Raw genomic sequence first — 57,671 nt, 5'->3', positions numbered from 1 at the left:
TGTCTTGTAATCATCTAATGATACATAAGTTAGTCTTATAGTAATATTTTTCAAATCATTTTTTACACCATAAAAATACCCATAGCAAAAAGCTTGAGCCCAGTGTAGTTTATTTGAATCATCCAATTTGTCTAGATTTCTTGTGGTAGATTTTATTTCATCAATAATTATTTTGCCATTCTTTTTCAAAAGACCATCAGCCCTACCCTCAACGTGAAATTCCATATCGTCAATTTTAGTAATGTTTTTAAGATAGAATTCAGCTTGGTAATTTTTATCATAAGATTTTTGAATTTTTTGATGGGCTTTGATTCCTTCGACCATCCTATTATTGTCCCTAAAAGAATTATCAATATCCCCACTTCTCATAACAAATTCTATAAGTTTTCTAACAGAAGTTTTTATATACATTAAATCACCTTAGTTTATTATATCATTTTTCATTAAATATTTTGAATTTTGAAACTATCAGTAAAATAAAATTTATTAAGATTCACAAAAAAATATCCCTCTCAGGATATTTTCTTGAGAGAGACATTTTGCTTTTTATTTATAATAAATTATTTTCTTTTTGATTTGAAAAGTGCTACTGCTGATGCTGCAAGTGTTGCTACAACGCCTGTAAGTCCTGCTACACCTGTTTGAACGTTGTTGTTAGCTTTGTTATTTACAACTTTTGATGGTTGTGTTTTTTTCTTATCTTCTGTTTTGCTGGATTTTTTGCACCTGGTTTTGCTGGATCTTTTACGCCTGGTTCTGCTGGATCTTTTTCGCCTGGTTTTGCTGGATCTTTTGCACCTGGTTTTGCTGGATCTTTTTCGCCTGGTTTTGCTGGATCTTTTTCGCCTGGTTTTGCTGGATCTTTTTCGCCTGGTTTTTGTTCTTCTTCTTTGTAGAATAATCTGAAGTAATATCTTCCATCTGCTCCTTGATTTACTTCATATGCATTATTTATTGGATCATTTTCTAGAGCTTCTTTTGCTGCTGCTTCTGCTTCTTCTCTTGTTTCATATCCAATTTCTAGTCCTTTTTCAACTGGAGATAATTGGTAATAATATTTTCCATCTGCTCCTTGTGTTATTGTGTAAGATTTATTTACTGGATCATTTTCTAATGCTTTTTCAGCTGCTATTCTAGCTTCTCTTTCTGTATCAAATCCATTTTTTGTTTCTTCTGGTGTTTCAGGATCTTTTTCACCTGGATTTCCTGCGTGAGCTTTCAAAATTTCATTTTTCAATGCTTCTACACCTTCGATTGTTTTAGCTTTGTTGATTTGATCAAAATAGATTTGTCCTGTAATTCCAGCTGCTTTTAATTCTTCGATTGCATCTTTCTTAGCATTGATTAGTAGCCATTCGTCTATTGTTACTTTTGGACCATCTTCTTCTTGACTTGCTTTGTGAGCTTTCAAAATTTCATTTTTCAATGCTTCTACGCCTTCGATTGTTTTTGCTTTGTTGATTAAATTGAAATAGAAGTCACTTGTTATTCCAGCTGCTTTTAATTCTTCGATTGCATCTTTCTTAGCATTGATTAGTAGCCATTCGTCTATTGTTACTTTTGGACCATCTTCTTCTTGACTTGCTTTGTGAGCTTTTAAGATTTCATTTTTCAATGATTCTACACCTTCGATTGTTTTAGCTTTGTTGATTTGATCAAAATAGATTTGTCCCGTAATTCCAGCTGCTTTTAATTCTTCGATTGCATCTTTCTTAGCATTGATTAGTAGCCATTCGTCTATTGTTACTTTTGGACCATCTTCTTCTTGACTTGCTTTGTGAGCTTTTAAGATTTCATTTTTCAATGATTCTACACCTTCAACTGTTTTAGCTTTGTTGATTTGATCAAAATAGATTTGTCCTGTAATTCCAGCTGCTTTTAATTCCTTAATTGCTTTTTCTTTTGCATCTTTCAAGTCTTTTGCAGCTTTTACTTCTTTATTTATTTTATTAACTATATCTTCAACGTCTGCTTTTGTAAGAGCATTATCAAGCAATTCTAATGCTTTTTTCATTATTGCTTCATCATCAGTTGGTGCTAATTTATTAAATTTTGCATCAATTATTGCATCTAATAATTCTTTAGCATCTTCTATTACCTTATTTACTGCTTTTTCGTCTTTAGCTTTGTCTATTAATGATTTGAAATGATTTTTTTGTACTTGACTTAAATCTAATTTATCAATTTCTTCTTTTGCTTGTTCTTTAATTTCTTTTAATTCTTTTTCTGGATCTGATTTTTATCTTCTACTTCTTTATTTATTTTATTAACTATATCTTCAACGTCTGCTTTTGTAAGAGCATTATCAAGCAATTCTAATGCTTTTTTCATTATTGCTTCATCATCAGTTGGTGCTAATTTATTAAGTTTTGCATCAGTTATTGCATCTAATAATTCTTTTGCATCTTCTTTTGCTTTATTTACTGCCTTTTTATCTTTTGCTTCATCTACTAATGATTTAAATTTATCTTTTTGTACTTGACTTAAATCTAATTTATCAATTTCTTCTTTTGCTTGTTCTTTAATTTCTTTTAATTCTTTTCTGGATCTGATTTTTATCTTCTACTTCTTTGTTTATTTTCTTTACTACTTCTTCTACATCTGCTTTTGTAAGAGCATTATCAAGCAATTCTAATGCTTTTTTCATTATTGCTTCATCATCAGTTGGTGCTAATTTATTAAGTTTTGCATCAGTTATTGCATCTAATAATTCTTTTGCATCTTCTTTTGCTTTATTTACTGCCTTTTTATCTTTTGCTTCATCTACTAATGATTTAAATTTATCTTTTTGTACTTGACTTAAATCTAAATTACTGATTTCTTCTTTTGTTTGTGTTTTTAAATTTTCTAATTCTTGATCTTCTTTGAATCCTTCAGGATCTACTACTGATTTTTTAACTTTATCAACTTGTGCTTTATCAAGAGCTTTGTTGAATGAGTTTATAATTTCGTTTATATCTTGACCTTCTTTTAGTTCTGGTAAGCTATATTTTACTTCTAGTATATAAGTAGCTAAGTCTTGTGCTTCTATTTGATATTGTTTTGCTTCTTCTTTTGTAGCTGCATTGTCTACTTTTTGTGTAAAATGAGCTTTTTGAAAATCACTTAAATCTGCAGCGTTAATATTTGCCTTTGCTGATTCTTTAGCTTTTTGTAATTCTTCAGCGTCATTTTTATTATTAGTTAGAGTTACAGGTGCTAATTTTTTAACTTTTGCAATATTTGCAGGTTTAATTTCTTCTTTTTTATCCTCTTTTTTTTCTAATATTTTTCCAATATCTTCTTTATCAGCTTTGTTTTCTGTAGCTTCTTTAATATCATCTTTTTTTAACTCAGCTTCTACATCTTTTTTAATTTGATTGTCAGCTTCATTTTTTATTTCTAACTTACTTGTTTCCAAAGCAGCTTCTTCTGCTTTTGTTAAATTAGGTGCTATAACACCTACTGATAGTGCTAGAGCGATGACTGAACCCATCACTAATTTTTTATTATTTTTCATATTACACTCCTTAATATTATTTGTATGCCACCATTATATATATATATATATAGTCAAGTAAAAATATTTAAATTATAAGAATTTTATTAAGAAATAAAATAATTAGATATTTTAAATTTAAAAATTTTAAAATCATTAAAAATTTGCAAAAAAATAAGCAAATAGTTTTCTATTTGCTTACTTATTTTATATTCCTCTGCTAGCTCCGCCGCCTCCAGATGAGCCTCCTCCACCGGAGAAACCTCCTCCAGAAAATCCACCAGAGCCTCCGGAAAATCCTCCAAAAGATCCTCCTCCAAAGCCCCCGAATCCGCCGAAGCCTCCATATCCTCCGTTTCTAAAGCCTCCTCGCCTTGCGAAAAATCTTGAGAATATCATAAAAATTATAAATATTATTATTAATGTTCTTAAATCTATTTCGTCGTCTTTATCTTCTCTTAGCCTATTAGCATATTCGTCATAATCGCCAGTCAATTCTACTTGGTATTCTTCTGCAATTTGTGAAACAATTGCATTGAATCCTTCTGTAATTCCTTTGGAAAAATCTCCATCTCTCATATAATCTAGCATATATTCATCGATTATTCTTCCAACCTTACCATCGTTTAATCTTCCCTCTATTCCATAGCCTGTTATAATTGAAATATCTTTTTTATCTTGGCCTTTTCTTTGGGAAATTAAAATCAAAACTCCATTATTTTTTTCTTTATCTCCAATTTTCCATTTATTTAAAAGATCTGTTCCAACTTGCATTGGCTGATCCTCTACATCTTTTAGGGAAACATAAATTACTTGAGCTCCTGTTTTTTGTTCAAGTTCTTTGTTTACTTTTGTAAGATGGTCTTTGGTTTCTTGGTTTATTAAATTGAGTTCGTCATAGTAATAAGTATTTGGCGATTGTGGCAAATCATCTGCAAAAGATTTTTGAGGTAGAAAAAGAAGAATAAAGGCAAATAAAATAGTTACTATTATATTCTTTCTTTTTCTCATAATCTACCTAGCTACCAAAATTTACTTGTGGAACATCTTGAGCTGATGCGTCGGCTTCAAAATATTCTGCCTTATCAAATCCCATCATTTTTGCAAAAATACTTGTTGGAAATGATTTAACTTTTGTATTGTATGCTTTTACTTCTGAGTTATAATTTTTTCTTTCTACTGAAATTCTATTTTCTGTTCCAGCAAGCTCATCCATTAGTTGAGTAAATTGCTTGTCAGCCTTTAAATCTGGATAGGCTTCAGCAACTACATTGATACTTCTTATAGCTTGAGACATTTGTTCATTTGCCTCAGCCAATTCTTTTGGGCCTTTTGCGTTTTGTATTCCTGATCTTGCGTTGGTAACTTCTGTTAATGTATCTTTTTCGTGTTTTGAATATCCTTTAACTGTGCTTACAAGATTTGGAATCAAGTCTGCTCTTCTTTGAACAACATTTTGAACTTGTGCATAGGATTCGTCAAGTTGTTCTTTTTGTTTTACAAGTCCGTTATATGAAGGTATTAAAACAATTATAGCAAGAGCAATTATTGCAATTATTGCTATAACTATTCCACCTACTCCTTTTCTTTTTTTATTAAGTTCCATTTAATCCTCCTAAATTTTATTTCTATTCTAATTATACCCATCTAGAAGGATTACTTTTTCATTTTTTAAAGATTTTTGTAGGTCAATTGTTCTTTGATTTGATGAGCCTTTAAATTTTAATCTCAAATCTTTTAATTCTTCAACAAAAAGTCCATCGACCAATACATCGCACATAGATAAAAGTTTTTTTGCATTTTCAATATTTACTAAAATTTCATACAAAAATCCCGAAAAAATCCAAATCGACTTGTCTGATTCTTCCCTAATTTTTTTTACAATTTGAATCAAATCTTCTGTCGATTCGAAAGGCTCTCCTCCCAAAATAGTAAGACCTTCTATCTCATCTTTTTTTAAATAGGAAATTATTTCTTGAGTTTGTTCATCTGTCCACAAATTTCCAAAATTTGGATTCATATATTCTTTATTAAAACAATTTTTGCAATTTGCATGACAGCCTGTGACAAAAAAGGAGGTCCTAATCCCAGGACCATTTGCCACATCATATTTTCTAATTTGCCCGTATCTCATAAATCCTCCATAAAAAAAGTCTACTACCGTAGACTTTTTTTATTATATATGCAAAACTCTTGCTTTTATTTCTTTTGTTCTTCCTTCGTTCCAGAAATTTTCTCCCAAATATCCGCAAGTTCTTCTTACGACTGTTAGTTTTGCCCTGTCTTTATTGCCACATTGTGGACAATACCATTCGTTATCATCATTTAAAAGCATTTCTCCATCATAACCGCATTCTGCACAATAATCTGATTTTGTATTAAATTCTGCGTATTGGATATGGTTATAAATATATTCAACAATTGTGCCTAGAGCCTTTAAATTGTTTGCCATATTTGGAATTTCTACATAGGAAATACATCCTCCTGATGATAGGTCTTGAAATTCTGATTCAAAATCAAATTTTTCAAAAGCTGATATATTTTCTCTTACATCAACATGGAAAGAATTTGTGTAATAACCCTTGTCGGTTACATCTTTAATATCTCCAAATCTTTTTCTATCGATTGAGGCGAACCTATTTGTAAGATTTTCTGCTGGTGTTCCATAAACTGCAAATTGAAGTCCTGTTTCTTTTATCCATTCTTGTTTTTTCTTATTTAATAAGTCCATTATTTTAAGGGCGAATTCTTTTCCCTCTTTACTTGTATGACTTACACCTTTTACAAGTTTACATGCTTCATATATTCCAATATATCCAATGGTAACTGTTGCGTAAGCATTTTTTAAAAGTGGTTCTATTCTTTGATGAGGTTTAAGTCTTGCTATTGCTCCGTGTTGGAAATGAATTGGAGATGAATCGCTTGTTACATTTTTTAAATGTTCATATCTTAAAATTCCAACTCTTTTTACAAGATCCATTCTCTTATTTAAAATTTCAAAAAACTTTTCTTCATCATTTTTTGCAAGGATTCCAATTTGTGGAAGATTGATTGTGCAAACTCCAATATTAAATCTACCATCAAATTTATAATTTCCATTTTCATCCTTGTATGGTGGCAAAAATGCCCTGCATCCCATTGGAGAAAATACATTTCCTTCGTAATTTTCTCTCATTTTTTTGGCTGAAATGTAATCAGGATACATTCTTTTTGCTGTACATTTTATAGATAATTCTGTTAAGTAATAATATTTGCTTTCTTTTTTTATATTATTTTCATCCAAAACATAGATTAATTTTGGGAAAGCTGGTGTTACATAAACTCCCGCTTCGTTTTTTATTCCTTGTAATCTTTGTTTTAAAATTTCTTCAATTATTCTTACAGTTTGGTCCAAGTATGGATCGTTTTCGTCTGTGTGCATAAACAAAGTCACAAAAGGTGCTTGGCCGTTTGATGTCATAAGAGTATTGATTTGGTATTGGATTGTTTGAATACCAGATTCCAAATCTCTTTGAGTTAATTTTTTAGCCATTGCCTTTATCTCATCTTCATTTGATAAAATTTCTTTTGCTAACTTATAATTTTTATTGTAAGAAACTTCCAAATATTTTGAAAGACATGAAATATTTATTGATTGACCACCGTATTGGTTTGAGGCGATTTGGGCAATAATTTGAGTCATAACATTACAAGCTACTTGAAAAGATTTAGGCGTTTCAATTGTCTTTCCATTTATAACTGTTCCGTTATCTAACATATCTTTCATATTTACCAAACAGCAATTAAAAATTGGTTGAATCAAATAATCAAGATCGTGAATATGTATTGCTCCATCTTCGTGAGCCTCTACAAGGTCTGCGTCAATTAATTTTCTTTTTGCCAAATCTTTTGACACTTCTCCTGCTATCAAATCTCTTTGGGTTGATGCAATCAATGGATTTTTATTGGAATTTTCATCCATTACATCAATATTTGTTCTTTCAAGTAGACCTATTATATCATCATCTGTTGTATTTGCTTCTCTTTTATAAGCATGGACTGACCTATAAGCTTCGTATGATTTTGCTGTTGCAGGATTTTTTTAGTCGATTAGTTTATAATAAACTTGATCTTCGATTTGATAAATTGAAATTTCTCTTTTATTTTCAGCTCTTTTTTCGATTTCATCTGCTATTTTTTCTGCTTGATTTTCTATATAAACACCATTTGGAGAATTCATAGCTTTTTCTATAGCTATTTTTATTTTTTCTTTGTCAAAATCCACCTTTTGACCATTTCTTTTAACAACTTTAACCATTTTGCACTCCTTTTTTAATACTCTTATAGTATACCATATATAGATATATTAAAACAAGAGCCACAATATCTTGTGTGTTTTAGGTTTTTTTGCCTGCATATTTTTTTCAATTATTTGGGCTTTAAAATACTTCGTTGAATAAATATAATTGAAAATTTTATTTAAAAAAAATATTTTTTCTGGTAATTTAAACAAAATAAAAAGAGAAAATCTCAAAAAGAAATTTTCTCTTTTTATATTTATTCTTAATTTTTAACTTGATATTCTAATTCATTATTTTTATCTAAATCTATTATGACATGATCGCCTTCCATTACATTTCCTTCAATAATTTTTCTTCCTAGATTTGTTTCAATATTTGCTTGCAAGAATCTTTTAATTGGTCTTGCACCATATTCTACGTCGTAGGATTTATCTAAAATATATTCGTGAGCCTTCTTGCTAAGTTCAATTGTAATTTCACGACTTTCAAGTCTTTTTGAAATATCTGCAATTTGTAGATCAATAATTTTATATATTTGATCTGATGTTAATGGTTTAAACATAACAATATCATCAATTCTGTTTAAAAATTCTGGTTTAAAAGAATTTCTTAAAGATGAATCGACAAGTTTTCTATTTTCTTCATCAATACTTCCATCTTCTTTTAGTCCATCTATCAAATAAGTTGAACCAATATTTGAAGTCATAATTATAATTGTATTTTTAAAATTAACAGTTCTTCCTTGACTATCTGTAAGTCTTCCGTCATCCAAAACTTGTAGTAAAATATTAAAAACATCTGGATGAGCTTTTTCAATTTCATCAAACAAAATTACTGAATAAGGATTTCTTCTTACAGCTTCTGTCAATTGACCGCCTTCTTCGTAGCCAACATAACCTGGAGCTGCACCGATTAATCTTGACACAGAATATTTTTCCATATATTCTGACATATCAATCCTAATCATATTTTTTTCGCTATCAAACATAGCTTCTGCAAGTGATTTTGCAAGCTCTGTTTTACCAACTCCTGTTGGTCCAAGGAAAATAAATGAACCGATTGGTTTATTTATATCTTTTAGTCCAGATCTTGCCCTGATAATTGCATCTGATACACTATCAACGGCTTCATCTTGTCCAATAACTCTTTCGTGCAACTTGTCTGAAAGTCCCAAAATTTTACTTCTTTCACTTTCTACAAGTTTATTTACTGGAATATTTGTCCAATTTGAAACTACATCTGCTATGTCTTCATCTGTCACTTCTTCTTTTATAGAAGAATTATCTTTTTGGTCTTTTTCCTTTTCTTTTAATTTATTTTCAAGTTCTGTAAGTTTTCCATATTTAAGCTCAGATAATTTTTCAAAATCGTAATTTCTCTCAGCTTTTTCGATTTCAACTTTTACCTTGTCAATTTCTTCTTTTATATCTTTTACAGAATTTATTGAATCTTTTTGGCTTTTCCACTTATTAAAATCAGCTTTGTATCTTTCATTAGCATCTGCCAATTCTTTTTCTAATGTTTCTAATCTTTTCTTACTCTTTTCGTCATCTTCTTTTTTTAACAGCTGCAATTTCAATTTGGACTTGTAAAATTCTTCTTTTTTCTTCATCCAAATATTCTGGCATTGTATCAATTTCAGTTCTTACAGTTGCGCAAGCTTCGTCCATCAAATCTATTGCCTTATCTGGCAAAAATCTATCAGTTATATATCTATTTGATAGCTCAGCTGCTGCAATTACTGCTTGATCTTGAATTCTTATTCCATGATAAATTTCATATTTATCTTTGATTCCCCTTAAAATTGAAATTGTATCTTCTACACTTGGCTCATCTACCAAAACTTTTTGGAATCTTCTTTCAAGTGCTCCATCTTTTTCAATATTTTCTCTGTATTCATTTAAAGTTGTTGCACCAATTACTTTTATCTCTCCACGCGCAAGCATTGGTTTCATTATATTTGAAGCATCCATTGATCCTTCTGTTTTACCAGCTCCAACAATTGTGTGAAGCTCGTCAATAAACATAATTATTTGTCCATCAGATTTTTTTACTTCATCAATTACTGATTTCAATCTTTCTTCAAATTGTCCCCTGTATTTTGCACCTGCAACTAAGCTTGCCATATCAAGAGCAAAAATTGTTCTTCCTTGAAGTGGTTCTGGTACATCTTTATTTACAATTCTTTGAGCAAGACCTTCGACGATTGCAGTTTTACCAACACCAGGTTTACCAATCAAAACAGGATTATTTTTCTTTCTTCTTGAAAGAATTCTTTGGCAATTTCTAATTTCACTATCACGTCCAATAACTGGATCGATTTTTCCTTCTCTTGCTTCTTTGGTCAAATTTCTACCATATTTTTCCAAAGGATTGTTTGTTTCTTCTGGATTATCGTTAGTAATTTTTTGACCTTTTCTGACCTTTTTAAGCTCATTTGAGAAATTTTTAGCGCTTAAACCAATCTCCTTAAAATAATCGCTTAATTCGGTATTTTCATTCAAAATAGTTAAGAAAATGTGTTCTGTTGAGATAAAAGAATCTCCCATTTTCTTTGCACAATCTTCACTTTTTAATAAAACTCTTTGAAAAATTGTATTTGGATAAATATTTGCTGAACCTGATTGGCTTGGCAAATTTTCCATTTTTTCTTCCATCTTGTTAAGTACTTTTTTGTACAAGTCCATATTAGACAAAACTTGGCTTACGAAAGAATCTGAATCTTCTATCAAAGCGTAAGCTAGGTGGATAATGCCAACTTCTGGGTTGGCATTTTTGATTGCTAATTGACTTGCTTCATTAATAGCTTCTGTTGATTTTTGAGTAAATTTGTTAAAATCCATAATCATATCCCCCTAATTTATTTCCTTTAATTTTTTATATAGGTCAATTTGATCTTCACTTAAATTTTTTGGATTGTCGATAAGAATTTCTATATAAAGATCTCCAATTTTTCCTTTTAAATCCTTATAGCCCTTACCCTTAATCCTAATTTTGTTTCCAGCTTCAATTTTTTCTGGAATATTTATTTTAAATTTTCCATTTGGACTATCGACAGTAATTTTTTCGCCAAAATAGGCATCCCAAGGAGAAATTCTTTCCTTTTTAATAATATCAAGCCCATCAAGCCTGTAAGTTGAATCTTCCTCAATTTCTACTGTCACATAAATATCAGCATTCAAATTATATTTTGAACCATCAATTTTTAATTTTTTTCCACTTGTCATTCCACTTGGAACATTTATATTTATTTCTTTAATAGAATTTGTTTCTTTATCTTTAATTTTTAGCGTTCTAGATACGCCACTCATTGCTTCATCTAGTGATATATTAACCTTGGCTTTAATTTTTGATTTTTTATTTTTGGTAAAACCATTTTTAAAGCTTGAACCGAATCCTCCAAAATTTGTTGAAGAAGATCTTGAAGATGCTCTTCCTCCACCAAACAAAGTTTCAAAAAAATCTGAAAATCCAGAGGAGCCTCCTGTACTACTTGTGTAGGTATAAGATCCGTTTCCTGCTCCAAAATTTGAAAAAATATCTGAAAAACCATATTGAGAAGGGTCAAAATTTTGACCTTGACTAAAGTTTCCACTTTGTCCAAACATATCATATTGTTTTCTCTTATTTTCATCAGACAAAACTTCGTAAGCTTCATTTATTTTTGCAAATTTTTTGCTGGCTTCTTTATCATCAGGATGAAGGTCAGGGTGGTATTTTTTTGCAAGCTTTCTATAAGCCTTTTTAATTTCATCAGCATTCGCTTTTTTATCTACACCTAATATTTCATAATAATCTTGATATTTCATAAAACCTCCATCAATTTCTGACCATCTTTGACCTTAATCTTACTATACTAAGTTTTGATTTGATTTCAAGAATTATAAAAAATATTTTTGTCAATAAAATAAATAAAAAATAAAGGAGATAGAATTTTCATTCTACCTCCAAAAATTTTTGTTATTTTTAATCAATTATTTATTTATTTTTTGTTTTTTTCCTATTACAAAAAGTCCTAAACTTGAAATAAGTATTAATATTACACTCACAAATGCAATTGAATTAACTCCTGTTTTTGGAGAATTTTTTGCTTTTGTTTTTGAATTATTGTTTGCACTAACTTTTATTTCATTCTTTTTCCATTGAGCTACAAAAGTATGATCTTTTTCTACTTTATATTTATCTCCTGGTTTATAGTTTGAACCTTTCCAATACAAAAATGTATAACCTTTTTTGCTAGGTGCTTGTGGAAGTGTGATATAATCGCCTTTTTTAATTTTCATAACTTTTGCTTTTGTATCACCATTCCAATTTCCTCCGTTAGGATCTATTGTAATTGTAAATTCTTCAGTTACAACAGGAGGTATTTTTGCAATCCATTTAGCATAAACTGTAATATCTTTTGTAAGTTTTACTTGAGTGATTTTTTCTTTTAATTCTTTATCCTTATACCAGCCATCAAAAATAAAACCTTCTTTTTTTGGTAAATATTGATTTAAATCAATTATTGTATTTTCTTCTTTTGTTATTGGTTTTATTTCTTCTGCTTTATCGGTATCAAATGTTAAGGTAAAATAATTTACTGGTTTTGGTGGTTGTTCTTTTTTTGTCCATTTAGCATAAACTATCATATCTTTTGTAAGCTTTACTTGGGTAATTTTTTCTTTTAATTCTTTATCCTTATACCAGCCATCAAAAATAAAACCTTCTTTTTTTGGTAAATATTGATTTAAATCAATTATTGTATTTTCTTCTTTTGTTATTGGTTTTATTTCTTCTGCTTTATCGGTATCAAATGTTAAGGTAAAATAATTTACCGGTTTTGGTGGTTGTTGTTTTGCTACCCATTTAGCATAAACTGTCATATCTTCACTAAGTTTTACTTGAGTAACTTTTTCTTTTAATTCTTTATCCTTATACCAGCCGTCAAATGTAAAACCGTCTTTTGTAGGTTTATATTGGTCAAGTTCAATTGTGCTATCTTTTGATGCAATTATTGAAGCAATTTTACTTCCACCATTGGTTTCAAATGTTAACATTTTAGAATCTTCAAGCACTGGCATATCAAAAAATGCTTCTTTTTTATTTGCATTATATTTAATTGATGAACCAATAGCTCCCAATTTTATTTTTTCTTTTGTCAATCCTTCAAAATCATATCCATCTTTTGGCGAAAAATTGATTTTTAACCTATACTGAATATCTGCTTGCAACTTTCCCTTAACTGGTACAAATTTATCTTCGTTCTTATCGTATACCAAAAGCTCATAATTTGTCGGTCTTACACCATCAGTTTGACAATTAACTTGAATAGAATTTGCATCATTACCTATTGCATAATTGTAAATTGTAAATGAAATTTCAGTTACATGCTTAATTTGTCCATCATTTTTGTCATTTTCAGGCGCCGCTTTTACACTTGTAGATAATATTGTTGGCAATAACAATGCAAAAGCTAATAAAATACTAAAAAAACGTCCTTTCCAATTAGTTTTTTTCATAAAAAACCTCCTTAAAAAAATTTTTCAATAATGCTTATCTAAAAACTCAGATTATTTTACTTGAATAATTAGATATATTATTAAAAATAATTTTATCATCTTTTTCAAAAAAGAAAATAGAAAAATATCACTTTAATTATAATCTTATTTAAAATTTCTAAAAATAACATAAAAATATTTCTAGGTTATAAAATTAAAGTTTTCTTACAAAAAAAGTACCATTCCTAATTCTTTATAAGAATTTAGAATGGTATTTCTTAAAATTTTATTTTGCTATTTTTTGTAAAACTATAGATTCATAAGGTCTAAGTTTTAAATTTGCTTTTAAATCCATTTTTATAATTTACACTTTATTCTTATTTGTATTATCCAAAAATATAAAATGGCTTTAAGATTAAAAAATCCTAAAGCCATTAAAACAGTTATCAACTTTATTAAATTTATAATTTATTCATATTTTACCGATATTTTATTTGCTTTTTTCATTAAATATTTCTTGAAGTTCCAATATGAATTTCCTCGTAAACTTATAGTCAAAATATTCCTCTACTTCTTCAAGATTTTTCTACCAATATTATGCTCATCTTTAAACATATATATCCAATCATTACGAAGTGAAGGTATTGATGATTCTATAATTTTTTTAATGTAAGGTCTAGCATCTTCTGCTAAATCAAGGGCAATCAAATGAGTTTCAACCAAACTATCTATTAAAGTTCCTTCATTATAATATTCTTCAATATAAAAATCTAATAAATCTCCAAAATCATAAATATCATATTTATTCTTTTATATTCTTGATTTATTATATCTATTTTTATAAAGTTTTGACCAGTAATTAATAAACTATATAGAGGGTAAATAATACTCTCAATTGCATAACCAGGTATTCCTCTTTTTAATAATTTATCAATTGCTCTAGTAACCTTAAATAAATTTTTACATACCATTTTCCCATCACTATTTGTACTTTTGTTAATACAGTTAGTAATTCTAAATAGGCTCCTATCTTCTTAGAAACAGTTTTATCATAAAGTTTCTTTTTATAATTATTTTCAACTATGTTAGTATCGTTTATACTTTCAATATAAGACATGTTTTCTTCATCTTTTATTGCTAACTTCAAATCTTCATCCATATTTGAATTAGCAATCCAAAGTACAAAATTAAACAAAGACTCTACATTGTGTGTATCACAGAAATATTTTCCTTTATAAGATTCTAGTACCAAATTCTTTTTATTTTTAATTCCAAAAATAAAATATATATATTCGCGATCAAAATATATGCGACTATAAAATAGATAAACAAATAAATACTTTTGCTCCATACTTAAAGTAACATTTTCTCTTAAAAGTGAATTTATCTCATCATTAACTATTCTAAAATCCGAATCATGATGATCAGCTTCTGGATTATCTGGATTATATTTCCAATAATCAGAAAAATTTAATTCCATGCCATTAAAAATAGAAATATCAATTTCGTCTTTTTTTATATATTTTGATAATCCACTATCAAAATTATCTATAGTTTCTTCATCTTTGAATTCTTTATTGTCCAATTCTTCTTTATTCCAATCTTCTGAAATTAATTCTTCCTCTAGATTTATATTTTTATCAAAAACTCCTTCTGGATATTTTTAATGATTTCTTCTATTTTTTTACAGAAATCTTATACTTGCCTCTAAAATTTCTTCCATTAAAATTATATCCTTGTTTTACAGCAGATACTTTCCATGCATAATTTTTATTTTGATATAATTCTTCAGCTATCTGTGAACCTGATTTTCCTTCAACTAAATATTTATATAAAATATCAATTTTTTCTTCTTTAGGAATTTTTAAAAAATCTTTTTCTAAACCAAATGCCATTTTATTACACCTATTATTTTTTAGTCCTTTAACTCCTGAATATACCAAAAAAACACCAAATATCAGACCTAATAAAGAATATCTTTTATATGAACGAACAGTTATAAATATTCCTATTAGAATTGGTAAAATTTTTGCAAAAAAAATTAATAAACCTTCATTTTTAGTAAAAAAGTCATTTTCATTAGAATAATCATTAGAATTTGAGCTATTACTATAGTTCTTGCTATTTGAAGAATAATTTTTATAATTTGAATTAGCACCATAATTACTATTATTTGAAGAATAACCTTTATAATTTGAATGACTATCAGAAATTATATTGTTCGTAGAATTTCCACCAAGAAATTCTTTAAAACCTAACCCTTTAGTTCTAAGCAATTTAGCATATTGTTGCATTTCGCTATAACTTATTTCGCCATTATATTTTCCAGCATTTCTGCCTTTAAGTCCAGCAGCTTGTTGAATATATGAAACAGTATAGCTAACAGTTCTATTAGATGGAAAATATTTTTCTTCCAATTCATTTTGTGTATAACCTTGAACTAAATATTCATATAATATGTCAGCTACTATATCATCGCTTAATCTTTTATCCTTATAAATATATTTATACGCTTCTTCTCGTGATGCCATTTTATTCTCCTTTTTTACTATAAAGTTCCTTTCTTACCAAAAAATCAGTTGTTAAATTACTAAATTCTAATCTTGTATAATCAATTTTTTCACTATTTTGAATATTATTCTTATTTTTGTAGTGGTATTTAATATTGTTAAACCCTCAGAACGATTTCCTATACCACAAAAATCTGAGTCATCAGCTAATTGTTTAAAATCATCAAGTTTTAAAATATAAATATCGCAACATTGGCACTCGCCATCTATTAATACAAATGCAACAACAGGAATCATATCAAATTCTCTTGCAAAAGTTCTTAATTTATTTTGGTTATATAAATCAAATACAATTGAAGCATCATCCTTTTTAAATCTTCTACTTTTTACTGATATTGCATATCTTAACTTACTATCTAATCTATCAGTCGCTATTATATCTGCACCTTCATGATCTACTATCGCTACCCTATGACCTTTAATATTTCCAAGTAAAAATGCAACTAGAGATTCTCCAAAATCCCCCAACTGCTTTGGTAGTCTCCCATCTTTAGCGTTCATAAATTTTCTCCTTTCGCTTATTTATGAATATATATTATCAAAAAAAAAAAAAATATTCAACACATTTTAATATAGAGAAATTATATTTTTAAAAACAATTGATACTTAGCATTATTAAATAGATAATTTTAATATTTTTCTTTTTATTTTTTATATTTATACACTATATAAAAATTCAAAAAATAAAAAACTCACACTAAATACCACATAACTTATTTAAAACCAAATTTGTTGCATGTAATTTAGAATGAGTTTTTATATTGTCAAAATTATTGAAAGCTATTTAATATTTTTAAATCTAAACTAATTTCATCTAAAGATTTAATTATTATGTTTTTTATTATCCATTCTTCATCTTTATTTTTTCTTTGTGCATAATAACCGCAAGCCATATCTTCTAAAATGCTTATTGAATTATCTAATTCATACATTTCTTTTAAAGATATTATTTTAGAATCTTCTATTTCGTGTTCTTTTCCACATAAAAATTGCCACATTCCATCATTGGCGTCATGACTTACATATAAAATAGGATTTTCTTTATCTATTATATGAGAACAAGTAATTACAGCCGTATTTGGATTATCGTAAAATGGAAATTTTTCATCTAATAATTTGTGGTTTTTATTAAATTTTAATTTATTAAAGAATCCCATTTTTAAGATCTCCTTTTTATCTATATTAAAATTTCTACAAAATAAATTTATAAATTTAATAATCAAAAATTATAACAACTCCATGTTCAAGTGAAAATTCTGCTGCTTGCCACAAAATAGAAAAGGCAAATTTTGCTAAAGATTCAGTATTATAAATTTGCTTTTCACAAACTTTTTCTAATCCTTTTTCTTTGCTATAAATTTTATCAACAGGATAGCCTTCTGTTTTGCTCCATGAAATTATAGTATCTCTATCAGCCTTCCATTCAAAAGAATTATATACATTCAATTCATCAAGAAGCAAACGGCTTGTTGACAAAACACTTTTTTCTGAATTTGGCAAATAATAATCAAACATTATGTCCCTATCAATAGGTAGCCACCAACCATTTCCATCAAATAAGGATAGGCGAAAATCTTTTGTTTGAAGAAATTCTGATACAATGGGATGTTTATAAATATCAATATTTTTTTCCATTGTTTTTGGCAAGTCTTTGTGAGTATATTTTGAAGCAATATAAAGTAATAATGCGTTTAAAGCATCCCAATCTGGTTTGTCTGTATAATAAGGAGTAGTATCGTAATCCTCATTCCATATCGATTTAGAATTTATTTCTAAACCTTTTTCAATAGCTTCTTTCCATCCAAGAACAATTTCTTTAGTTTCTTCTAAAGAAAGCTCTTCGTCATCTTCTCCATTTTCATCTTGAACTCTTATAGTTTCATATTTCAATCCATTATCTTCAGCAAATTGTTGAATAACAGTTTTCCAATTATTCATATAATAGCGAATTAAAGTCCCAGCATATACATCAAGTCCCATTGTAAATACTTCCTTTCGAATATATTTTTTATTTACAGCTTTTCTATCAGTTTCCTATCTAAAATATAGATTATTCTTCTATTTACCATCCACAGATTCATACAATTTATCTATTTTTTCTTTAATCAAAGATTTATCAATAGAACTATCAGAAAAATAAAATAACTCTGTTTCTCCAATTTGATTTTTTTCTATATAACATTGAATAACACCTAAGGCTGACAATGTATAATAATTGACAACTCCTGTAGAAAATTCTTGATTGTCTGGATATATAAGTTTTGGAGTCTTTGCTATATTTAAAACTTCAATAATCATTTGACTTATCTTATCTGTTGTTATTTTGTTATTAGCATCATAAATAATTTCTATAGCCATAACGCTTTCATCATATATAAATTTTTGACCGTATTTATCTTCTATAATTTGTTTTGCTTTATCAAAAAAATCATCTTTTTTCAAAATCGTAGCAAGGTATTCATCATTGCAGGCAAAGTGATATATATTATCATATATCAAATCCCTAACCTTAAACTTTATACCCTTATCATCTTCAAACATTCCCTCATTTTTTTGTCTATCAAATGATTTGACAACTTTAAAATTATGTTCTGGATAAGCTTTATTCAAACACATAAGAATTCTTTGGTCAGTATCTTTTCCTGACAAAGGATTATCTTCATCTCTTTTTAGACCACAGCCAATAAATAGAGATATTAATATAACAGTTACCAATCCTAGTATAATTTTTTTCATATTTTATCCTTATTTTTATCGTTAATCCAAAATTTCAAAATATTATTTTTTGTAAAATCATTATTGGTTTAAAATCAATTTTCCTTTAGTTATTTCTTTTTAAAATAGATACAGAGTTTATAGCTATAGACAAGATTACTAGAACCCATAATGCTTTACTCATTGTAGGCATAATGTCCATAAGAGATGCCCAGTCTTCTTTGACTACACGACTAGCTCCATCAAAATATAATGCGCATACTGTTAAAGCTGTTAAAGACAAACTCAAAAATCTATATCCTTGTGCATTTTTATTTTTTATTGTTGCCATCACATTTAATACTGCAAATATTATGGCACTTATTCCAAAAATTAACCACATAACTTTCTCCTTAACTTTCTATTTTTTTCTTCTCATTGGAATATTTACTTCCACACCCTATTCAAAAAAGCATAGAGCCAATTATCCGTACATACTCATTTTTTCTTGTTTTTTGCAAATTTTTAGATATTTTTAAACCTATTAGTAAGTTTTTTAAGCTACTTTTTTATATATTTATCTGTCCTTCTGTTTAAATTAGTTGTAGCCACGTTCTTATCTCTTTTGATTCATTATATTATTAAATTTGTGCATAGTAAATAGAATGTCATTATATCAGTATGAAAATAAGGCTTTGCTTTTAATTAATTTTTTCTAAAACTTTGTTAAATTCATTAACTGAAGGTAATTTTCTAATATTTTTATTTAATGCCCAAAAGATAGCTACTAAAAATATAGTGAAAGATCCAATAAATATAGCCTTTGAACTTGATAAATATTCTCCTAAAACTCCACCAAATAAAGCGCCCACCGGTGCCATAAAAGTAGAAATTCCAACCATAGCCCCCATTGCAGAACCTATTTTTTTGCTTGGAACTATTATTTGAACCATAGTTTGAGCATAAACATTTACGACTCCTACAACAAACCATCCAAGCCCATACAAAACTACTCCTATTTTTATATTATTTTGAAAATTAGAAAAAAGGATCCAAGCTAAAGCTACAATCATCATTCCATAAATATATAATTTACCAAGAGAAATTTTTTTTAATTTTGGAAATCCAGCAAATAAAGACCCAAGTAAAAGACCTGCTCCCATTCCTGCAAGCATTAAACTATAAAATATTTCATTTTGTGCAAAGGCAGGTAAAACTGCATTTATTGATGTAGCAGAAAAGTTAATAAAAACTATTCCAAGAACTAGGGCAAAAATTCTTGAATCTTTAAACAAATCAAGCCCATCTTTAAGAGATTTGAAGTGATTTTTTATTAGATTTTCTTTTGATTTTTCTTCTCTTTTTTGGGAATAGCTAAGTTTTTTTGATAAAAAACAAAATAAAATCCCAGTCAAAATAAAACTTATGGAATCAGCAAAAAAAGCTGTCATAAAACCACACAATGAAATTATAAAACCTGCAAGAGTATCAAAAATTGCATTTGATCCTTGATAAGCCATAGTCATCAAAGAATTTCCTGTAACAAGTTCTTTTTCAGATAAAATTTTTGGAAGTAGAGATATTTGACCTGGATAAACAAGTTGATTAATCAGAGAAATTAATGGCATTATTATCATTATGTGATAGACACTTAATTTTCCAAATTTATACAGAAATGGAATAATTAAAATCAATACTGCTTGAAAAAATTGAGATAAAATTAAAAACTTTTTCATATTAATTTTATCCAAAATTGGACTTAATAGTAATTGAACTATTGCTGTTGATGAGGTAAGAAAAAGAGTAAGCCCCGAATAAATTGTAGACCCACTCATTTTATAAACCAAAAGAGTTGATGCAATCGCATATAGGCTATCTCCAAAATTTGTTATTAGTCGCCCCAAGAGCAGGACATAAAAATCTTTGTTTTTAATCATTTTTAACATTCTCCTTATATTTAACGTTTTGATTATTTTGACAGTTGTCTATTTTTTTACCAGTAAGGATTAACTTACTGGTTTTAAGATAATTTATAAATTTGTACTTGAAAACTTTCTTGGGTACCTTCATCTTCACTATATTTTTTTATTAAATCATTTAATTCTTTTTCGAATGATTCGTAGGATTTGCTAGAAATTTTAAAAGAAAATACCTTCTCTTCTACGTTTTTATTAAATATTTCACTATTAGGAATAAAAGCCTTGGCTACAGGTAAAAAATATTTTTGAGTTATTCCATTAATAAGTTCCGTATCAACTACTTCTATAATATTATTTTGTTCTAAAATTTTTAAGTGATAGTGAATTTTTGACCTACTAACCCCAAGAGCATCTGATAAATCTTGAGCATTTTTTGGACTAGTTCCTAAAGTCATAATTATTTTAAGCCTTAAAGGATCGCTTACAATATTAATTTCTTCTAATGAATTTAAAATATGAACTTCTTTCAAACTACACCTCCATAACTTTATTGTCTATAATTGTAACTTAAATTTACTCTACAGTCAAATATTTTTGAACGTTAAATTTTATCATTAGTAAAAAATAACCCTTTTTTCTAAAATCCAAGAGTTATTTCAAAATTCCTGTTAAATTTTAAATAATTTATTAGTAGATAAATATTTAGATAGAGTCCATAATATTATGTAAATTATCTTAGTACAGTATTCACTAATCAGCAAATTTAAACTTATATATTAATAGAATAATTTTTATTTAAATTTTTTCCAATATCTATCATTTATTTTCATCAAAAATATACAATCTATGCATAAATTAATAATTTTTTATAATATTAAAATTCTTGTCTTTATATCATAGTTCTCTTAATAAAAAACAGTGAAAATAATTTATATAAGGTAACCCCATAAAGTTGTACCTAATAGCAGAGTTAAAAATATACTAGCTATGGTATTAGTTTTTTTTCCTATCCATAAGGATAGGAATTTATTTATGATGCATTCTTCTTTCTATTTTCTACTGGTAAATTAGCTTTAGTTTTGGTTGTTTTTATATTTCATAGCTTAATATTTCACTGTTGTACATATCTAAGTATGGATTTAAATATAATTTCTTTATTTTTTCTTTTAATTGTTCTTCATTTAATAAATTAACTTCTTCAATAGTTAATTTTGCTGATGATTATAATTTGTTATTTTTGTTTTCTTTTAGATTTTAGTCCTTTAATTCCCTTTTTTAAAGTCATTGATCCATCTTCTTATTAAAATTTTATTAGGTATATAATATTTATATGAGTTTCTAGATTCTTAATATTTTTTTACTACTTTCATTTTAAATTCTGTGCTATATTTTGCCATAAAAACCGACCTCCTCAAGTTAGTTTTTAGGTCTAACTTTTATGTTGGGACAGCTCATAACTACATCCTTTTTTCTTTTATATTTTCCATTATATATATTTATTTTGTATATTAGTAAGAATAGTAAGTGCATATTAACTTAAGAAAAAATTGACATAGCACTTGCTTTTTGAATTGTACCCATAAAACTGGACACAATATTTAATCATTTACAGACCCGACTTTCTTTTACAATTCAAAAATCTCATCTGCAACTTCGTTTAAAAACTCAATGTCATGAGAAACTATAAGAATTATTTTATCCTTATTTCTATATTTTTTTATTAGCTCAGATATTTTTTCCATATTGGAATAATCCATACCACTTGTAGGTTCGTCAAAAAAGACAAATGGAGAATCCTTACACATAACAGATGCTATTGCAAGTCTTTGCTTTTGTCCTCCTGATAAACTCATAGGATGTCTTTCAATAAATTCGTCCAGGCCTAAATCTTTTAAGATGATTTTCGCCTTTTCTTCATCAAAATTCTTTACTCCAAGGCTAAGCTCTTTGAATACTTCATCTGTGAATAATTGATGATTTACGTCTTGCATAACAAGTGAAGAGTTTTTGAGTCTTCCTTTTTTAGATAGCTTCTCTCCCTTAAAATAAATTTCTTCTTTCGATTTTTTCTCAAGACCAATTAAACATCTTAATAGACTTGATTTTCCTCGTCCGTTGGATCCTATTATGCCATAAATTTTACCAAGCTTAAAAGAAATGTTTTTTACACTTAAACAATCATCATCAGTAAATTTATAGCTAAGATTTTTTATCTGATACTCTCCATCATCTTTTAGATAAGTAACTTCTAATTTGCATAATTCTTTATCTCTTAAACTTAAAGCGTTCAATTCATTTTTATCAAACTTTAAAAATTCACTTCTTGCATAAGTTTTTTTAAGCTTGCCTTTATCTATTAAAAATACACGATCAACCATGTCCATCAAATAATAAATTCTATGCTCAGCTACAATTATGCTTATGCCCTTTTCTTTTAATATCTTTAGCATCTTTGTCAAAACACTTATGCTTTTAATATCCAAATTTGAAGAAGGTTCATCCATAACTATGATCTTTGTGCCCGCTATATAAGAAGCGGCAATGCAAAGTATTTGTTTCTCACCGCCGGATAGATTAAATATATTTCTATTCAAAAGATTTTTTATAGGAAATATTTCAAGCATATCACTTAAACGCCTGTCCATCTCTTCCCTTGCAAGACCAATATTTTCCAAATAAAATAATAATTCTAATGTAGTATTAACATTAAAGAAATATGTCTTAGGATTTTGAAAAACAGTTGAGACAAGCATTGAGATTTGATAAAGTTCCAAATCTTTTATATTTTTACCATCAATAATTATTTCGCCCTTTGTCTTTGCGTTATCATACCTTACAGCTAGTCCGTTGATGGAATTTATTATAGATGACTTACCACTTCCACTTTTTCCTGTAAAGAGTACACATTCTCCTACAGCTATTGATAAAGATATATCGTCTAATATATGTTCTTTTCCATAATCAAGACTTAGATTTTTATCTTCTACCATATTAAGCCTCCCACAATAAATCCAGCAACTGGTAAAACATAAACAAAATCAATTAGCTGTATCTTTACACGGATATATCTAGTCTTAGCAATTGGATTTTCTATTGCCTTTGTTTCCGCCGCTTTTGCAATGTCATCTGCTATGTTCGAAGATATAATTAGTAGTGGCACAGAAACATATTCAAGATATTTGACTGGATTTTTAAAATTTATTCCTCTTACTTTCATAGCCATTTTAATGTTTTTCTTCTCCTCCCTAAAAGATGGGAAAAATCTAAACATAACCGCAATAGGTATAGATACATTCTTTGAGATCTTAATCTTATCCATCGATGAAATTATTGTACCTACATCAGAGGTCTTTATCATGAAGCTTGCCGCCATAAATGGTAAAATAAACATTCTAATTACAATAGGTATACTAAAAAACATCTTAACTATAGGGTTTAATTCAGATAACACCATAAAATTAGGCAAGGAGTAAAGTATCCCACATAAAATAATCCATTTGAAAAGTGTTTTTTTGTATCCATTCAAATAAAGCAAAATACCAATAAGACAAACAATCGCTAGCTCAAAACGGATGTTTATGCTATGCATAACAGTTAAGCCTGCGATAAATACGACTAATATCTTAGAGATCGGATTGGGATTAAAGGGAGCATTTGAAGAAAAGGTAGGCATTATACAATGCCTGCTTTTTCAAAGTGTTTCTTCAACAGAGCCTTTCCTATATATGCCCCAATAATTCCTCCTAAGAAAGCACCTAAGGCTACTAAAGCCATGTGAGGATAAGTTATTAGTTTTTCCAAGGCTACTACATAGTCATCCCCCATCATCTTGCAATGTTCTACATATACTTCTTTTGCTAAAAGCATTTGCATTAAAGAGCTACATATCCATGTGCTGAAGATTGCATAAGATATCATATTATATTTAAATGACTTATAGTTTCCAATTTTTCTAATTAACTCTGCTATTATCATAACGATAAGCGATAGAACTACAACTACGTAGGTATGTCCAGCAGCAAACATCACAAGTGGTGATATCATGCCGAATATAAATAGTGCCCATGGTTTTTGAACCTTAGTCATAAATAACATAACAACAGTTCCTGCAACTATGGCTAATACTGTCGGGTATATTAAAAACAATATCGGAATCATTCCCATCATACCAATTCCAAACATCAAGACGAAATAAATTACGCCAAAAACACCGATGCTTACTAAATCTTTTACTTTTAATTTTTTATTGTCCATTTTAATCCCCTCAATAAATAAATTCTTCTGCCATTTTTGTTTTTTCTATTAAATTCTTGTAAACTTTTGATTTTTGTAAAAGCTCTTCATGTTTGCCTTCACATTCTACTTTTCCGTTTTCAAGAACTACTATCTTGTCAGCATTTTCTATGGATTTCATTCTGTGTGAAATGATGACAACAGTTTTATCTTTAATTAAATTATTTAAAGACTCTTGAATTTTTTTCTCATTGTCAACATCAAGGCTTGCTGCTATCTCGTCTAAGATCAATATCGGTGCATCTTTTAAGAAGGCTCTGGCTATTGATAATCTCTGTCTTTCTCCGCCTGATAGCTCAGCACCGTTCTCACCAATAACTGTATCGAAACCCTTGTCCATTTTTTCTATAAAATCTGTGCAGTTTGCAAGTTTTGCTGCTCTTTTTACTTCTTCGTCGCTTGCATCTTGCTTTCCGATTCTAATATTTTCCATAACGCTTTGATTAAAGAGAACTACATCTTGGAAAACAATAGACACCTTATCAAAAAGGGATTCTGTTGATATTTCTTTTATATCTTTGCCATCGATTAAAATTTGTCCTTCATCATAATCATAAAGTCTTGATATAAGTTTCAATATAGTTGTTTTACCGCATCCGCTTGCACCTACCAAAGCGGTGACTTCTCCCTGTTTAGCCTTAAAACTTACGCCTTCTAATACTTTTTCATCTTTATTGTAAGCAAATTCAACATTTTTTAAATCAATATCAAATTTTTTTAGTTCATAGTCATCGCCTTCTTGTAAATCTTGATTTTCAATTTCTTTTAGTCTTTCAATTTTTGGCGATAAATAAAATATCTCCATCAGTCCTTCTTTAGATGCATCTAGAGAGTCTTTTAACTTCATAGCAGCTAGCAAATATCCTACAAGGTAGAGAGCACTTATCTCTTTATTAATAATTAGATTTACGCCAACAAATATTACGACAGCAAGGGAAATAAAACTAAATATTGAAGATATAGACATAGTTAAAATATTTACTAACTCTGTCTTTAAGTGCACTTTTTCACTTTTATCCATTTTTTCATACAGCTTTTCTTTCATTTCCTCTGATAAGCCATAGGCTTTAATCTCCATCTGCATTTCGATATTTTCTTGAAAGCTTTCTGAGTTTTCTCTCAAGGCGTCATAATATCTTTTTTGTCCCTTAACTGAATGTTTTTTAGACAAGGGTATGAATATAAAGCTTAATATTGTTGGGATAATTACAGCTAAACCCATCTTGACATTGCTCACTAGCATCATGATGGATATTAGTGGGAAGAAGAGTGCCATGCCGCCCACCTTTGGTATTGAGTGACTCATTGCATGCTCTATACCTTCAATATCAGCCATAATTGTTTGCGCTAGGTCTGAAATGTCATGTTTAGAAAAGTAAGATAGAGGTAATTTTGATAAATTCTCCGCTGTCCTTATTCTTAAATCTGCACTTTCTTGATAGGTTGTGCTATATAATTTATCGTATTCTATAGAAAGCAAAATATACATTGCTATCATGGTCAAAACTGAGAATACTATATAAAAGCCCTTGCTTTTACCCATATTTTCCAAAACTTCCTGAGCAAAAATCATTAGTAATATTGCAGGAAGCATGTTTATACAATAAACGAAAAATGAGGACAGTGTTGCTTTACTTAAATTTCTTGCTCCTTTATCTGTAAGAGCAAATCTTTTTTTATAAAACTCCTTCATTTGAAACCCTCCATTCATTCGCACTGTTAAACATCTCTTGCAGTCTCTTATAGCTTGTATCTCTTGACATTAATTTTTTGTCAGAGCCTCTTTCTATAATTTTCCCACTATCCATAACAAGTATTTCATCAAGATCTTTAATTGTAGATAGCCTGTGTGCAATCATGATGACTGTTTTATCCTTCATAAGATTTTTGAAAGCTTTTTGCAATTCAAACTCGTTATCCGGATCAATAGATGCTGAGGCTTCGTCCATAATAATAATTTTGGAATCTTTTAAAATCGCTCTAGCAATTGCAATTCTTTGTTTTTCTCCACCAGATAAGTAAACTCCTTTTGAGCCTATTACAGTATTTTCTCTTTCTGGAAATTTATCTAATATTAGATTACATCCAGCTAATTTTAAAGCTATCATAACATCATCTTTTGTAGCTTCTTTATTTGCTAAAGCAACATTGTCATAAATGCTCTTCTTAAATAATTTTGAGTCTTGAAAAACAAAGGAGATAGCTTTAATTAAGGCTTCGTCAGAATATTCAGATATTGGAATCCCACCTATCTTTATCCTTCCTTCATTAACATTGTAAAAACCTGATATAAGTTTTGCTACTGTTGATTTGCCTGATCCAGATGAACCGACTAGTGCATAGGACTTTCCTTCTTCTAATTTAAAGGATAAATTTTCAATAACAGCCTTATCATTGTAAGCAAAGCTAACATTGTCAAAGTCTATATTATAATTTTTAAAATTATTGACATTACCATGCACTAATTTGTCTTTTTGCATATCCTTGTAAAGCGCCTCTAAAGTATCTACTGCATAATTTCCTTGAGAAATATACATGGAGTACCACATCATTCTCATAAATGAAACAAAGAGAACTCCCGATAAAAATAAAATCATGATAAGCTCAAGTAAAATCACCTTGGCGCTAGCTAAGCTTGTCATAAAATAAACTATAGGAATAATTAAAATTGCAATCAAACCAAAAAATAACCATTGATACAAAACATAAGGCTTTTTACAAGATAGGGAATAATCATAAGCATATTTTGAGTAATCTTTTATCGCCTTATAAAAGCTTTTAAATGACTCTACATTTGCTCTAAATATTTTTACAACTTGCATTCCTCTTACGTATTCAACAGTTTCAGCACTTAGTTTAGATAGGGCTTCTTGGTATATCTTCATAAATTTTTGCTCGCCCATCATTGCCCCTAAAATTAATCCGCCAATTATTGTAAGAGCAAGTAAAGTGATTCCAACCCTTATACTTACTATAAAGCCAAGTGCAAGTATAAGCACGGGTGTAACTATTGCCTGAGAGCTATCGGGTATCATGTGGGCTACAACCTGATGTGTTTGTGCGGCATTATCATCTATAATCTTTCTTATTTGACCAGATGGATTTAAATCAAAGAACCTAAAACTTGCTTTCTCTAAGCCATCAATCCCCCTTTTTCTTAAATTTGTTTCAAGCCTAAATCCCAATACGTGAGAAAACATTCCTGAAACAAAATAAAATATCGCTCCACTTGTTAGTGTAATAACAGATTTTAATGCTAAGCTCTCTGCACCTGATAAATTTGAATTAATTATTAACTTATCTAGAAATTTGTAGATTAAATAATATCCATATACTGTAAGTGCAGCAGATATAGCAGAAAAAACTATAGCTAAAACCCCAAGATATTTTTTATCCTGTACATAAGCAAATAGTTTTTTGTAAATCTTCATAATCATATCTCCTTTCTTTGATGTTCCTTTTAGATATAAATTTTCTTAGTTGATAATAACTATCATTGCTTTTCTATTATACATCGGCTATAATTAATAATACAATAGTTTTGAATTAATAAAGCTAATTGGAATATTGTCTAAAAGGGATATGTGAATTATGAGTTACTATGATTTTGTAAAAGATTATATGAAAGTAGATGAATGTAAAAACAATAAGAAGTATTCAAGTGCAGGGCACACTTTTTGTTGGAATAAAGATGATTCAACTTATGCAGATGGTCTATATTGGTTTTATGAAGGAGATGGATTTATTATTGATGTCCATGATTTTTATATCAGAGAGGAAGTGATTCAAAATAGTACCTATAGTATGGCAGACTATGTTTCAATTTATTCAAGTTACATTGTCAGTGCAAACGGAGAAAAGTTTAGTCCATATCAAACTATTACCGCAAACTCTTTATGTACTTTTGATTTTGATAATATAAAAGATGACTTTCTATTTTTATTACACGAGAATTCTTATTATCTTGCTGTTTCTATAGGCTTTAAAAGAGAACTTTTAGAAAAACACCTATTATCGATTAACATTAATCCAGAATCTTTTTATTCGACTTTACTTCAAACTAATCAAATTATACTTACAAAGTCCTTAGAAAAAGTGGCAATGGAAATATTAAATTGTAAGATGGATGCTCCAGCCGCTGATTTTTTCTTTAAAGCCAAAGCAAATGAATGGGTAAGTATAGTAATAGATACCTACTTAAATAGAAAAAATATAAAATTGAATCTGATGATAATAAAGCACTTGAAGATGTAGTAAGATTCTTGGATGATCATTTCGCCATGAATGTAAATCAAGAAACCCTTGAAAAAATATCTAAAATGAGCGGAACAAAATTAAAAATTTGTTCAAAGAAAAATATGGTCAAAGCATTACAGAATACACCCAAAGAAAAAGAATGAATGTAGCTGAAACTCTTATCTTAAATACCGAACTTCCTATAAAAGAAATTGCTGAATCTGTTGGATACACATCCCATAGCAAATTTTCCATTTATTACAAAAGATACAAGGGAAAACTTCCTAGTGAAGTTCGTAATTTAGCTTGCAAGCATCACAATTTAAAATGCGATTATTGTGATTAAACTAATTTTTCTATTTATATGCATTTATTTTATATGATTTTATATATTTGTGTGGTCTGAATAAATTTGATTTAAAAAATGGACAAAAAAATTAAGGAAGTCCGAAGAGGGGCTGTAAATAATTTTGTGTCCAGTTTTATGGGTACACATCAATCTCAGGATTTAGGTTGACACACAAAATTATTTACAGATACAAACTTTTCTTTTAAAAGAAATTTTAACCCTATTTTTAATTTTCCCCTCCTAAACAATATAATTTCAAAATGTTTTTAAATCTATATTATAATTTTATTAATATTTTGTTAATTTTTTATTATAGTAAGAAAGTAAAGTCCATAATATTGTGCTAGTAAATTTTACACAAAATTATGGACTTGACATAAACTTAGTACTCTAAAAAAATAATATATATTTATCTAAATTAATTAATACCTACTAAAGTATTTTTTCTGCAAGTAAAATTGTTCCGCCTGATCTTTCTACTTCTTTGATAATCTTAAAGCCATTCTTTTTCCAAAAAGCTTTTGACTGAGGATTTGCCTTGTCAATGCCTAAGCGAACTTTTGATTTTCCTATTTTTTTAACATAATCTAGAACACTTCCAATAATTTCAGATCCGATACCTTGACCTTGGTATAAAATATTTACCATAAAAATGCCAATAAAACAAGTTTCTTCGTCTGGATAAGCATCTAAAATATCTAAAACAGCAACTAAAAGTTCATTTTTGAAAAATCCTAAATAATATTTATTATCTTCATTTACTCCTTAAGGTCTTAGGTAAAGGTCTCTTAAGATTTGTTCTCTACTTATTTCTGCCTGGCAGTAACGATAATATAACTTATTTCCTTGGCACAATCTGTATATGGTTTCAATATCATTTTCTGTAAGTTTTTCAACATTATAAGTTTTACTCATATTTTTTATAGTTAACATTTTGTCACCTTGAATTCTTCCTCTTTAAATGAAAATTATCTTCTCATCAATTCCACAACTAGCAAATTGAAATACTCTTATCCGAAGGCTTTGCATTGAGAATCTGGATGAGGCTAAAATTATTTTAGCACAAATCAATGATTATAAGCTAATTAATAGTTATAATACTCAGTGCCAACGATGAAATTATATATTCTTTCTCATCTTATTAACCTAGCTAATCTTTCGTCTTAATTTTCTGTATTTTGAAATTTTTTACTTGTTAAATGTGTAAATGATAACTCTTTTACATCTTTTTCAGGATATATTTATATTCAGGTTTTCGTCTATATATTAATTTATTATGTTATAATTAAATCAAATATAAAAGGAGGTTCTCATGGACAAAATTTTGATTGGTAATGGGAATAAGGAAAATTATATTCTTTTAAATAAAATAAATAGACACGGACTGATCAGCGGTGCTACTGGAACTGGAAAAACCGTAACTCTAAAGGTGCTTACGGAAGGTCTCTCTGACGCTGGAGTTCCGACCATTCTAGCGGATGTGAAGGGCGATCTTGCAAATATTTCAAAGCCTGGCAAGATGAATGACAAATTAAATTCAAGGCTTGAAGAACTTGGTATTTCTAATTTTGATTTTAAAAATTATCCTGTAAATATGTGGGATATCTACGGTGAAAAAGGAATTCCACTTAGGGTTACTGTTTCAGAGATGGGGCCTCTTATGCTCGCAAATATTTTAGACCTAAACGATACGCAGGCTGGGGTTTTAAATATTATTTTCAAAGTTGCCGACAGTGAGGGTCTTCTATTAATCGATTTAAAGGATCTTAAACAGATGATAAATTTTGTCGGTGAAAATAGAGACGAGATTAGTAGGACTTACGGCAATGTGGCTAGTCAAAGTCTCTCTGCAATTTCTAGAAAGCTTTTGTTTATTGAAGATGCCGGAGGAGATTTATTCTTTGGAGAGCCTGCGATAAACATCGGCGATTTTATTAGAACAGATCCAAGTGGTAAGGGTGTTGTAAATATTTTAAATGCTACGAAATTGATCTCAAATCCACTTCTCTACTCCATGCTTCTCCTATACTTGCTTTCAGAAATCTATGAAAACTTCCCAGAACTTGGAGATTTGGACAAACCTAAGCTTGTATTTTTCTTTGACGAAGCGCATTTACTATTTAACAACACACCAAAAGTTTTACAAGACAAGATTATCCAAGTCGTTCGTCTCGTGCGCAGTAAAGGAGTGGGCGTCTTCTTCATCACACAAAATCCTCTCGACATACCAGAATCCGTTTCATCACAACTTTCCAACAGAATCGTCCATCAACTAAGGGCTTATTCTCCAAAGGAACTAAAGGCGATAAACGCTATTGCAGACACATTTAGACAAGATGAATCCATGGATATAAAAGAAGAAATCATAAATCTTAGGACCGGAGAAGCATTGGTTTCATTTGCCGATGAAAGTGGTGCACCAACTGTGGCAGACAAGGCACTGATTCTTCCACCGCACTCATCCTTTTCAACACTAACTGATGAGGAGTACAAAGACTTGGTTGATTCTTCTCCACTTTATACAAAGTACAAGGATCCTATCGACAGAGAATCCGCCTACGAAATTCTTTTAGAAAGAATTGAAAGAGAAAAGTTGAAAGCTGAAAAAGAAAAAATAGACGCCGAAAGACAGAAAGAACTTGATGCTCAAAAAAAAGAATTCGAAAAAGCACAAAAATCCAGCCGCAGACAAAAGACTTACGTCGATAAGGGCATCGACTCCATGCTCGGCACCATTACGAGAACCATTGGTCGTGAAATCGCAAGAGGCCTCCTAGGTTCCATTAAAAAAAGACGATAAGATAAAAAGGCAGGAACAAAGTCCTGCCTTAATATATTTTCTTAATTCTTAAATGTGTTTGATATTTTCTAATAATAATTTTTTCATCTCAAATTTGAAATTTCTGCAATATCTATCTCACAGCCACAACTCATCGATATCTATCTAGAAACTCAACCCTAGCGATTTCTCGGTTGACCTATCCGTGGATAAATTTCTGAAAATCATTAAATAACCAAATGAAAAATTTTCAAGATTTCCTAAAAATCTCAGTACTACTTGGTTTTTACAATTATTTTTCTTTAAGTTTTGATACAAACACTACACTCTCCACATGGCTGGAGTGATTAGTATGGATAAAATTTAATTTTTTTCAAAAGCCTCGTATGTGGAAATATGTCCAATTAGTATTCATCTTATGATCTATTATATCATTCTTAAGCGCAGAAAAAACAGCCCATAAAAGAGCTGTTTAGGTTATTATTTTCTTGTTTTAGTTACATTACTTATATTAGATGACCTACAAACATGGCTATAGGCAGTAATAAGATTAACATAATATTCAACACTATAAATAATCTGTCCTTTACCTTTACCCCCAAATATTGAACCTATTAGTCCAATAATTGGGCAGACAAACATTGATGTGAGTCCAGTTGGTCTTATACTGGTATAGCTTTCAAACATATCGACTGGAAGTAGGTAAGAAGGAGCAAAAATTGCGATTCCAACTACAAATAATTTTTTACTTTTTTCTTAATATACTTCTCTTACTTTGAAATTATATTGTTCGAATTAAATCTATGGTCGGTCTGTCTAAAATTCTCTTTAAAGAAAAATGATAGATGATTAGGTTAATACCATAGACGACTAGTGAGAATCCTAGGAAGCTTTTGTAGTCATAATATTTTATTAAAGTACTCATTCTTAAATCAGAAGCGATTATCGATATTATAAACATAACTCCTAAGCTAACCATAATAGAAATTATAAAGGATTTTACCTGTTCTCCAATAAATTCTTTTTGATAAATACTCTTTAACTCATCCACATCCATACCACATGAGTAGAGACTTCCGATTTCTTTTTTTCTGCTCATAAGACTTAAATTAATGGATGAGTATCCATTGGTGATATTTAGTACAAAGATGATTGATGCAATTCCTATTACAATTTTTATTAGACTTTTCAAATCATTATATTCATTTTTTGCGGTCTCCTCACCTGTTGTGATATTAAAGCGATCTTCTGGTGAGATTTTACTTCTATCATGGCCTCTACATATTCTTTTACATCTTTGGTATCAGAATCTTTTATCTTCATATTTAAAGTATAGGCATATTCCGTATACATCTCATCACCTGCTTCTTCCATAAGTTTAAAATAAGTGTCAAAATCTGTATAAACTTTTACATCAAAAGGCATTGTTCTTGACTTATATTTTCCCAAATCTGTTATTGTCTTTGAAATTTTAATAGTCTTCTTATAATCATTTTCAAAGTTAATGTCTAAAGTCTGTGGGTTTTCATAATATGGAATTCTCTTTGCCTTTGCTATTGGAATAGAAGAATCTTCTTGAATTGTATTGTAGAGTACAAATTCACCCTTCTTTCCTCCAAGTTCTTTTAAGTCTTTTTCTTCCAAGGCGATGATAAATCCATCCATACCCTTTGCCTTATATTTTTTAATATTCTTTCTCGCTTCTTCATCTAATCCAGCTGCCTTTGCTTTTTTTGAGAATTCATTTGTATTTTCCACTTGAACATATTTATCTTTTGAAATATAAGACTTCTCGTTAGGAATTTTATCTACAATTTCTTTTAATATTTTTGGGACTTGGTTATTTTCACTAAAATAGTCCACGGAAAAATTATAGCCAGCATCGTAATGCGAAAAATCTCTGTAATATGTTGAGATGCCTATGATGATTATAAAAACCGAAATTATAATTATCCCTATTGCAGAAATATATCGTTGTGATTTTATTGAAGCTAAGTTGTTGAGCTTTAATTCCTTCCAAAAATCTTTGGCTCTTTTCTTCTTTGATTTTGAAAAATCTATATTTCCTCTTATGCCGTCTATAATATTTATTTTAGAAATCTTTTTCGCAGGGGATTTAATGGCTAATGCCACAATCACAAAGGAAACTACAAGTATTGCCAAACTTAATAAGGGATTAAATTGCATCACTTCAAAGGCACTTACTCCTTCACCTATTGTTATGTTTTTATACAAACAATACATAAAGAAAAATCCTACGAGATGTCCTAAGAGTATTGGAATTGCAGTTGTAACAAGTCCTTCCTTTAGAAGTAAGAGATAAATTTGTCCATTGGTAGATCCTATGGACTTATAAATAGAAAGCTCTCTAATCTTCCTAAGCCCCCAAACCCAAAAGATGTTTTTAATAAAAAACACAAAGATCGCTATACATCCAAGAACTGATAGAACAAGAACAGCCTGTCTCATTATATTTTGTAAGGGTTCGTTTTCCACTCCGTAATAATTTATGAGACTTTCGGAAAATTCTAAATTAACATTTTTACCAAGTGTATTATTTATTTCACTTTGTATCTTATTTCTATTCTTATAAGCTTCTTCAAAAGAATTAAACTTTAATAAAGGTTCTGAAGGTGGTAATTTTATCTTGTAGCCCAAGAGCAAAACTTAGTCTACTGTACTTGTTGTAGACATCTCCGTAAACACCAACTAAAGTAAAGCTTTTAGAGCCTTGTCTCTCAAATTTTTCCCTGTCAGTATTTGCACTTGTGGGACCTATCTCTTCGCCATTTAAAAACCTTTTGCCCAAATCAAGTTCTAGCTTGTCGCCTATTTTAAGTTTGTTTTTCTCTACAAGGCTTTTAGATAGTACAATCTCATCTTCCTTTTCAGCAAATCTGCCTTCAATAAGTCTTGAATACTCCCTCATCTTATTGATTGCTTCGTCTTGGTAGTTAATAACTACTAAATCGTCAGCAAGTTTTCCATTATCAGAATTAAGAGACATTTTTCCGACCAAATCTATATCTTCAATGGACTTTAGTTTTTCAACATCTTCATTTGAAAGTTCTTCTCTAATCTCTCCATGATAAAAGCTTGAAGCCATGTAATAACCATAGTTAGCCTTCATATTTGTATATCCGTAATAAAAAACCACAGTAAAAAACAGACTTACAATAAATAATGAGATGAAAATAGGAAAATTCTTCTTATTCATGTTTCTCATCTCCTACAATTTTTCCATCGACTATTGTAATAATTCGATTTGCTTGTAAGGCTATTTCTTCGTCATGGGTGATTAGGATAATCGTCTGTTTTAAAGTCTTGTTAAAATATTTAAAAATTTCAATTATTTCCTTAGAATTTTTTCTATCCAAATTACCTGTTGGTTCATCCGCTAATATTATAGATGGATTGTAGATAAGACTTCTAGCTATGGCAACTCTTTGCTGCTGACCTCCTGAAAGCTCACTTGGAAAAGAGTCAAGTTTACTTTCTATACCCAGTTTTTTTACTATATCTGAAAATTCATCTTGATTTATTTTTCTTTTATCAAGTTTTAATGGAAGTTCTATATTGTGACGAACCGTTAAGTTGGGAATCAAATTATAAAATTGATAGATTAGTCCGACTTTTCTTCTTCTAAAGTAGGCTAATTCCTTTGAAGAATACTTTGAGATGTCGTTACCATCTATATAAACTTTGCCATCATCTGGACTATCTACTCCTCCTATGATATGCAAAAGTGTAGATTTGCCAGACCCACTTGGTCCAACAATAGCGACAAATTCGCCTCTTTCTATTGTAAGGTCAACTCCATCTAGGGCCACTACCTTGGAATTACCCTCGCCGTATTCTTTTCTTAAATTTTCTACTTTTAAAATTTCCATACTTGCCTCCTTTTTCTTATGTCAAGGTAAGCATATAAAAGTAAAGTGATTTTTAGGTGACATTGTAAAATTTTATTTCAAATCTTGCTCCACAATCTATATTTGAAACAGAAATATCCCCGTTGTTTTTCTCGACAATTGTCTTTGCCATAGCAAGGCCAATTCCAAAACCATTTGAGTCGGGCGTTTTATAGAATCGTTTAAAGATTTTTTTTATATTCTCTTTTTCTATTCCACCGCCATTGTCTTCAATAATTAAGCTTGTATAGAGTGGATTTTTTTCAGATGAAATTGTTATTTTATCGCAAGATTTTCTATTATCTGCATTTTTAAGAATGTTTATGATAGCTTCTGCCAGCCAATAAAAATCTCCACAAATACTATTTTCCTTTAGACTATCATCTATTATTATTCTTACAGATTTTTTTAAATTAAGAGTATCTAGAGAATAAAAGATCAACTCATCAAGACGAACATCTTCATTTTTCATAAGTTCTTTATTTGCATCAAGGCTTGATAGTTTGAGTAAAATATCTGATAAAGAGTTTAATCTTAAGAGTTGTCTTTTTAAAATCTCTATATCTCTACTATCTGGATAGTCCAACTCTAAATTTTCTATAGAAAAAATCATAGAAGTAATTGGAGTTTTTATCTGATGGGCAATATCTTCTAGGTATTCTATTTGCTTTTCACTATTTCTAGTGCTTGTCGTTTCTTTGGCTTCTACTATTTCTATAAAAAGCTTATAAATTTTATCTTCCAAAATTGAAAAATCATCTTGCTTCATAGGAATTTTGTAGTCCTGATTTTTCATATTTTCTATCAGATCTATAAGCTCATTTATTCTATTTTTCTTTCTTTATTCTAAAAAATAATAAAGAAGTAAAAGACTTATTATCCAAAATATATATAGCATCTCAATCCATCCTATATCCGATTCCTCTGACAGTAGTAATAACTTCTCTATCAATTTTTTCTCTTATTCTCTTAATAGTTGATGTGAGAGTATTGTCATTTACAAACTTATCCCTATCTTCCCAAAACATTTCTAAAAGTTGGCTTCTTGTGAAAACCCTGTGAGGATTTTTGATAAATAAGACTAGGATTTCATATTCAAGTGAAGTTAGCTCTATTTGCTTACCTTTAAAATAAACTTTTGAATCATTTAAATCTATTTTGATATCCTTGTGAGTAATTTTTTTGTCTTGACTTAGAGGTATTGTTCTTAAAACCGCATCAATTCTTGCTCTTAATATTGCAAGGGAAAATGGTTTAGTTAAATAGTCGTCTGCTCCTTGATCAAGGGCTTTAACTATAAAATCTTCATCATTTTTTACAGTTGTTACAATAACTCTTATGTCCTTATCTTTTAATCTCTCTATCAAATGCTGACCATCTTTATCTGGTAGATTTATGTCCAATAGTGCCACATCCATATCTACATTCATCTTATAGGTCGCTTCGTAAAAAGACGATGCAATCTCTACATCATAACCATTATTAACCAAATACTTTTCCATTTGTAACGCTATCTCTTTATTATCTTCTATGATTAAAATATTTTTCATTCTTATCCTCTTAATAGAATTTTAATAGTCATATTCACAGTATACCATTAATAATATAGTAAATTAAACAAAATTAATTGTAATATAAAATTAATAAAAAAGACCTACCATCTCTTTGAGAAGAACTTCCTGGTCCAGAAATTTTAAAACATGGAAATAATATCAAGTGGACAACTGATGAGAAATTAGAAATAGTAAGCAAAGTGCTAGCAGGAAAACAATAAGGTCTGTAGCAATTGAAATCGGTATTAATCCCGGACAACTTTATTCATGGGTTAACAATTACAAAATTTATGGATATATATGAGATTTATGCTTTAATACCTCAATTCCATGTGTTTCTACTAAATTATTCCATCTTCTTATGTAGTTACGGAAGTAATATTTGTTGATACCTCTAGGTGTATCAGACCATTACCTTGTTTATATAATTCTATACAGTTTTTTTTAAACTCATAGATATATTTCATAAAAATACCCTCCTTACTGATTTGTCCAGTAAAGAGGGTACATATCATGTCAGGATTTAGGTTGATACACAAAATTATTTACAGACCCAACTCCATTTGATTTATTTATGCACGAACTTAGTTTGGTTTAGGTGTCGCAATATTATTTGCAATTCATCATTTATTTAACCTATTACTTGCACTATATATGGCTCTTTTAATTTTCCTACAATGAAAGTTATCCCTTCTGATTTTTCAATATTTCTATTCATAAGCTTTTTTTGTCTAACCAGTGCATGTGTACATGAGTTCCCAAAACAACAATCTTTATAAATTCCGCCCTTTGCAAATGTTTCAAATATTGATGATAATTCACTATCTTCAATATCTTCATTGCTTATATAAAAATCAGAAAACACATAGGCTGCATTTTCATTTTTTGTACCACTAACAGTTTCAGGCATAAGTTCAGTTCGATAATTCAACATTTTTCTCGTTCTTGGTAAAATTCGTTCATAAATATTTTGAATTTTTTTCCTAATAGATTATATATGAGATAATCTTTGCCTGAAATATTTTTTATTTTTTCTTTTTTATTTATTAGGTTAATGTTGTAAGTTGAATCTTTGTATTGGTTTTTTATATATGGGATAATTTTTTCGTCTTTTATTTTTATATTTAAAAGTATTTCTTTTTCGTTTGCTCTTATTGTGATTTCTTCTATTTCTTCTATCTGGCTACTTCCATCACCCGTTATGGCTTTTTAAATATTCTTTTTTATTATTTCTTTTAATTTAATGCTTTTAGATATCTCTGCGTTTAGAGCTGTAGACAATACTTGAAAGTGTGTATTTGCTTGAATTAATTCTTCTCTTTCCTTTGCCATTTACCATATTAGATCGTCTATCCATTTCTTCTTTGACTCGCATAAATATTTCTTTAGATATAATAGAAAAATAGCTTTTAAGATTTCTTTAAAATATCCTAAAAGCCACCTGCTTCAACACTTTTATATCTTGTTATTTTATTTCATTGGCATCAATACCATACTCTCAAGCGTTTTAAAGTATAGAAAACCATTTATTTTACCACGATTGAATGGGCCTTGATATTACACTAAAAATAACATGGGGAATAGTACAATACATCTGACTATATCCCGTCTTTGTTAATTTTATTGTAACTCTTAATGAGTATCGTCTTTTTCTGATTGTTCTTGCACAAATTTGATTCTATTTTGAATATATTCTTTCTCTTTTTCTGTTGCAACTTCTTCTAATTGTTTAAATAAAACAATACATTCATTTCGTTTACCTAACACATTAAATGCAGTTGCAATATTGAGATACCATATCATTTCATCCTGCATTTCTTTAGGTTTCGTATCTATTGCAAGAAGTTTCTCTAAAAAGAGTTCTCCGTTTTTATTTTCTTGATATTCTTTTACAATATCGTTATTCAGTTTTCTGAATTGACGTCCTCTAAGCATTAAAACAAAGAATACAGTAAAGAGATAAACAATACTAATAACGGCAATACCACCAACGATAACGCCTAAAAAGCCAATTGTTGATTTTACATAGGGAGCTATGTTCACATAAATAAATAGCAGTACCGCCCAAAATAGCAAGGCCAATCGGATAAGCCATTTATCTCTTTTTTCATATATTGCTCTTTTATTTTTTAGATTTTCGGGTTCGTAAATCATTTTATTTCACTCCTTTATTGCCACATCAATCAGAATTTGTTTTACTGAGTTCTACAAACTGGAATTTGAATTATTGATTATTTTAAGAAAATTTTTAGAAATTTATCAGTGTTAACTTTCCTCTGATTATAGCTTTCTATTTTGCTCTAACAGCATCAATTCTTCATCTGTTAATACGTTACCATTCATTGTTATTTTCCTCCTTGCTCAACACTGCCACGTATTTCAATATCAAATTCTTGACCTTTGCGAACAGTTCCAAGCGCAAATGCTATTCTTCCTTCCCTTACCTCCGAAAAATCCTTATGTTCAGAAGATGTAAATCTTTCGTTTCTACACACTTCCACCCACGGACCGCCATAAAACTTATTTTCTTTCATCCACGTAAAAAACTCTGTCGTAAATTTCATCAGTTCATCATCCGTTTTACAAATCTCATCCGAGATAAGGATGTAAGCCCCTATCCTTGAAATAGTGTGCTGCATTAAAAAATCTTCATTCAATTTTGTAAGTTCTTCCGTCTTCACATCTCCAACATCAAGACTCGATACATACACACGAAACTGTTCTTCCGGCAAAAACTCCGCAAAATGTTTATTAAGCAACTTTTCAAATTCAATTCGTACTGCAAAATCCAAATAGTCGTCCTCATAATTTCCATCCTTTTTCGACACTTCAACCGTATCAATTTCCGGGTCATATCCGTCGGGAACAATCAATATGCGCGCTTCCTTATCCAGCAGTTCCGGATGATGATAGGCAATATATGTAAAATGCACTCCATACGGCGCATATTTCTCATTTACATATGTCAGCATATAGTCCGCCATACTAAGATAAATCTTTGTTTGCCGGTAAGTTGGCTGTAATCAAGCGGAAGTTCTTCCTTTGTTAATATCTCTTTCTGCTGGTCGGTTAAAACCACATTCTGGTCCTTTGTTTCCGTATTGTTTGTGTAATTCGCACTCATTCTGCACCCCCTAAACATAATATCATTATAAATATTGCTACAATTCCTATGCCACGCTTAAACATTTGCATTTTCCTCCTCCGTTGGGGAACTAAAATATTACTTTTTATGGTACTTTCATCAAACAGATCATCACTATAGTTTTACCACATATTATTTTTATAATATACAAAAAATATATATAATTAAAAATGCTACGATCAATACCCTGAATATGTTATAGGTCATTAAATTCATCCGCGTCGAATTAAAAACTTTGTATACTCTCTTGCAATTATTGTCATAATGATAATTGCAAAATAAACAAATTTCTCCAATAATCCACTCACTTTTTCAAAATGAATAAATTATTGATTTATTTCTTCGTTAAACAATATTACTTGATTTTATCTTCTACATATATCATAAATGCTAGTAATTTTTTTGTTCATTCTGCACTTCTATCATCTAAACAGTACATCTTTTTGATTTGCTTATATTTTGCTTTAATTTCAGCACTTGTCAAATCCAGCTATATTTTAACACTTATGTGTTTATCGACATCAAGTTTAGACAAAAGTGCTACCGTCTCCACGTGGCTTGAGTGGTCAGTATGGATAAAATTGTAATTTTTTCAAAAGCCTTGTATGTGGGAACATATTTATTCTGCACTATTTCTAAATTCTTCTAACATTTTATTGAGAACTAATGCATTTTCATATTCTTCAACAAATGCCCCTCTTTGTACTGTGGAAAATTCGGAATATTTGGCATGTGTACATTTTTTAAATATTTTTTTCTATTATACCAATTATTCCTAACAAATTCTTTAAATTCAATACGCTCTTCTTCCGATTCAAATAATAGTACTACTTCAAAGAATTCCTGTCTAGAGAACTTATCACTGAAGGATTCTTGATAAAAGAAAAACTGATTTAATTTGTAAAAAAAGTTCCTTTCGTAAAATATCTATATGAAAAATCCCAACTAAAGCTTTTGTTTTTGTCTAATGTAATTCCATCTATTTCAGGGCAAGGCGTGAAGTACCTACCTCCATCTAAAGCAACCCCACCTAATTCTTTCAATAATGTCTGATGATATTTAAATTTTATATCATACCAATGTGGTCTTGAATCTGTTTGAGAAAAAAGATAATATTCATACCCATCTCTTTCATCTCTATCACTCTTATATTCGATAGTGAACTCTGGAAAATACTTGTAGTACTTTTGCATTTCACCATATGGACCATCATTCCAATTTTCATAATCCTCAAGATAAATCTCAAATCTGTCTAAAACTGTTTGAGTTAATCCAAATCGTTTTTTCCACAAATATTCAACTTTATCTAAATCTGCTGATCTATCTATAGGTGTGTTAGTATCTTGAATTCTCGTGTAAATATAATTCGCCCTAATTCCCTGAAACTTATCTGTCAAATAATATGGTGTGTTATTGTCATTCAATATCACTATTACATCAATTGTTTTACCTAATATTTGATAGCTTTTTACATATACCGTTGGTCTTAAACCACCCGCAAATTTTTTGTCTTTTAGAAAATCAACTATGTTTTGGGTATTTCTTCTTCCTTCATCTTCACTTACATCCCTAATGTTATAGTTGTCATCTTCATCGACTCCAATTATTATAATTGCATCCTTACTTTCCAAATTATTAGACATACAAATAATATCATGGAGTAAATCTTGTTTGTCTTTGTTTTCAGATTTATACCATTCTTTCTTAAAATCCCAATAACTACCTTCTTGTTTTAAGTTAATTAAATCTATAATTTTTTCCATACCTGTCAAAAAATCACCTCCATTACTATTTTTGCTGATTTTATTATACCATCCTATATTATGTAAAAACAGCTCACTTGGAGCTGCTTTTCAGTAATTATTCTTTTGGTTTATTCTGAAATCATTAAAGAATGCTTTCCCATTTCTCTATAAATCCTAAGTGCTTTAATTCTACTGATCCATATTTATTAATTATTTCTAATAAGTCACTATAAAATTTCTCATAATACTCTTGATTAGCCAGTATCTTCAAATTAATAATACTAGCGAAAATGGTGTTATTAGATATTCCTTGGTTTAAATATTCTTTATACAACTTTGGAGTCTTGGTTAATTTAGCTCCGTACAATCTGCCATAATGAGCACATATATTTCTGACATAAGACAAGTTCTCAATCCAAGATTCTAAATAAATATAATCAACCTCGAATTCTTTGGCAATTTCTTTCTTATTTTCATTCTCCATATTCTTGTACATTTTAGAAAGTGTGCCAAAACTTGCTACCTCTATTGCAGCATAGAATGGAATCTCTCTGCCTTCATAATTTTTTCGAAGTTATGTATAAATGGTGATTTCTTATTTCTTTTTATTTTTCTTTGTAATTCCTTTAGGGTACTCTTCTGAAAATTCTTTTTCTTATAGTTACTTAAATCTTTATATCCAAAATTCCCATATTTTAATGAAAAGTAATTAGTGATTGCAGCTCTTAAATAAACTTCTATATGTTCTATCAACGAAAACAGAATATGTCTAAGTTCCATATCAAATAAATATAGATCAACTATATTTTCAAAAGTAGTTGCTTCTATGTACTTCCCATTTTCTTTTAAAGTTATACTATAAGCCTTTACAATCCTATAATAGGATACTCTGTTAAGCACAATTTTTGCATAATCTTTATCTTCTATTTGTAAATCTAAAGATATTAAATTTTCTATTTGCTCGTTTACATCTATGGGAGCTTGATGAGATTTCTTCACGCTATTACTACTTATAATAAAAAAACCCGACTTGGTCCGCATTGTTAAGAGGCGTGTCGGGTACTGTTAATTATAATAATATATCATTGGCGGTTATTTGTCAATTTTAATGAAATAATATTTATGGGACAAGCTCTTGCCATAATGGTGAGCTTCATTAATATCTTTCATCTGCAATTATATGCTCTATGCCACTATGCTCCGAATTAAGATATTCTTTCATAAATGTCGGATATGCCTTGCACTTATCAAGCTCATCTATAGGCACCCAATGCATTGTCTCTTTAGCACCTGTCTCTGTAGTACTTTGACTCGTAAAATTTCTTTTTCCCATAGGCTTCATCATGTAGTAGATGGTAAGCTCATGGAAGTCTACTCCTTCTATGCAGGAGCTGCCTATGAAGAAATTCTCGTGTATGACGGCAAGGTGGTCTACCTTGTAATTAACACCTGTCTCTTCAAATACTTCTCTCTTCACGGCTTCTTCTGATGTCTCGCCCATTTGGACTGCACCTCCTACTGAGTAGTAATAGTCGTCCTCATCATTTCTTGCAAGTAGCACAGAGCCCTCTTCGACTATGATGGCTGCCGCTCTATATCTAAATGCTTTTTTATCATTAATAATAGCGCAATTATGCTCCATAGTTTTCTCCTTTATATTTTTTATCTAACGACTGTAACTTATGGTTCAAATGCAAACAGGTTTCCAAGCTGAATTGAAAATCCAAGTGATTTATACATTTTTATATCGCATTGTGCACAAGCAACAGTCATTGAACTTATAGCACTTGACCTATATGCAAATTGGACTAGCTGACGTGCTATTCCTTTATGACGAAAGTCAGGACATATGAAAAAATCTTCAAATATTCCACTTGGCATATAGTCAAAAGTTGAAAAACCAACTGTTATTGAACAGCAGCCTACCAATGCATCACCTTCCCATGCTCCGAAAAATAATATTTCCCCTTTGCTGATTGCATCTTTCAGACGTTTCTTGGATATATCATTCGGTATATCCTCTCCTATTTCTGCTTTATATTGCTTTTGAAGTTCCCACAAAATATCAATTTGTGAAGCGTATATTTCCTTGTAATCCATTCATAACCTCCAGATAAACTCCTATTATATTATAAATTCAAATTCTTACTTTTTGGACATCAATACTATCATCTCCACATGCCTCGAGTCAACACTATGAGTAAAAAGTCCATTTTTACGTTTTGGTAAACATATCATTGATTTTTTTATATTTCCTCGTATTGGCAAACATATCATGGGACTTTTTTACGTTGATGTCGTATTCGAAAACATGTCAAAGTAATCATATTTTGCTCCATAATCTAAACCCACATCATCATAAACAAAATTATTAACTTTATTATACACAAAAAAGACCCTACTTATATGTAGAGTCTTTAATTTATTTTACTTCTATTTTTATTCCTTACTTAAATTCAACTATTATGGTAATTCAATTTATCTCTATTCCTTCAATTAATTTTATTACTAATATAGCATTCAACGTTTCAATTTTAATTCCCATACATTTTTTTAAAAGATTTTACTATAAATACTCAATAGGTACTGAAATCAAATCATCTTTTAGCCATATTTTTTATCATATTGACACAGAATTACTCCTGCCTTAACATTCATATTCGATAAATTTTTTAATATAGAAAAATTCTTTGCCATTTTCGCTTCAGGCTTTCCAGTCATTTTAATCTCTATAGGGTACAAGTCTTTTCCATGCTCAATAATTAAGTCTATTTCTTTCTGATCTCTATCTCTATAAAAATATAAGCTTGGTTTAGATATTCCGGCATTATAATAACTTTTAATTATTTCAGATATTACGAAAGTTTCAAATACATTGCCTGCAGCCGCACCGAATTGAAGAGTTTCTTTGGTTAACCACCTAGTTAAATAGCATAATAACCCTGTATCCATAAAATATACCTTTGGAGTTTTTATGGCCCTTTTCAAATGATTATTAGAGTATGGATAAAGTAAATAAATAATACCAGACGTTTCTAGTATTGAAGTCCATCTTTTTACTGTATCCAAACTTACCCCTATGTCTTTAGCTATGGCATTATAGTTTAATAATTCACCCGAACGAGATGCTATTGAAATCATAAAATCCATAAAAGTTTTCTCGTCACCTACTTTAGTAATCTGCCTTACATCTCTTTCGATATAGGTTTGCACATATGATTGATAGTAAATATTCCAATCTATATCCTCATTGATGTTTAATTTAGGCATATATCCTCTGTGAATATATGACCAAATATCTTCACATACACTTAAAGATTTTTCTCTCTCTGAAAAATATTCTTCATTAGGAATAAAACACTTATTAAACTCAGCCTTAAAGATTTCTCTTAAAGATAAACCTTGCAATTGGAAAATTGCTATTCTCCCCGCCAAACTTTCAGACACATGCTCCATCAAAGAAAAGATTGCGAACCTGTTAATAAATAGTATCCCTGCTTTCCATGATCATCCACTTTAAGCTTTATTGCTTGAAACGCGTCAGGAACATATTGAATTTCGTCTAATAATAAAGCACTAGAATTGTTTTTAAAAAATAAGTTTGAATCTTCATCTAACAATTTTCTTTGCATCAAATCATCCATAGTTATATATTTATGAGTATCTTTAGATATCTCCTTTAATAGAGTTGTCTTTCCAACCTGTCTTGGCCCAGTAACTAAGATTACTGGATAGTGTTTAATAGTCTCTTTTAATTTATCTTCAATTGCTCTTTTTAAATACATGCGTTCCTCCGTCTATTTTACTGTTTAATCTTATTATAGACGAGATTAATTAGTAAATCAATAATAATTATAGTCTAATATATTATTTAATCTTATTTTAGACGTAAATTAAATATGCGAAAGTTTGTTAAGCAATATCACTATTAGCATAGATAATATGCCTGTAATATATCTATGCCTATTATCAGATATATTATCATTTGGCTTATCCCTTGATTTAATTGTTCCAATTATTTTTTTAATTATGTCCATATTGCTCCTTAAAAATCAACATTAAAAAGGCATCTACTCAAGTAGATGCTCTAATAATTTATTTTATTATACTATTTTTTAACTCCTCAATATCCTTTTTCATTGAGAGCATTCCATTTTCTGAATCACTATAATTAGTTTCTAACAATAATTCACATCTACCGATAAAATCATCCAAGCCATTTTTCAATTTCTCATCCAGACTTTCAAATCCTCATTACTCATGGATGAATATATCCTAAACAGTAATGAAATAATAGATAAGTAGCCTGAAAAACAGACGTAATCAAAAGTACTGGTGCTTACTATTATATTAATTGAATTTCTATAAGTATATATTTTTTTATTTTAAGTAACATTATTGAAATTAAAGTCTCATCCTTCAATAAATTATAATCATCAATTATTAATTCTTTGAATTCAAGTTCTCTATTTCTATGTATTGTTCTAACAAAATAATTTATGATATTATTTTTAGATTTTTTAAACTTATTATAAATTTTGTTATAAAATCCGATTATAACTTGTTCTGATTTATCATCAAAAATCTCAATATTTCCTAAATCTTTAAACGCATCCAAATAATCAATTTCTTCACAATTAATTCTATATTCTTTTAAGCAAACAGTTAAACAAACCTCTAATTTAGGAACAACCCATTTATATTCATCGGCATTGTTTATTGAAAATATTTTTTCAAAAATCAATATTAACACTTCATCCGAATATTGATCTTTATTAAAAATATTAGATAAGTCAGGTGTAAATAATTTTATCATTCTATCTGATATATCCTTGAATGCCTTCTTTTTTAAACCATTAGGAAATAAAAATAATCATTATATAACTCATTAGATAGTTTTGTTATATCCGATTTTAATAAATTACTATATTTACTTATCTCATCTAATTTTCTAATCCACAATTCTAGAGACCCGCCAACTACATACAATTCGTTTAGATATACAATATTATCCCAAAGTGATAAAATTGTATTTTCATAAATATTACGATTCTTATTATGAGCAGCAGAGTTTCTCAAATGTTTCATATCTTGTAATATGGTTCTATTATTATCTTGAATTTTAAATATGTTCCTTTCACTTCCAGTTTCCATCAATTCGAATATTTTATCTTCCCATTTATTATCATTATTCAAGTGTTCTATTTCTTTTATCCATTTTTTCTCTCTTTCGGTTTCATCAGAAATAAATGGACAATACTTTTCAGGAATTCCATTATATTTTAATACATCATTAGTTATCTTTCTAAGAAAAGCTAAATATGAAAAAGATAGCTTGCTCTGTATGCTTTTGTATTATAACAATTTATCGACTCTATAAATAATTCATCTTCTTGAAGTTTTTTTCCAATAACCACTTTCTAAAATCTCTTAAATCCACATGTCGCCTCCTTAGTTAGAATATACGCTCTATAATATCAAATAAACCAAATCCCTTTGTTATCATATGTAACTTATAAATTGGAATCTCATTCCAAATAGACTTATCAACTCCATAATTGTATTTATTTTATTCTATCAGATTTTTTCTTATTTCTCCATCAGCATTCCCTCTAAATAATACTCCATGAGGTAAAACTATAGTCATAATACCATATTGCTTCAAATGATATAAATCATGTAATAAGAATGCATCCCCAATATAAAACCTGTAGCATAAGAAGGCCTATTAAATATCCGGTTTTTTTAAGGGTATCATCAACTATTTCACCGTTCTCTTTACATTTATATAGATGAGTTCTATGCACTTTAAAAGCTAATCCAGTCCAATTAGCCAGTGTGCAATTAATTCGTCCTATTACTTTACCATCCATCAAAAACAAATTGAATTTATTACTATTTTTCACATTTTTTATTAATACCATATATTAAATTTTCACTTACAAACCGACTTTATCTCCATCCATACCGTTGACACAATCTAACAAAATATCCAAAGTTTTGACACGACCCTTTCATAATATTTATAGTGTTGCTACAAGTAAGTATTTGAAAGATATTTTTGAACAATAATTCTAAAAAATTAATAATATAATTATTTAGTTCAAAATTCATAAACCTATTGATTTCAAGGCTTTCAGAACCCTTAGGTATCTATTCCCTTGTCATCAATACTAGAGCCTCAGTGGTCTGGGCTAAGCCGCTCAGCTACGTCTTCGCCTTGCTTTGCGGAGCCCTCTCACATGGACGTTGCAATATTGTTTGCTGCAGGACTAGTCCCTTGCAATCAATGCAACCATCTCAACGTGCATAGTCTCTGAAAACATATCACACCCCTTGATTTTTTCTAAGTTATATCCATTTTCTTGGAATCTTTTTATATCCCTTGCTAGTGTTTGGGGGTTACAGGAGATGTAGACTATTTTTTTTATTTTTGTTTTTGCTATGGTTTTTATTATTTCTTTATCTAATCCTGCTCTTGGTGGGTCTAGAACTATGGCGTCTATTTTTTCTTTTTTTATAAATTTATCGTCTATATAGTTTGCGTTTTTTGCTATGAATTTATAATCTTTTAGATCATTTTCTTTTGCATTTTCTTTTGCATCTTTTATGGCGTTTTTGTTTATTTCTATTCCTACAACATGATCATCGTTTATGGCGATTGAGCTTGTTGCTGAGCCACAAAATAAGTCTAGGACTTTTTGATTTTCTCCCAAGAAATCTTTGGCCGTTTTGTATAATTTTTCTGTCATATAATCATTTACTTGGTAAAAATCGTTCATAGATATTTTGAATTTTTTTCCTAATAGATTATATATGAGATAATCTTTGCCTGAAATATTTATTTTTTCTTTTTTATTTATTAGGTTAATGTTGTAAGTTGAATCTTTGTATTGATTTTTTATATATGGGATAATTTTTTCGTCTTTTATTTTTATATTTAAAAGTATTTCTTTTTCGTTTGCTCTTATTGTGATTTCTTCTAGGCTATTTGGATATTTTTTTGTAATATCTTTTGTGATTTTTTCTATTTTTTCTAGATTTTCTCTTATTAAATCTTTTGCTAAAAGGCAATCTTTTATTTCTACAAGGTCATTGGAATATTTTTTGTTATAGGCAAGTTTTCCATTCTTATTTATTTGTAACCTAATTTTATTTCTATATCCAAATTCTTCTCCTTCTAGTATTTCTATATCGTCTATTTTTATTTTTGCTGATTTTAATAGGGCATTTTTTATTAAATTTTTCTTTAATTTTATTTGAGTTTTATAATTTATATCCATAATAGAACAACCACCACATTCATAATAATATGGACATGGTGGTTTTCTAAGGTAGGGGGATTTCTCTAAAGTTTTTGTTTTTTCTGCTTCAAAGAAATTCTTTTTTTCATTATTTACTTTTATATTGCAAATTTCTCCGTAAATTGCGCCTTCTATGAAGGCAGTTTTGCTTTGTGTTTTTGCAACTGCCCTACCGTCTTGTAGAATATCAATTATTTTGATATTTTTTATTTCCATTATAATACCTTTGCTTCTCCCTTGTAGATTATTCCTCCAAGTGGATCAAGTGTTATTGTATCTCCGTCTTCTAATAGGTTTGTAATGTTTTTTACTCCAAGTATTGCTGGAATTCCAAAGTGGATTGCTACAACTGCTGTGTGGCTTGTTAGTCCTCCGTTTTCTGCAATAACTCCTGAAGATCTTTCCATAAATTCGTTTATATCTTTGTCGGTATATTTTGCAACAATTATATCGCCATCTTCAAATTTTCCTTCAAGCTCTTCTTTTGTTGAACCAACTACAACTTTTGCTGAAACGGATTTGTTTCCAACGCCTGTTCCGTTTGCAATTATATCTCCAATTACGTGAACTTTTATTAGGTTTGATGTTCCTGAAACTCCTAGTGGAATTCCTGCTGTAAGTACAGTCAAATCTCCTTCTTGTACGTAATTTTCTTTTAATGCTCCAACTATTGCTCTTTCAATTAGTTCGTCTGTTTCATAAGCTGTATCTACAATTATTGGATATACTCCCCATGACACTGACAATCTTCTTGCAACTTTTTCATCTATTGTACATGCAATTATATTTGTTCTTGGTCTAAATTTAGAAACTGCCTTTGCTGTATTTCCTGATGCTGTACAAGTAATTATAGCTTTTGCTCTCAATTGACTTGCTATTGTACAAGTTGATTTTGAAATTGCGTTTGTTGTTGTGATTTTTCTATCTATTTCTGTTTGATAAATATTTTCTTCGAAATCGTCTGATAATTCTGTTGTAATACAAATATCTCTCATAGTTTTAACAGCTTCAACTGGATATTTTCCTGCTGCTGTTTCTCCTGAAAGCATTACACAATCTGTTCCATCTATAATTGCATTTGCAACGTCGGTTGTTTCTGCTCTTGTAGGTCTTGGATTTCTTTGCATTGAATCTAGCATTTGTGTAGCTGTAATTACTGGTTTTGCAGCCTTATTACATTTTCTAATAATTTCTTTTTGTACAAGAGGAATAAGCTCTGTTCTAATTTCTACTCCTAAATCTCCTCTTGCAACCATAATTCCATCGCTCGCTTCGATTATTTCATCAGCATTATCTACACCTTCTTGAGATTCTATTTTTGATATAATCAAAATATCTTCTCCGCCATGATCTTCAAGGACTTTTCTTATATCATAAATGTCTTCTTTTTTTCTAACAAAAGATGCTGCTATCATGTCAATGCCGTTTTCAATTCCGAATTTAATATCATCTACATCTTTTGGTGTTATTGATGGTAGGTTTGTAACTCTTCCCGGAAGATTTACTCCTTTGTTATTAGAAATTACTCCATTATTTTGTACTCTACAAACTATTTCTGTTCCATCTTTAATTTCAATTACTTCAAGTTGAATTAAACCATCATCTACTGAAATTATTGAGCCTTTTTCTACATCTTGTGGTAAGCCTTCGTATGAAACTGATACAATATCTTTATTTCCAACAATATTTCTAGTTGTTAGTGTAAAAATATCATCTGGTTTCAAGAAATATTCCTTTTCTTCAAATTTTCCAATTCTAATTTCTGGACCTTTTGTATCAAGCATAAGTCCCAAAGGAACATTTAATTTTCTTCTTATTCTTTTTATAGTTTTAATTTTTTCAAGATGTTCTTCATGAGATCCATGTGAGAAATTTAATCTTGCTACATTCATTCCATTTTTAATCAATTGCTCCAAAACTTCTGGAGATTGTGAAGCTGGTCCTATTGTACATACAATTTTGGTTTTCTTTAATATATCTGGTTTCATAACTTATCCTCCACTTATTCCTATTTAGATAATTTGTTAGCAAGTCTATAAAGATCTTCATTAAAATCAGAATTCATTGATACTGCTTCATCTATGCTAACTTGATTTATTTTTCCATTTGTATAGCCTAAAGCTATATTTGTTTTTTCTTCGTTTAATAATTCTGCTGCTGTTGCTCCCATAATAGAACCTAATAATCTATCAGCTGAAGATGGAGAGCCTCCTCTTTGAACGTGGCCTAAAACTGTAACTTTTGTTTCAACTCCACTTCTTTCTTCAACTTCTTTTGCTACAGTATATGGATTGCCAACTCCTTCGGCAAGAACTATAAGATGGTGTAATTTTCCTCTTTTTCTTCCGTGATTTACTTTCTCAACTATTTCATCAATTGAGAATTTGTGTTCTGGAACTATGATTGATTCTGCTCCACCTGCAAGTCCTGAAAATAAAGCTAAATCTCCACAATTACGTCCCATAACTTCTATCACAACTGCTCTTCCGTGAGATGATGAAGTATCTCTTAATTTCCCAATAGCATCAGTTACTGTTTCGATTGCAGTAAAAAATCCTATTGTAAAATCTGTATAGCCCATATCATTATCAATTGTTCCTGGAATTCCTATGGTTTTTATTCCCAAATCACTAAGAGCCTTTGCTCCTTTAAAAGAACCATCTCCACCAATTACGATTAGTCCTTCGATTCCATAATCTTTAAGGATTTGAGCTCCTCTTTTTTGACCTTCTGCATTTTTAAATTCAGTTGATCTTGCAGTTCCAAGAATTGTACCACCTTTATGGATAATATCGGCAACTGATGAAACATTCATTTCATAAATATCTCCTTTCATCAACCCGTCATATCCATTTCTTATTCCTTTTACTCTCATTCCATTGTTTAGGGCTGTTCTTACTGCAGCTCTAATCGCTGAATTCATTCCCGGTGCATCGCCACCACTAGTAAGTATACCTATTGTTTTCATTGTTTCTCCTTTAAATTAATTTAACATTATCCTTCCCAAGTTTCAACTTCAGATAATTTATTATATCTGAATTTTGGTCAATCCACAAGCTTTTATCAAGTTTGACTGTCTTTTTTTTGTCAGAAAAATAAATTATCACTGGTGTGCTACCATGGTTACTCATTAGATCTTTTCGTATTTTATTATACCTTACATATTCCATTTTTATATACAAATTTTTAAAAGAATTTTCATCAATTTCTTTTATATTTGATACAATCAATTTCAACTCATCATCACTAGATTGTAGATTTCCACTAACCATCACAAGTGTATCATTTTCAATTATATTTTTTACATCTTTATAAATATTTGGAAAAATTATCATTTCTATTGATCCAGACATATCTTCCAAAGAACAAAAGGCCATCAAAGTGCTTTTTTTTGTCATAGTTTCAGATTTATTTGTAATAATTCCTGCCATCCTTACATTTTTATTATCAAATTTATCTAAATCTACCGGTCTTAGCTCACTTAAAATTTCCGTCGTGAAATTTACATAATTTTTTAAATTATTTCCTAAAGAATTTAAGGGATGATCTGAAATATAAAAACCTAAAACTTCCTTTTCTAATTTTAATTTTTGCTTATTTTTATATTCATTAACTGGTGGAAATTTTATGTCATCAATTATTTCTTCTTTGTTTTGGTCAAAATCTAGTAAATTCATTTGACCTTTTAAATTTACTTTTTCATTATCATGAATTGATTGGAGAGCTGTTTCGTGGACTGCCATAAGCTCTGATCTTTTGTATCCTAGGCAGTCAAATACTCCTGCTTTTATTAGAGATTCCAAAGCTTTTTTATTTAAAACTGTTGGATCATTTGCCTCAATTCTTTCTAGAAAATCTTTAAAGCTTTTAAATTTTTTCTCTTTTCTTAAATTAACAATCAAATCTATTAAATTTTCTCCAACATTTTTTATAGCTGAAAGACCAAATACTATTTCATTTTCACTTGCTACAAATCTTCTTTTTGATTTATTTATATTTGGTGGAACAATTTTTATTCCAAGTCTTTTTGCCTCTGAAATATATAAATAAACTTTAGAAGAGTTGCCCATAATTGAAGTCAATAGATTTGCCATGTATTCTTCTTTAAAATAATATTTCAAAAATGCAGTTTGAATAGCTACTAAGGAATAAGCTGCTGAGTGAGATTTGTTAAAGGCGTATTTTGCAAAAGAAATCATTTCGTCGTATATCTTATTGGCATTAATTTCTGAAATACCATTATTTACACAACCTATCACTTCATATTCTCCACTTTGATTTTTCTTTCCGTGAACAAATATTTCCCTATTTGCCTCCATCACGCTCATTTTCTTTTTGCTCATAGCTCGTCTTAGATTGTCAGCTTCCCCAAGTGAAAATCCAGCAAGTTTTTGTACAATTTGCATAACTTGCTCTTGGTAGACAATTATGCCATAAGTTACTTCAAGAATTGGTTTTAGGGCTTGATCTATGTAGGATATATTTTCTGGATTTATTTTATTTTTTATATAATTTGGAATTTGATCCATTGGTCCTGGCCTAAAAAGTGAATTTGCCGCAACCAAATCATCAAATCTTGTTGGTTTTAAATTTTTAAGAAAATTTCTCATACCAGCTGATTCAAATTGAAAAATCCCAACTGTTTCAGCCTTGGTAAATTGACTTATAACTTTCGGATCATTTTCATCAATTGCTCCAAGATCAATATCTATATTTTTATTTTTCTTTATATCCTTTATTGTATCTTGAATTACTGTAAGATTTCTAAGTCCCAAAAAATCCATCTTTAACAAACCCAATTCTTCAATTTCTGTCATATTAAATTGGGTAACTATCTGATCGTTTGATAAAGCTAGAGGAACAATATCTGTTAAAATTTCCTTGCTTATAACAACTCCTGCTGCATGGATTGATGTATGCCTTGGTAAGGCTTCGATATTTCTTGCAGTATCTATCATTCTTTTTGTTTCAACATCATTTTGATATTCGTAAGCTAACTTTTCAGTAGAATCAAGAGCCTTATCAATTGTCATTCCTATTGCTTGAGGAATTAATTTTGCTATTTTATCAACCTTATTGTAGGAAATATTCATAACCCTTCCCACATCTCTTATGGCATTTCTTGCTTGCATCCTACCAAAAGTTACTATTTGCGAAACATGATCTCGTCCATAAAGTTCATATACATATTCAACTACCTTATCCCTATTTTCATAGCAAAAATCTATATCAATATCAGGCATTGAAACTCTTTCTGGATTTAAAAATCTTTCAAAAAGCAAATCATATTTTAAAGGATCAATTTGTGTAATATCAAGAGCATAAGATACAATTGAACCTGCTGCTGATCCCCTACCAGGTCCTACTGCAATCTTATTATCTTTGGCATATTTTACAAAATCCCAAACTATCAAAAAATAATCTACATAACCCATATTATTTATTACGTCGATTTCTTTTTTTGCTCTTTTTATAATTTTTTCATCTAAATTTTTGTATTTTTTTATAAGACCTTCTTTTACTAGAATTTTTAGATATTCAAGATTTGTTGTATCTTTTGGAAGTTTTGTAAAATATGGTAGGTGAGGATTATGAAATTCTAGGCTAACATTGCACATAGCAGAAATTTTTTGTGTATTTTCAAAAGCTCTTGGAAATTCTTTAAAAATTTCTTCCATCATTTGAGAATCTTTTAGATAAAATTCATCAACAGGCATTTTCATCCTATTCTCATCTTCTAATAAAGAACCTGTTTGGATACATGATAAAACATCTTGATAAAAGGCATCATTTTTTTCAACATAATGGACATCATTTGTGCATACCAGTTCTATATCCAAATCCTTATGAATTTGAAGTAATACTTCATTAACTTTTTTTTGTTCTTTTAAACCATGATATTGTACTTCCAAATAAAAATTTTCTTTGCCAAATAAATCAAGATATTTTTCGGCTGTAGAATATGCTTTTTTTATATCATTTTCTAAAATTCTTTGATTGATTTCTCCATTTAAGCAAGCTGAAAGACCTATCAAGTCTTCTTTGTATTCTTTTAAAACTTCAAAATCTATTCTTGGCTTATAATAATATCCTTGTGTGTAAGCTTTTGATACGATTTTTAAAAGATTTTTATAGCCATTATTATTTTTTGCCAAAAGGATAAGATGGTAATATCTTTTATTTTGGGGAGTTTTTATTTTATAATCATTTTCACAAATGTAAACTTCACAACCAATTATTGGTTTGATATTATTTGCTTGGCATTTTTTGTAAAATTCAATTACCCCGTACATATTCCCATGGTCTGTTATTGCACAAGAATCCATTCCAAATTCTTTTAGCTTTTCCATTAATTTATCAATTTTTGTAAAACCATCTAAAAGTGAATATTCTGTATGAAGGTGGAGGTGGGTGAAATTATTTGTCATTATTCCTCACTTTCTGCAAGTTTTATAAGTTTTTGGAGTCTGTAATTAACCTTAGCTTTTGAAAGGGCTGGCGTCATCATTTTGCCCAATTCTTCAAGAGAAATATAAGGATAGGCAAGCCTTAATTCGGCAATTTTTTGCAAATCTTCTGCTTGATTTTCTAAAATATTTTTTTCTTTCAATTTATTTATTGCATCAACTTGCCTAAAGGCTGCTTTTACAGTCCTATCAATATTTGCCTTGTCGAAATTTGTTTGCCTATTTATGTCATTTCTAATAGACTTCATTGCCCTTACATTTTCTAAATCAAAAAGTGATTTATTTGCTCCAATTAAAGCCAAAAAATCAGAAATTTTATCAGAATCTTTTATGTAAACACAATAAGAATCATTTCTCAAATTTAATTTTGGATTTATAGAAAATTCTTCCATGATTTTTCCTATCAAAAGTGCTTCTTCTTTTTGTTGAACATTTATTTCAAGATTATAGCCCCTATAGGGATCATTAATTGAGCCTTTAAGCAAAAATGCCAATTTTAAAATAATCTTTTTTTCATTTCTACTTTTGATATTTTCAAAGAATTTTTCAAATTCATATAAGCTATAAGAATCTGCAAGTGCTAAAATTTTATCTGCCACTTCACTATCTTCTACCAAAACAACATAAGACCTATCTTTTGAAAATTTTCTTTTATTTTGGATTTCCATAGCTGGAGAATAGTTATATTTTTCTTTTATAATCTTGTAAATATACCTTGCTTCTATGTTCTCGCTTGCCTTAAATAAAATTTGGTAAGAATTATTCACTATCCTAATAGAGCCTTGAAAATAAAAGTAGGCTAATAATTCCATATCAATCTCTTTATAATCAGGCTCTTTTTTTAATATTTCTTTTTTACATCTTTTTGAAAAAGACATATAATCACTCTCTATTCAATCATTTTTTCTTTAATTTTTTCTATAATTTTCTTTTCAACACCTGCATATTCTAAGTATGCATCATAAGTTCCATATTTTCTTTGTATATATTCCATGGCTTCTTTTATGTTGTATGGAGAAGTTATCCTAAAAACTGATTCGTTTTCATTTTGCCCATACATGTCTACATAACCCAAATTAGCAGAAGAAATTTCATAGTCAGCCATAATATCTGTCCTAAAAACTCCTACAAGTCCAAATAAAATCATAGAAATAATTCCAGTTCTATCTTTACCTTCTTGGCAATGAAAAAGTACACTTCCATCAGCATTTGCCATTATTTCAAAAATCTTTTTAATAGCAGGAAAATTATCAATTAATGTAATATAAGATTTTCCTATTGTATCTTTTTTTTCAATTAATCTTTGGATTTCTTCTTGGCGCATTGGCCTTGGAGAAAGCGATACATTGTAATGAGAAAATTTTTCTTTTAAAATTTTGATTTTTTCATAATGATATTTGATTTCGTCATCACGTCTTAAATCAATTATTGTTGATACATTTAAATCTTTCAATAAATCCAAATCTTTTTT

The 57,671-nt window shown here is 29.3% G+C and carries 46 protein-coding genes and 10 pseudogenes (2 of these 56 running past the window's edge); 2 read left to right on the top strand and 54 right to left on the bottom strand.

Annotated features, from left to right (window positions below):
- The 27 genes and pseudogenes from I6H46_RS07255 to I6H46_RS07130 form a co-directional block, all read right to left on the bottom strand.
- Nucleotides 1–411: the beginning of an ATP-dependent DNA helicase gene (locus tag I6H46_RS07255; protein WP_200225744.1), read on the bottom strand. 1,920 nt of this gene lie to the left of the window's left edge; only the first 411 of its 2,331 coding nucleotides appear in the window; it begins with the start codon at nt 409–411; its stop codon lies beyond the left edge, outside the window.
- 256 nt (nt 412–667) lie between these two features.
- On the bottom strand, nt 668–2,014 hold the full coding sequence (locus tag I6H46_RS07250; protein WP_200225743.1) for an albumin-binding GA domain-containing protein: 1,347 nt from the start codon (nt 2,012–2,014) through the stop codon (nt 668–670).
- Nucleotides 2,015–2,134: 120 nt separating this feature from the next.
- A pseudogene (locus I6H46_RS10605) lies at nt 2,135–2,185 on the bottom strand (hypothetical protein); the annotation flags it as partial.
- A gap of 266 nt (nt 2,186–2,451) precedes the next feature.
- Nucleotides 2,452–2,502 (bottom strand): annotated as a pseudogene (locus I6H46_RS10600) (hypothetical protein); the annotation flags it as partial.
- Between the two features lie 19 nt (nt 2,503–2,521).
- Nucleotides 2,522–3,499, bottom strand: a complete 978-nt coding sequence (locus I6H46_RS07240) for a GA module-containing protein (RefSeq protein ID WP_200225740.1) — start codon at nt 3,497–3,499, stop codon at nt 2,522–2,524.
- A gap of 186 nt (nt 3,500–3,685) precedes the next feature.
- Nucleotides 3,686–4,489, bottom strand: coding sequence for a TPM domain-containing protein (locus tag I6H46_RS07235; RefSeq protein ID WP_019117902.1), 804 nt, complete (start codon nt 4,487–4,489; stop codon nt 3,686–3,688).
- Nucleotides 4,490–4,496: 7 nt separating this feature from the next.
- Nucleotides 4,497–5,084 (bottom strand): LemA family protein, encoded by a 588-nt coding sequence (locus I6H46_RS07230; protein WP_019117903.1) that lies wholly within the window; start codon nt 5,082–5,084, stop codon nt 4,497–4,499.
- A 27-nt stretch (nt 5,085–5,111) separates the two neighbouring features.
- The gene (gene nrdG / locus I6H46_RS07225) at nt 5,112–5,612 is read right to left on the bottom strand and encodes an anaerobic ribonucleoside-triphosphate reductase activating protein (protein ID WP_019117904.1); all 501 of its coding nucleotides are present in this window, start codon (nt 5,610–5,612) and stop codon (nt 5,112–5,114) included.
- A 42-nt stretch (nt 5,613–5,654) separates the two neighbouring features.
- Nucleotides 5,655–7,775: pseudogene (gene nrdD, locus I6H46_RS07220) on the bottom strand (anaerobic ribonucleoside-triphosphate reductase).
- 245 nt (nt 7,776–8,020) lie between these two features.
- Nucleotides 8,021–10,601 (bottom strand): annotated as a pseudogene (gene clpB / locus I6H46_RS07215) (ATP-dependent chaperone ClpB).
- Nucleotides 10,602–10,613: 12 nt separating this feature from the next.
- Nucleotides 10,614–11,567 carry a DnaJ C-terminal domain-containing protein gene (locus I6H46_RS07210; RefSeq protein WP_019117907.1) on the bottom strand — a complete coding sequence of 318 codons (954 nt, stop codon included), beginning with the start codon at nt 11,565–11,567 and terminating at the stop codon, nt 10,614–10,616.
- Between the two features lie 165 nt (nt 11,568–11,732).
- A complete protein-coding gene (locus I6H46_RS07205) occupies nt 11,733–13,259 on the bottom strand; it encodes an InlB B-repeat-containing protein (RefSeq protein ID WP_200225738.1) in 1,527 nt (508 codons plus the stop codon).
- Between the two features lie 546 nt (nt 13,260–13,805).
- Complete coding sequence (locus tag I6H46_RS07200) at nt 13,806–13,961, bottom strand: hypothetical protein (RefSeq protein ID WP_200225736.1); 156 nt, start codon at nt 13,959–13,961, stop codon at nt 13,806–13,808.
- 196 nt (nt 13,962–14,157) lie between these two features.
- The gene (locus tag I6H46_RS07195) at nt 14,158–14,823 is read right to left on the bottom strand and encodes a hypothetical protein (protein ID WP_200225734.1); all 666 of its coding nucleotides are present in this window, start codon (nt 14,821–14,823) and stop codon (nt 14,158–14,160) included.
- 91 nt (nt 14,824–14,914) lie between these two features.
- The gene (locus I6H46_RS07190) at nt 14,915–15,769 is read right to left on the bottom strand and encodes a hypothetical protein (protein ID WP_200225732.1); all 855 of its coding nucleotides are present in this window, start codon (nt 15,767–15,769) and stop codon (nt 14,915–14,917) included.
- 66 nt (nt 15,770–15,835) lie between these two features.
- The gene (locus I6H46_RS07185; RefSeq protein ID WP_200225731.1) at nt 15,836–16,309 is read right to left on the bottom strand and encodes a hypothetical protein; all 474 of its coding nucleotides are present in this window, start codon (nt 16,307–16,309) and stop codon (nt 15,836–15,838) included.
- A gap of 269 nt (nt 16,310–16,578) precedes the next feature.
- Nucleotides 16,579–16,965 (bottom strand): hypothetical protein, encoded by a 387-nt coding sequence (locus I6H46_RS07180; RefSeq protein ID WP_234287335.1) that lies wholly within the window; start codon nt 16,963–16,965, stop codon nt 16,579–16,581.
- A 55-nt stretch (nt 16,966–17,020) separates the two neighbouring features.
- Nucleotides 17,021–17,788, bottom strand: a complete 768-nt coding sequence (locus tag I6H46_RS07175) for a hypothetical protein (RefSeq protein ID WP_019117911.1) — start codon at nt 17,786–17,788, stop codon at nt 17,021–17,023.
- A 78-nt stretch (nt 17,789–17,866) separates the two neighbouring features.
- Entirely contained in the window at nt 17,867–18,544 is a 678-nt protein-coding gene (locus I6H46_RS07170; RefSeq protein WP_019117912.1) for a hypothetical protein, read from the bottom strand.
- A gap of 85 nt (nt 18,545–18,629) precedes the next feature.
- Nucleotides 18,630–18,905 (bottom strand): hypothetical protein, encoded by a 276-nt coding sequence (locus I6H46_RS07165; protein ID WP_019117913.1) that lies wholly within the window; start codon nt 18,903–18,905, stop codon nt 18,630–18,632.
- A 298-nt stretch (nt 18,906–19,203) separates the two neighbouring features.
- The gene (locus I6H46_RS07160; protein WP_026074040.1) at nt 19,204–20,448 is read right to left on the bottom strand and encodes an MFS transporter; all 1,245 of its coding nucleotides are present in this window, start codon (nt 20,446–20,448) and stop codon (nt 19,204–19,206) included.
- A gap of 74 nt (nt 20,449–20,522) precedes the next feature.
- Entirely contained in the window at nt 20,523–20,951 is a 429-nt protein-coding gene (locus I6H46_RS07155) for an ArsR/SmtB family transcription factor (protein ID WP_019117915.1), read from the bottom strand.
- Nucleotides 20,952–22,046: 1,095 nt separating this feature from the next.
- Nucleotides 22,047–23,411 (bottom strand): ABC transporter ATP-binding protein, encoded by a 1,365-nt coding sequence (locus tag I6H46_RS07150; protein ID WP_200225729.1) that lies wholly within the window; start codon nt 23,409–23,411, stop codon nt 22,047–22,049.
- On the bottom strand, nt 23,405–24,094 hold the full coding sequence (locus I6H46_RS07145; RefSeq protein ID WP_200225726.1) for an energy-coupling factor transporter transmembrane component T family protein: 690 nt from the start codon (nt 24,092–24,094) through the stop codon (nt 23,405–23,407). The genes I6H46_RS07150 and I6H46_RS07145 overlap by 7 nt, the downstream gene beginning before the upstream one ends.
- Nucleotides 24,094–24,675, bottom strand: a complete 582-nt coding sequence (locus I6H46_RS07140) for an MptD family putative ECF transporter S component (protein WP_200225724.1) — start codon at nt 24,673–24,675, stop codon at nt 24,094–24,096. The genes I6H46_RS07145 and I6H46_RS07140 overlap by 1 nt, the downstream gene beginning before the upstream one ends.
- Before the next feature lie 10 nt (nt 24,676–24,685).
- Complete coding sequence (locus I6H46_RS07135) at nt 24,686–26,407, bottom strand: ABC transporter ATP-binding protein (protein WP_019117923.1); 1,722 nt, start codon at nt 26,405–26,407, stop codon at nt 24,686–24,688.
- Nucleotides 26,391–28,145 carry an ABC transporter ATP-binding protein gene (locus I6H46_RS07130; RefSeq protein WP_019117924.1) on the bottom strand — a complete coding sequence of 585 codons (1,755 nt, stop codon included), beginning with the start codon at nt 28,143–28,145 and terminating at the stop codon, nt 26,391–26,393. The genes I6H46_RS07135 and I6H46_RS07130 overlap by 17 nt, the downstream gene beginning before the upstream one ends.
- 160 nt (nt 28,146–28,305) lie before the next feature.
- On the opposite strand from I6H46_RS07130, the pseudogene I6H46_RS07125 reads away from it, so the two are divergent.
- A pseudogene (locus I6H46_RS07125) lies at nt 28,306–29,296 on the top strand (helix-turn-helix domain-containing protein).
- A gap of 435 nt (nt 29,297–29,731) precedes the next feature.
- On the opposite strand, the gene I6H46_RS10100 reads toward I6H46_RS07125, so the two are convergent.
- Complete coding sequence (locus I6H46_RS10100; RefSeq protein ID WP_234287440.1) at nt 29,732–29,995, bottom strand: GNAT family N-acetyltransferase; 264 nt, start codon at nt 29,993–29,995, stop codon at nt 29,732–29,734.
- Nucleotides 29,996–30,611: 616 nt separating this feature from the next.
- Here I6H46_RS10100 and I6H46_RS07115 point away from each other — a divergent pair.
- Entirely contained in the window at nt 30,612–32,099 is a 1,488-nt protein-coding gene (locus I6H46_RS07115; RefSeq protein ID WP_019117928.1) for a helicase HerA-like domain-containing protein, read from the top strand.
- A gap of 485 nt (nt 32,100–32,584) precedes the next feature.
- Here I6H46_RS07115 and I6H46_RS10095 read toward each other — a convergent pair.
- The 26 genes and pseudogenes from I6H46_RS10095 to I6H46_RS06990 form a co-directional block, all read right to left on the bottom strand.
- Nucleotides 32,585–32,765 (bottom strand): annotated as a pseudogene (locus I6H46_RS10095) (hypothetical protein).
- A 94-nt stretch (nt 32,766–32,859) separates the two neighbouring features.
- A pseudogene (locus tag I6H46_RS10470) lies at nt 32,860–35,295 on the bottom strand (FtsX-like permease family protein).
- Complete coding sequence (locus tag I6H46_RS07105; protein ID WP_019117929.1) at nt 35,288–35,968, bottom strand: ABC transporter ATP-binding protein; 681 nt, start codon at nt 35,966–35,968, stop codon at nt 35,288–35,290. Before I6H46_RS07105 ends, I6H46_RS10470 begins: the two are co-directional and overlap by 8 nt.
- 52 nt (nt 35,969–36,020) lie before the next feature.
- Nucleotides 36,021–36,884 (bottom strand): annotated as a pseudogene (locus tag I6H46_RS07100) (sensor histidine kinase).
- 1 nt (nt 36,885) lies between these two features.
- The gene (locus tag I6H46_RS07095; RefSeq protein WP_019117931.1) at nt 36,886–37,536 is read right to left on the bottom strand and encodes a response regulator transcription factor; all 651 of its coding nucleotides are present in this window, start codon (nt 37,534–37,536) and stop codon (nt 36,886–36,888) included.
- Nucleotides 37,537–38,170: 634 nt separating this feature from the next.
- Nucleotides 38,171–38,473, bottom strand: coding sequence for a hypothetical protein (locus tag I6H46_RS07085; RefSeq protein WP_019117933.1), 303 nt, complete (start codon nt 38,471–38,473; stop codon nt 38,171–38,173).
- A 275-nt stretch (nt 38,474–38,748) separates the two neighbouring features.
- Nucleotides 38,749–38,871 (bottom strand): hypothetical protein, encoded by a 123-nt coding sequence (locus I6H46_RS10330; RefSeq protein ID WP_019117934.1) that lies wholly within the window; start codon nt 38,869–38,871, stop codon nt 38,749–38,751.
- Nucleotides 38,872–39,171: 300 nt separating this feature from the next.
- Nucleotides 39,172–39,693, bottom strand: a complete 522-nt coding sequence (locus I6H46_RS07070) for a hypothetical protein (RefSeq protein ID WP_019117935.1) — start codon at nt 39,691–39,693, stop codon at nt 39,172–39,174.
- Nucleotides 39,694–39,884: 191 nt separating this feature from the next.
- Nucleotides 39,885–40,523, bottom strand: a complete 639-nt coding sequence (locus I6H46_RS07065) for a hypothetical protein (protein WP_200225722.1) — start codon at nt 40,521–40,523, stop codon at nt 39,885–39,887.
- A gap of 654 nt (nt 40,524–41,177) precedes the next feature.
- A pseudogene (locus tag I6H46_RS10595) lies at nt 41,178–41,240 on the bottom strand (23S rRNA methyltransferase); the annotation flags it as partial.
- 337 nt (nt 41,241–41,577) lie between these two features.
- On the bottom strand, nt 41,578–42,447 hold the full coding sequence (locus tag I6H46_RS07060) for an AlbA family DNA-binding domain-containing protein (protein WP_234287439.1): 870 nt from the start codon (nt 42,445–42,447) through the stop codon (nt 41,578–41,580).
- A gap of 124 nt (nt 42,448–42,571) precedes the next feature.
- Nucleotides 42,572–43,470 (bottom strand): annotated as a pseudogene (locus I6H46_RS07055) (Abi family protein).
- Between the two features lie 115 nt (nt 43,471–43,585).
- Nucleotides 43,586–44,071, bottom strand: coding sequence for an NUDIX hydrolase (locus I6H46_RS07050; RefSeq protein WP_004838579.1), 486 nt, complete (start codon nt 44,069–44,071; stop codon nt 43,586–43,588).
- Between the two features lie 38 nt (nt 44,072–44,109).
- Entirely contained in the window at nt 44,110–44,529 is a 420-nt protein-coding gene (locus I6H46_RS07045; RefSeq protein WP_004838578.1) for a GNAT family N-acetyltransferase, read from the bottom strand.
- Nucleotides 44,530–45,033: 504 nt separating this feature from the next.
- Nucleotides 45,034–45,885 (bottom strand): ATP-binding protein, encoded by an 852-nt coding sequence (locus I6H46_RS07040; protein ID WP_200225720.1) that lies wholly within the window; start codon nt 45,883–45,885, stop codon nt 45,034–45,036.
- Nucleotides 45,885–46,214, bottom strand: coding sequence for an AAA family ATPase (locus tag I6H46_RS07035; protein WP_200225718.1), 330 nt, complete (start codon nt 46,212–46,214; stop codon nt 45,885–45,887). The genes I6H46_RS07040 and I6H46_RS07035 overlap by 1 nt, the downstream gene beginning before the upstream one ends.
- 310 nt (nt 46,215–46,524) lie before the next feature.
- Complete coding sequence (locus tag I6H46_RS10325) at nt 46,525–46,656, bottom strand: hypothetical protein (protein WP_267907440.1); 132 nt, start codon at nt 46,654–46,656, stop codon at nt 46,525–46,527.
- Between the two features lie 118 nt (nt 46,657–46,774).
- A complete protein-coding gene (locus I6H46_RS07030) occupies nt 46,775–47,245 on the bottom strand; it encodes a hypothetical protein (RefSeq protein ID WP_200225716.1) in 471 nt (156 codons plus the stop codon).
- A gap of 32 nt (nt 47,246–47,277) precedes the next feature.
- Nucleotides 47,278–47,625, bottom strand: a complete 348-nt coding sequence (locus I6H46_RS07025; protein ID WP_200225714.1) for a hypothetical protein — start codon at nt 47,623–47,625, stop codon at nt 47,278–47,280.
- Nucleotides 47,626–47,998: 373 nt separating this feature from the next.
- Nucleotides 47,999–48,076 carry an N-6 DNA methylase gene (locus I6H46_RS10075; RefSeq protein WP_232618490.1) on the bottom strand — a complete coding sequence of 26 codons (78 nt, stop codon included), beginning with the start codon at nt 48,074–48,076 and terminating at the stop codon, nt 47,999–48,001.
- Between the two features lie 625 nt (nt 48,077–48,701).
- Nucleotides 48,702–49,949, bottom strand: a complete 1,248-nt coding sequence (gene rlmD / locus I6H46_RS07015; RefSeq protein ID WP_200225711.1) for a 23S rRNA (uracil(1939)-C(5))-methyltransferase RlmD — start codon at nt 49,947–49,949, stop codon at nt 48,702–48,704.
- Nucleotides 49,949–51,721: a pyruvate kinase gene (pyk, locus tag I6H46_RS07010; protein WP_019117960.1), complete on the bottom strand. Its 1,773-nt coding sequence runs from the start codon at nt 51,719–51,721 to the stop codon at nt 49,949–49,951. The genes rlmD and pyk overlap by 1 nt, the downstream gene beginning before the upstream one ends.
- Before the next feature lie 20 nt (nt 51,722–51,741).
- The gene (gene pfkA, locus I6H46_RS07005) at nt 51,742–52,701 is read right to left on the bottom strand and encodes a 6-phosphofructokinase (protein WP_004838572.1); all 960 of its coding nucleotides are present in this window, start codon (nt 52,699–52,701) and stop codon (nt 51,742–51,744) included.
- Nucleotides 52,702–52,711: 10 nt separating this feature from the next.
- Entirely contained in the window at nt 52,712–56,161 is a 3,450-nt protein-coding gene (locus tag I6H46_RS07000; RefSeq protein ID WP_019117961.1) for a DNA polymerase III subunit alpha, read from the bottom strand.
- Nucleotides 56,161–57,078, bottom strand: a complete 918-nt coding sequence (gene whiA, locus I6H46_RS06995) for a DNA-binding protein WhiA (RefSeq protein ID WP_019117962.1) — start codon at nt 57,076–57,078, stop codon at nt 56,161–56,163. The genes I6H46_RS07000 and whiA overlap by 1 nt, the downstream gene beginning before the upstream one ends.
- 11 nt (nt 57,079–57,089) lie before the next feature.
- Nucleotides 57,090–57,671, bottom strand: the 3' portion of a protein-coding gene (locus I6H46_RS06990; RefSeq protein WP_019117963.1) for a tyrosine-protein phosphatase. 141 nt of this gene lie beyond the right edge of the window; 582 of the gene's 723 nt are visible here — the last part of the coding sequence; its start codon lies off the right edge, out of view — the gene reads right to left on this strand; the stop codon is at nt 57,090–57,092.

Origin of the sequence: Anaerococcus obesiensis (assembly GCF_016599815.1) — a bacterium.
Classification (GTDB): Bacteria; Bacillota; Clostridia; order Tissierellales; family Peptoniphilaceae; genus Anaerococcus; species Anaerococcus vaginalis.
This window is presented reverse-complemented; position numbering and strand designations above follow the sequence as displayed.

Coding starts and splice junctions, on each gene's coding strand:
- I6H46_RS07235 (WP_019117902.1), bottom strand. CDS start 4,489: ATGAGAAAAAGAAAGAATATAATAGTAACTATTTTATTTGCCTTTATT.
- I6H46_RS07230 (WP_019117903.1), bottom strand. CDS start 5,084: ATGGAACTTAATAAAAAAAGAAAAGGAGTAGGTGGAATAGTTATAGCA.
- I6H46_RS07170 (WP_019117912.1), bottom strand. CDS start 18,544: ATGAAAAAAATTATACTAGGATTGGTAACTGTTATATTAATATCTCTA.
- I6H46_RS07095 (WP_019117931.1), bottom strand. CDS start 37,536: ATGAAAAATATTTTAATCATAGAAGATAATAAAGAGATAGCGTTACAA.
- I6H46_RS07240 (WP_200225740.1), bottom strand. CDS start 3,499: ATGAAAAATAATAAAAAATTAGTGATGGGTTCAGTCATCGCTCTAGCA.
- I6H46_RS07175 (WP_019117911.1), bottom strand. CDS start 17,788: ATGGGACTTGATGTATATGCTGGGACTTTAATTCGCTATTATATGAAT.
- I6H46_RS07180 (WP_234287335.1), bottom strand. CDS start 16,965: ATGGGATTCTTTAATAAATTAAAATTTAATAAAAACCACAAATTATTA.
- I6H46_RS10075 (WP_232618490.1), bottom strand. CDS start 48,076: ATGACTATAGTTTTACCTCATGGAGTATTATTTAGAGGGAATGCTGAT.
- I6H46_RS07165 (WP_019117913.1), bottom strand. CDS start 18,905: ATGTGGTTAATTTTTGGAATAAGTGCCATAATATTTGCAGTATTAAAT.
- I6H46_RS07045 (WP_004838578.1), bottom strand. CDS start 44,529: ATGGATTACAAGGAAATATACGCTTCACAAATTGATATTTTGTGGGAA.
- pyk (WP_019117960.1), bottom strand. CDS start 51,721: ATGAAACCAGATATATTAAAGAAAACCAAAATTGTATGTACAATAGGA.
- nrdG (WP_019117904.1), bottom strand. CDS start 5,612: ATGAGATACGGGCAAATTAGAAAATATGATGTGGCAAATGGTCCTGGG.
- I6H46_RS07140 (WP_200225724.1), bottom strand. CDS start 24,675: ATGGACAATAAAAAATTAAAAGTAAAAGATTTAGTAAGCATCGGTGTT.
- I6H46_RS07040 (WP_200225720.1), bottom strand. CDS start 45,885: ATGGAGCATGTGTCTGAAAGTTTGGCGGGGAGAATAGCAATTTTCCAA.
- I6H46_RS10330 (WP_019117934.1), bottom strand. CDS start 38,871: ATGGCAAAGGAAAGAGAAGAATTAATTCAAGCAAATACACACTTTCAA.
- I6H46_RS07000 (WP_019117961.1), bottom strand. CDS start 56,161: ATGACAAATAATTTCACCCACCTCCACCTTCATACAGAATATTCACTT.
- I6H46_RS07160 (WP_026074040.1), bottom strand. CDS start 20,448: ATGTTAAAAATGATTAAAAACAAAGATTTTTATGTCCTGCTCTTGGGG.
- I6H46_RS07185 (WP_200225731.1), bottom strand. CDS start 16,309: ATGAACGCTAAAGATGGGAGACTACCAAAGCAGTTGGGGGATTTTGGA.
- I6H46_RS07190 (WP_200225732.1), bottom strand. CDS start 15,769: ATGGCATCACGAGAAGAAGCGTATAAATATATTTATAAGGATAAAAGA.
- I6H46_RS07210 (WP_019117907.1), bottom strand. CDS start 11,567: ATGAAATATCAAGATTATTATGAAATATTAGGTGTAGATAAAAAAGCG.
- I6H46_RS07130 (WP_019117924.1), bottom strand. CDS start 28,145: ATGAAGATTTACAAAAAACTATTTGCTTATGTACAGGATAAAAAATAT.
- I6H46_RS07085 (WP_019117933.1), bottom strand. CDS start 38,473: ATGTTGAATTATCGAACTGAACTTATGCCTGAAACTGTTAGTGGTACA.
- I6H46_RS07115 (WP_019117928.1), top strand. CDS start 30,612: ATGGACAAAATTTTGATTGGTAATGGGAATAAGGAAAATTATATTCTT.
- I6H46_RS07070 (WP_019117935.1), bottom strand. CDS start 39,693: ATGATTTACGAACCCGAAAATCTAAAAAATAAAAGAGCAATATATGAA.
- I6H46_RS07065 (WP_200225722.1), bottom strand. CDS start 40,523: ATGGCGGACTATATGCTGACATATGTAAATGAGAAATATGCGCCGTAT.
- I6H46_RS07205 (WP_200225738.1), bottom strand. CDS start 13,259: ATGAAAAAAACTAATTGGAAAGGACGTTTTTTTAGTATTTTATTAGCT.
- pfkA (WP_004838572.1), bottom strand. CDS start 52,701: ATGAAAACAATAGGTATACTTACTAGTGGTGGCGATGCACCGGGAATG.
- I6H46_RS07145 (WP_200225726.1), bottom strand. CDS start 24,094: ATGCCTACCTTTTCTTCAAATGCTCCCTTTAATCCCAATCCGATCTCT.
- I6H46_RS07150 (WP_200225729.1), bottom strand. CDS start 23,411: ATGGTAGAAGATAAAAATCTAAGTCTTGATTATGGAAAAGAACATATA.
- I6H46_RS07105 (WP_019117929.1), bottom strand. CDS start 35,968: ATGGAAATTTTAAAAGTAGAAAATTTAAGAAAAGAATACGGCGAGGGT.
- I6H46_RS07050 (WP_004838579.1), bottom strand. CDS start 44,071: ATGGAGCATAATTGCGCTATTATTAATGATAAAAAAGCATTTAGATAT.
- I6H46_RS07035 (WP_200225718.1), bottom strand. CDS start 46,214: ATGTATTTAAAAAGAGCAATTGAAGATAAATTAAAAGAGACTATTAAA.
- I6H46_RS07250 (WP_200225743.1), bottom strand. CDS start 2,014: ATGAAAAAAGCATTAGAATTGCTTGATAATGCTCTTACAAAAGCAGAC.
- whiA (WP_019117962.1), bottom strand. CDS start 57,078: ATGTCTTTTTCAAAAAGATGTAAAAAAGAAATATTAAAAAAAGAGCCT.
- I6H46_RS07135 (WP_019117923.1), bottom strand. CDS start 26,407: ATGAAGGAGTTTTATAAAAAAAGATTTGCTCTTACAGATAAAGGAGCA.
- rlmD (WP_200225711.1), bottom strand. CDS start 49,949: ATGGAAATAAAAAATATCAAAATAATTGATATTCTACAAGACGGTAGG.
- I6H46_RS07060 (WP_234287439.1), bottom strand. CDS start 42,447: ATGGAAAAAATTATAGATTTAATTAACTTAAAACAAGAAGGTAGTTAT.
- I6H46_RS07030 (WP_200225716.1), bottom strand. CDS start 47,245: ATGATAAAATTATTTACACCTGACTTATCTAATATTTTTAATAAAGAT.